The following is a 45,163-nucleotide window of genomic DNA, read 5'->3' as shown; positions in this document are numbered from 1 at the left end:
GGGGGAAGGCGGGCGGGCGACTCGACCGCCGACGCCCGCACCCTGGGCCGTATCGCGGGCGCCGAGCTGCGTGCCCTCGGCATCAACCAGAACTACTCCCCCGTCGCCGATGTGAACGTCAACCCGGCCAACCCGGTCATCGGCGTACGCTCCTTCGGCTCCGATCCGGACGCCGTGGCGAGGCTGGTGGCCGCGGAGGTGAAGGGCTATCAGGACTCCCGGGTGGCGGCGACCGCCAAGCACTTCCCCGGGCACGGCGACACCGACGTCGACAGCCACTACGGCTTCCCGGTCATCACCCACAGCCGCGAGCTGTGGGAGACGCTGGACGCGGTGCCCTTCCGGGCCGCGATCAGGGCCGGCATCGACTCGATCATGACCGCCCACCTCCAGTTCCCGGCCCTGGACGACTCCGGCGACCCGGCCACCCTCTCCCACCCGGTGCTCACCGGGATCCTGCGCGGCGAGCTCGGCTACGACGGGGTCGTGGTGACCGACTCGCTCGGCATGGAGGGCGTGCGCACCAAGTACGGCGACGACCGGGTTCCGGTGCTGGCGCTCAAGGCGGGCGTGGACCAGCTGCTCAATCCGCCCTCCCTGGAGGTCGCCTGGAACGCGGTGCTGAAGGCCGTGCGCGACGGCGAGCTCACCGAGGCCCGGCTCGACGCCTCGCTGCTGCGCATTCTGCGGCTGAAGGCGAAGCTGGGCCTGTTCGACGACCCGTACGTCACCCGGGCCGGCGTCGACCGCACCGTGGGTGTCCGCGCCCACCTGGAGACGGCCGACCGCATCGCCGAACGGACCACGACCCTGCTGGTCAACGAGGGCCGTCTGCTGCCGCTGTCCCGTCGCACCCACCGCAGGCTCCTCGTCGTCGGCGCCGACCCCGCCTCCCCGTCGGGCACCACGGGCCCGCCCACCGGCGTTCTCGCCGCCGCCCTCACCGGGCTGGGCTTCTCGGCCACGGCCCTGCCGACCGGCACCGCCCCCTCGGCGGCGGTCGTCGAGCAGGCGGTCGCCGCGGCGCGGAAGGCGGACGCGGTGGTGGTCGGGACGTACAACGTCACGGCCGGCAGCCCTCAGACGACCCTGGTGGAACGGCTTCTCGCCACCGGACGCCCGGTGATCGCGGTCGCCCTCCGCAACCCCTACGACATCGCCCGGCTGCCCTCCGTGCCGGCCTGTCTGGCGACCTACTGCTGGACCGATGTGGAACTGCGTGCCGCCGCACGGGTGATCGCCGGCCGGGTGAAGCCGAGCGGAAGGCTGCCGGTCCCGGTGCAGCGGGCCGACGATCCGACGAAGGTCCTCTACCCGGTCGGACACGGACTGTCGTACTAGCCGGATACGAGCCGGTACGAGCCGGGTACGAGCCGGCTTGCGCAACGGGCGTACGGCACATACGCCGTACGCCCGGCGCACACCCTTCGAACGGCCCCAAAGCATCCCCGCACGTCTGGCGTGTCCTCGCCGCCGCGGGACACGCTGGGTCGGGTACGGACCGGGGGAGGCAATGCGCGGGAAACGTCCGGCGGGGGTGGGATGCGCCCTGGCGGCGCTGATCGCCGTTCTGTTGACGGGATGCCGGCAGATGTCCGGATCCGCCGGGCCCGGGACGCTGTCCGGCGGTGCCCCGGAGCGGTCCTTCGGCCAGGACACGGTGTTCCTCGCGGTGAACGAGTGCAGTTCCTTCGGCACGACGAGCTTCACCGAGGCGCCCTGCTCCAGTGAACGGGCGGCGGCCCGGGTGATCGCCCGCCACGACGGCCGGCCGGACGACGGACCGCCGTGTCCGCCGACCACCGACTTCGTCCTGCACATCGGCACCCAGCCCGCGGCCGACGGGAAAGGCGTGATCCCGCAGGGCTACGCCTGCATGCGCAATCTGCAGCCGCCGCACCCGGGCGACCCGGGCGGCGGGGGCGGGCCGCGCACCATCGTCGGCGACTGCGTCCACAGCGCGGGCCCCGGCCAGGTGCGGGAGACCGCGTGCGACGGCTCGGGGGAGAGAGAACCGGAGTACCAGGTGACGCGGGCGGTGCGCAGCCGTGCTCAGTGCCCGGCGTCGACCGCTCTGTACGTGCAGCTGGGCGGGGAGGAGCCGGTGGGCTGCGCCCGGCGGCTGTGAGGCCGTGCGCCCGGGCGCAGCCATGGCGTGTCAGGGCCTGAGCACCGGCTCGCGCTCCAGGTCACGCGCGTCCAGCCCGGCGTCGTAGCGGGCCAGCGGCTCGGCCGCCGAGGGGTTCTTCCGGACCGCCGCGGTGGCGACTCCGGCCCACTCGAGGATCCTGGCCGTGGCGAACTCCCTCTCCTCGGGGACGAGACCGGCGATGTTCGCCCCGTGGTTCATGCCCGGCGCGGTGAGGACGTAGGAGTCGCGTGCCCCGTGGCCGAGACGGAACGGTTCCGCTCTCCACGGGTCGTTCTCCCCGTAGACGAAGAGCATCCGGTGGGCGTGGTGACGCACCCAGGTGTCGACGTCCCGCATCACCCACGGCTGGAACGTCATCGGGATGGAACGCGGTACGAAGTGCCGCGGCGGCAGATAGCCGTAGCGCAGCAGCTTCTTCTCGATGTGCGGCAGGCGGATGGTCGGCGAGCCCAGCTGTGTGCCCGCCTGGTAGAAGTACGGCGTGTAGGGCTCCAGTCCCTGGTCGGTGTAGAAGGAGAACCCGGAGACGGAGTCGAGGGTCTCCCAGAGCTGCTCGTCGGTGGCGTTCCCGGCGTCCGCCGGGATCCTGTCGCAGTCCTTCAGCTCGCTGTACTGCCAGAAGGCCCACACATAGTCGAGGACGACGGATTCGTACGCCTTGTCGAGGCTGCCGACGACGGTGAAGGTGTAGTCGTTCTCGGCGGCGTACCGGGCGTACTTCTTCTCCAGCGCGTCCCGGCGCACCAGCGCCTCCCGCTGCACGGCGTTCAGCCGGTCGCGGCACTCCTTGGTGCCGACGGTGGCGAAGAAGCGGTCGTAGGCGGAGTCCTCCTTGTCGACCACGTCGTTGGGGGCGACATAGGCGACCACGGCGTCCATGTCATCGGGGTAGAAGCGCTCGTAGTAGGTGGCCGTCATGCCGCCCTTGGAGCCGCCGGTGGCGATCCAGTTGCGGGGGTAGAGCGGCTTCAGGGCCCGGAAGATGCGGTGCTGGTCGCTGGCGGCCTGCCAGATGTCCAGCTTGGACCAGTCGGCCGGGGCGGGCCGGGACGGGGTGAAGAACCGGTACTCCATGGAGACCTGGTTGCCGTCCACGATCCGGGTCGGCTCGCTGCGGCCCGGTGACGTGGAGACGTGGTAGCCGCTGGTGTAGAAGACCGTCGGGCGGTCGACTCCCTTGTGCAGCACGGTGATCCGCTGCTCGAAGGTGCCCTTCGACGGGTTCCGGTGGTCGACCGGCTGGGTGTAGCCGAGGACGAAGAAGCGGTAGCCGGTGTAGGGCTTCTCCTCGATCAGTCTCATGCCCGGTATGGCCAGAAGCCGTTCCTTGATGTCGGCGTCCGTGCCGCTTGCGGTGCTGCCCGTGGCTTCCGGCTGGACCGCGGTGGCCGTCCCCGCCGTGCCCAGGGTGCCGATGAGCACCGTGAGCGCGAGCAGCCATCTGAGCGCTGTGCGCATGCACCCTCCCTCTCAGACAGATGTGCGCCGGAAGGTATCGGAGCAACTTCGGCGCACACCAGGGAAGAAGGGGAAAAAATCCCGGACGTTGTCCAGGAACTGTCACGCGTTCAGCACGGAATCCGGCCATCGCGGAGACGGACTTGTGCGACGGCGGGCCCCACCCGTCCGGCGGCAGGCACGCATCGCCGATGCTCCCGTGTCCTCGTGACGCCCGCTCGGGGTGACATGCACTCAGCATGACGTTCACCCGGATGCGTTCCGCGGCCGTCCCTCAGCCGCATGACAACCCGTCAGTCATACGGGCGCACGGGAGCGGCACGGACGCCCGGCGGTCGCAGATGCGGTCGCGGGTCCGCGGTCAGCGGGAGGCGCCGACCGACTCCTCCGGCTCGGGCGCGCCGATGAAGGTGCGCCACAGCTCGGCGTACCGTCCGCCGCGGGCCAGCAGTTCGTCGTGCGTGCCCTCCTCGGCGATCCGGCCGTGGTCCATCACCACCACCCGGTCCGCCCGGGCGGCCGTCGTCAGCCGGTGGGCGACCACCAGGGTCGTACGACGGCCCGCGAGCCGGTCGGTGGCCTGGTTGACCTGGGCCTCGGTGGCCAGGTCGAGTGCGGCGGTCGCCTCGTCGAGCAGCAGGATGTCGGGGTCGACCAGCTCGGCGCGGGCCAGGGCGATGAGCTGGCGCTGGCCGGCCGACAGATTGCGTCCGCGTTCGGCGACTTCGTGCAGATAGCCGCCCTCCAGCGTGGCGATCATCTCGTGGGCGCCGACGGCCCGGGCGGCGGCCTCGACCTCGGCGTCGGTGGCGTCGGGGCGGCCGTAGGCGATGGCGTCGCGGACGGTGCCCGGGAAGAGGTACGCCTCCTGCGGGACGACCCCGAGCCGGCGCCGGTACGCCGTGAGGTCCAGCTCCCTGAGGTCCTTGCCGTCCACCGTCACCCGGCCGCTGGTCGGGTCGTAGAACCGGGCCACCAGCTTGACCAGGGTCGACTTGCCCGCGCCGGTCTCGCCCACGAACGCGACGGTCTGTCCGGCGGGGATGCGCAGATCGACGCCGCGCAGCGCCTCCTCGCCGTCGCCGTACGCGAAGTGCACGTTCTCGAAGACGATCTCCCCGCGCAGGGCGGGCACCTTCAGGGGTTCGGCGGCGGGCTTCGTGGACGGGGACTCCCGCAGCAGCTCCTGGATGCGGCCGAGGGAGACGGTCGCCTGCTGGTAGCCGTCGAAGACCTGGGAGAGCTGCTGGACCGGCGCGAAGAACAGGTCGATGTAGAGCAGGTACGCCACCAGGGCGCCCGTGGTCAGCGTCGCCGCCTCCACCCGGCCCGCCCCCACGATCAGCACCGAGGCCGCCGCGATCGAGGACAGGAACTGCACGAACGGGAAGTAGACCGAGATCAGCCACTGTCCCCGGACACGGGCCCGGCGGTAGCCGTCGCTGCGCTCGGTGAACCGCCGCCGGCCGTCCCGCTCGCGCCGGAACGCCTGCACGATCCGCAGCCCGGCCACCGACTCCTGCAGGTCGGCGTTGACCACCGACACCCGCTCACGGGCCAGTTCGTACGCCTTCACGCTCGCCCGGCGGAAGAAGTAGGTGGCGACGATCAGCGGCGGCAGGGTCGCGAAGACGACCAGCGCCAGCTGTACGTCGATCACCAGCAGGGCGACCATGATGCCGAAGAAGGTGACCACCGAGACGAACGCCGTGACCAGGCCGGTCTGCAGGAACGTGGACAGCGCGTCCACGTCGGTCGTCATCCGGGTCATGATCCGCCCGGTCAGCTCGCGCTCGTAGTAGTCCAGGCCGAGCCGCTGGAGGTGGGCGAAGATCTTCAGGCGCAGCGCATACAGCACGCGCTCGCCGGTGCGGCCGGTCATCCGGATCTCGCCGACCTGCGCCGCCCACTGCAGCAGGACGGTGAGCAGGGCGAGCAGGGAGGCCGCCCAGACCGCGCCGAGAGCCAGCCGGGTGACGCCCTGGTCGATGCCGTGCCGGATCAGGACGGGCAGCAGCAGGCCCATGCCGGCGTCCACGGCGACGAGGACCAGGCTGATCAGGAGCGGCAGGCCGAAGCCGCGCAGAAGGCGGCGCAGGCCGTAGGAGTCCTCCGGGCGGACCGCCTGCTGCTCGTCGACGTCGGGGGTGTCGGTCGCGGGCGGCAGGGCCTCCACCTGGGCGAGCAGCTCGGGGGTGGCCGGGCTGCCCGACAGGGCGGTGTCCTTCGGCTCCCGGTCGCCGGTCCACAGCCGCGGGGTCACCCCGCGCTCCGCGTCGAACTCGGCGTCCAGCTCCTCCCGCACCGAGTCGTCCTCCCGGGGCGCGGCGGGCTGGACGTGGCCCGGGGAGACCCCGCCGAGTTCGTCGGGGTCGGTGAGCAGACGCCGGTACAGGGCGCAGCGCTGCTGGAGCTCGTCGTGGGTGCCGATGTCGACGAGACGGCCGTGGTCGAGGACGGCGATGCGGTCGGCGAGGTTCAGGGTGGAGCGGCGGTGGGCGATCAGCAGGGTGGTGCGGCCCTCCATGACCTGCCGCAGGGCTTCGTGGATCTCGTGTTCGACACGGGCGTCCACGGCGGAGGTGGCGTCGTCCAGCACGAGCAGGCGCGGGTCGGTGAGGATGGCGCGGGCGAGCGCGATGCGCTGGCGCTGGCCTCCGGAGAGCGTCAGGCCGTGCTCGCCGACCCTGGTGTCGTACCCCTCGGGCAGTTCGGCGATGAAGCGGTCGGCGCGGGCGGCGCGGGCGGCTGCCTCGATCTGCTCCTGAGTGGCGTCGGGGCGGCCGTAGGCGATGTTGTTGCGGACCGTGTCGGAGAAGAGGAAGGGGTCCTCGGGCACCAGTCCGATCGTGGCCCTGAGCGAGTCCAGGGTCAGTTCGCGCACATCGTGGCCGCCGATCAGGACGGCGCCGCGGGTGACGTCGTAGAAGCGCGGCAGCAGCAGGGAGATCGTGGACTTCCCGGAGCCGGAGGAGCCGACGACGGCCAGTGTCTCGCCGGGGCGGATCTCGAAGGACAGACCCTTCAGGACGGGCCGGTCCTCCGTGTAGCCGAACCACACGTCGTCGAACTCCACGGCGGCCCCGGCGCCGCCTCCGTCGCCGTCGTGTCCGTCGCCTCCGTGCGCCCGAGGGGGAGCCACCGCAAGGGCGTCGGCGGGCAGCTTCCTGGTGCCGTCGGCGATCGTGGGCCTGGTGTCGATCAGGTCGAGGACGCGCTCGGTGCCCGCCCGGGCCTGCTGGCCGACCGTGAGGACCATGGCGAGCATCCGGACCGGGCCGACGAGCTGGGCGAGATAGGTGGAGAAGGCGACGAACGTGCCGAGCGTGATGTGTCCGCGCACCGCCAGCCAGCCGCCGAGGGCCAGCATGGCGACCTGGCCGAGCGCCGGCACCGCCTGGAGGGCCGGGGTGTACACGGAGTTCAGCCGGATCGTGCGCAGCCGCCCGGCGAACAGCCGCCGGCCGACCTCCCGCAGCTTGGCGGTCTCCTGCTCCTCCTGTCCGAAGCCCTTCACCACGCGCACACCGCTCACCGCGCCGTCGACCACGCCCGCGACGGCCGCGGCCTGGGCCTGGGCGTACCAGGTGGCGGGGTGCAGTCTCGTCCGGCTGCGCCGGGCGATCCAGCCGAGGGCCGGGGCCACGGCGAGGGCCACCAGGGTCAGCGGCAGCGACAGCCAGGCCATGACCGCCAGGGAGATCACGAAGAGCAGGATGTTGCCGATGGTCATCGGCAGCATGAAGAGCAGGCCCTGGATCAGCTGCAGGTCGCTGGTGGCGCGGCCGACCACCTGGCCGGTGGACAGCTCGTCCTGACGGCGGCCGTCGAGCCGGGTGATCGCCTCGTACATCTCCGTCCGCAGGTCGTGCTGGACGTCGAGGGCGAGCCGGCCGCCGTAGTAGCGGCGGATGTAGGTGAGGGCGTAGACGGCGAGTGCGGCGCCGATCAGGGCGCCGGCCCAGGGGGCCATGCGGCGGCTCTGGTCGCCGATCACATCGTCGATGATCACCTTGGTGATCAGCGGGACGAAGGCCATGACCGCCATGCCGGCCAGGGACGAGCCGAGGGCGAGAATCACGTCCTTCGGATGACGCCAGGCGTACCCGGCCAGTCTCCGCGCCCACCCCGGCTGCGTTGCCACGTCGGTGCCTCCCTGACGACCCGATCCTCGACGGCCCGATCTTCCGCAAGGCACCAACACGGACAGCAGCGGATTTCATCCCGCTGTAACAATCCGCTCCGTGTGCGCCGGCCGTCCGGCGGAACCGCTCCGTGCGCCTTCCCGCGCCCTGTGCGCCTTGCCGACGGGGGGTTGGGGGTTCCTCGAGGGGAACGGCGGGCGCGGCGGGTGCCGGATCTCACAGGGACCGGCACCCGCCGCGCCCGGGAGGCCGCCCGTGCCCGGGCGGGTGCAACAGGCCGCCCGGTCAGAGCGCGTCGGCGCCGTCCGGGCCGAAGCAGTGCCGCTTCTCCTGCCGCACCAGACAGGCCCGGACCCCGTCGGTGCCGGAACGGCCGACGGCGACCATGGGGGTGGACAGGGAGCCCTCCGCGTCGTACTCGTCCTTGACCTCGGTCCCCAGCGGAGCATGGTCGGGGACATGGATCTCGACCCGGTCCCCGATCCGCCCCAGGTCGATACGGGCCCACACCGCACGGCATCCGGCCCCGTACCTGATCTTGACCACGGTCCGTCCGGGGAAGCTCCGGCGTTGCAGGGTGGCCGGCGGGGGCACGGCGCCGCATCCGTAGCTCTCGGGGTCCTTGCCCGTGCAGCCGCTGCCGTGGCAGCCCGGCGACGCCGGGGCCGCCGCGGCGGATGCCGCGGGCGGGCCGGCCGCCTGCCGGGGACGGGTCTCGAAGGCACCGGTGATCACCAGGGGGAGCACGACGGCGACGGCGCCCAGGCCGCAGCCCACCCCGATGGCCAGCTCCCGGCGCAGAGGCCCACGCGGACGCGCCGGGCGGCGGGGCTCCCTGCCGGATCCCCCGGTCCCCTTCCCGCCGCCTCCGCCGCCTTCATCGCCTCCGCCGGCCCCTCCGGTCCCGTCAGGACCGCCGGGACCACCGGGACCGCCCGGCGCGGGCCGGGCGGTGTCGGGCCTCGGGCGGGGTGCGGAAACAGCCGCGGCGGGTTCGGCGGGAGCCGCCGAAGGCCCGGGAGCCGCCGAAGGCTCCGGGGCCGCCGAAGGCTCCGGGGCCGCCGAAGGCCCGGCGGAGGCCGGCGGAGGAGCGGGCCGCGGCGGCCGGCCGCCCCGTCCGCTCCACACCGCGTCGGCCATCTCCCACAGGGCCAGCGGCCTGCCGGGGGCCTCGCCGGCCAGCTCGCACAGCAGCTCGACGGCCTGGCGCGGCGGAAGGCACTTTCCGTTGAGATAGCGTTCCCAGGAGGACTTGCTGTACCCCGTCTTCCCCGCCAGGGCGGCCAGGCTCAGCCCGGTCCGGGCGCGCAGGCCGCGCAGCGTCCCCGCCAGCCGCTCGCACTCCAGCGGCCGCTCACCGGGCCTCATTTCCGCAGCACCCCCCAGGTGTCCTCGCCGACCACGCCGTCCACGACGAGGTGCGCGTCCCGCTGCAGCCGCTTGACCGCGCGCTCGGTGCGGCTGCCGAAGATCCCGTCGGCGAGCCCCGGCGGAAAGCCGTGGTGCCGCAGCAGGCACTGTGCCTCGACGACGGCCCACTGGGTGGACCCCTTGCCGATCAGGGCCGTACGGGTCTTGCTGTAACCCGCGTACAGCAGGCCGTCGTCGTCCCGGTGCACCGGGCAGGGGTGGTCCTTGCCGGGCCGGAACACGAACGGCTGCTGCTCCGGGTCCGTGGCCGCGCTGTCCGCCGTGGCCACGTGCCCGCCCTGCGCCTCGCCCCCGTGCTCCTCGCCCCCGTGTCCGGGGGTGATCACCAGCAGGGCGGTCAGAACCGTCAGGACCGTGACGGCCGCGGCCACCGAGGCGATCACCCAGGGGCGCAGACCGCTTCGCCCGTCACCGTTCCCCGGTTCCCCCTCCGGCACCCCGGGCTTCAAGGCCGCCCCGGCCCGCACGGCCCGTCCGGCCCGCTCGATCTGCTCGATCTGCCCGGCCGTCCCGGCCTGCCCGGCCGGCTCGGGGTTCCGGGGCCGGCCGGGCCCCTTCCCCCGCACCGCTCCTTTGGTGCCGTCCGTCGCGGCCACGGCCAGCTCGTGCAGGGCCAGCAGCCGCTCCGCGTCGGCGTCGCAGGCGCGGGCGAACGCGACCACCGCCTGCTGGGGCGGCAGCACCCGGCCGTTGAGGTAACGGTCCCAGGAGGAACGGCTGTACCCGGTCCGGGAGGCCAGCGCCTGCAGGCTGAGCCCCCTGTGGTCCTTGAGACGGCGGAGCTGTACGACCAGGTGCCGCGCCCTGGGGTCGAGTGCATCCGGCAGCTGCTTCCAAGGAGACATGTCCCCCCACATCTCTTCCTTTTGGCGGCAGTTCCTCCTGGAAGGACAGGAGGTCCTCGGCTCCGGTTCCCCGGCCCCCTCCCCCAAAGGGGGGTTTCGGCCATCGCACGGGACGTCCCGGCGTCCCGCCGCCGTCTCGTCCCGCACCGCGTCCCCGCAGGTCAAAGGGTGGGACGTCCCGTGTGGGCCCCGTCCCGCCGACGACGGTGGCCCCGCCCCGGGGCGGACGGGCAGTGTCGGTGGGGCACGGCGGGGACCGCGTCCGGACGGCACGGTCCCCGTACGGCACCGACAACCGTTCAGCACGGAAAACGGGGAGATCCCATGACCATCAGCGCCCTGCGCAAGTCCCTCGGCATCGGCATCGCGACCCTCGCCCTCGTGGGCGGCACGGCGAGCGTCGCCACCGCCGGCACGTCCCACTCGGCCGGCAGCGCCGCCGCCCACTCCGTCACCGGCAAGGCCTCGGCCGCGGCGAAGTGCTCGTACACCAGCAGCATCGGCTTCTACTGCGGCTACTACAAGGGCAGCGCCACCGTGATGACGGGCAGCAAGGGCAACGCGGTCAGGGAGGTCCAGGCCCTGATCAACGAGACGACCTCCTACACGCCCAAGCTCGCGGTCGACGGCGACTTCGGTCCCAAGACCAAGGCGGCCGTGCTGTGGTTCCAGAAGACCTACAAGGTCACCCCGTACGACGGCATCGTCGGCCCGAAGACCTGGAAGGAACTGCGCCTGAAGTAAGACCTTCCGCCCTTCCTGACCGGATGCGGCGTCCTCCCGGTGCCGCCGGCCCGGACCGGCCCGGATCAGTCCAGGTGCGTCGGCGCGAACATGCGCAGGACCGCCGGGAGGACGACCACCGAGGGCCCTGGTTCGGCCAGGGCCCTCGCCAGGTCCTTCTCGAGGGTCTCGGGGGTGGTGCGCACGCCCGGGACGCCGAAGGACTCGGCCAGGGCCACGTAGTCGGGGCGGGTGAGCTCCGTCGCCGTGGCCTGGCCGAAGGCGTCCGTCATGTACTCGCGGAGGATGCCGTAGCCGCCGTCGTCGACGATCAGCCAGGTGACGTTCAGGTCGTACTGGCGGGCCGTGGCCAGCTCGGCGATGGAGTACAGGGCGCCGCCGTCGCCGGAGACCGCGAGGACCGGGCGGGTGGGGTCGGCGACCGCGGCGCCGAGCGCCGCCGGGAAGCCGTAGCCGAGACCGCCGGCGCCCTGGGCCGAGTGCATGGCGTTGGGGAACTTGGCGTCGAAGGCCGACCAGGCCCAGTACGCCAGGATCGTCATGTCCCAGAAGGACGGGGAGTCGTCGGGCAGGGCCCGGCGGACGGAGGCCAGGACCTCCTGCTCCAGGGTGAGTTCCTGGGCGGCGATGCGGGCGCGGACCTTGTCCAGCAGCTCCCGCGCCCGGCCGGCGGCGCTCTCGTCCGGGCGTTCGTCCACCGCCTCCAGCAGTGCCCGGACCGCCAGGCGGGCGTCGGCGTGGATGCCGAGCGCGGGGTGGTTGGACTCCAGCTTGCCGAGGTCGGCCTCGATCTGGACGATCCGGCCGCGCGGCTTGAACGTGTGGTAGTTGGAGGACAGTTCGCCCAGGCCGGAGCCGATCACGAGCAGGACGTCGGCGTCCTCCAGGAAGTCCGTGGTGTGCCGGTCCTCCATCCAGGACTGGAGGGACAGCGGGTGCTCCCAGGGGAAGGCGCCCTTGCCGCCGAAGGTGGTGACGACGGGGGCGTTCAGTTTCTCGGCCAGGGCCAGCAGTTCGCCGCAGGCGCCCGCGCGGACCACTCCCCCGCCCGCGATGATCGCGGGACGGGCGGCGCGGGAGAGCAGGCCGGCCGCCGCGGCGACGAGTTCCGGCCGGGGGGCGGGCTGCTGCGGTGCGGCGTCCATCGCCGTGACCGCCGGCAGGCTCGTCGGGGCCATCAGCACGTCCTGCGGGATCTCCACCCACACGGGCCCGTGGGGGACGGTCAGCGCCGACGTCCAGGCCTCCGCGATCGCGGACGGGATCTGGGACTGGGTGCGGACGGTGTGGACCGACTTCACCACCCCCCGGAAGGAGGCGGCCTGGTCGGGCAGTTCGTGCAGATAGCCGTGACGGCCGCCGCCGAGCCCGGCGGTCGGGATCTGGCTGCTGACGGCCAGGACGGGAGCGGAGGCCGCCGCCGCCTCCTGGAGGGCGGCCAGGGAGGTGAGGGCTCCCGGGCCGGTCGAGAGCAGCAGCGGCGCGGGCCGGCCCGTGATCCGGCCGTAGGCGTCCGCCGCGAAGCCCGCGTTGTTCTCCACCCGCAGGCCCACGTATGCAAGGTCGGAGCGGCGCAGCGCGTCGAACATGCCGAGGGCGTGCTGGCCGGGCAGGCCGAAGACGGTCGTCGCGCCGAGCCCGGCCAGCGTCTCCACGACCAGGTCTCCGCCGTTGCGGCCCCCTCGCGCGCGGTGCGCGGTGCTGCCGTCGTGGGGGGTGTCCGGGCGACGGGAGGGAGTGCCGGGCTCTGCCTTCGTCCGTGCGGGTGCGGGGCGGAGCGCCGGGTCGTGGTGGTGGGTCACTTCGCTTCCGTGTCCTTCCGGGCCGCCGCGATCTGGCGGGCCATGATGGTGGTCAGCTCGTACGCGGTGTGGGAGGCGGCGATCGAGGTGATCTCGGCGTGGTCGTACGCCGGTGCCACCTCGACGATGTCCGCCGACACCAGGTGGCAGTCGGCCAGGCCGCGCAGGATCTCCAGCAGTTCGCGGGAGGTCATGCCGCCCGCCTCGGGGGTGCCGGTGCCGGGCGCGTGGGCCGGGTCGAGGCAGTCGATGTCGATGGAGATGTACAGCGGCCGGTCGCCGATGCGCCGGCGCAGCTGGTCGGCCACCTCGTCGGCGCCGCGCCGGTAGACGTCGGCGGAGGTGACGATGCCGAAGCCCATCTTCTCGTCGTCGGTGAGGTCCTGCTTGCCGTACAGCGGGCCGCGGATGCCGACGTGGGAGAGGGCGGAGGTGTCGAGGATGCCCTCCTCGACGGCGCGGCGGAACGGGGTGCCGTGGGTGTACTCGGCGCCGAAGTAGGTGTCCCAGGTGTCGAGATGGGCGTCGAAGTGGAGCAGGGCGACCGGGCCGTGCTTCTTGGCGACGGAGCGCAGCAGCGGCAGGGCGATGGTGTGGTCGCCGCCGAGGGTCATCAACCGGGCGCCGGTGCCGAGCAGTTCGTCGGCGGCGGCCTCGATGGTCTCCACGGCCTCGTTGATGTTGAACGGGTTCACGGCGATGTCGCCGCCGTCGGCGACCTGGGCGAGGGCGAAGGGGGAGGCGTCCTGCGCCGGGTTGTAGGGGCGCAGCAGCCGGGAGGCCTCGCGGATGGCGTTGCCGCCGAAGCGGGCGCCCGGCCGGTACGAGACACCGGAGTCGAACGGCACGCCCACGACGGCGATGTCGGTGGTGCCGACCTCGTCGAGGCGGGGCAGCCGGGCGAAGGTCGCGGGGCCGGCGTACCGCGGGACGCGGGAGGAGTCGACGGGGCCGCGGGGTATCTCGTTGCTGCTCATGATGAAATGCCTTCTTTCCTGCGCTTCATCCGCGCATGTACTGCTTTCCGGGGGCGACTCTACTGCTGGACCGGGACGGGCTCGGACGGCAGTTCGGGGGTGCGCCCGGCGAGCCGCTCGCGCCAGGCGGCGAGGACGGCCTCGTCGGTGGGCCGGGTCAGCAGGGAGACGACGACGTAGGCGGCGAGGGAGGCCAGCAGACCGTAGTAGATGGGCTCGTTGGCGAGGATGCCGGCGGTCGCCATGAGGGCGACGACGGTGAGACCGCCGACGATCACGGAGGCGAGGGCGCCCTGCACGGTGCCGCGCTTCCACACCAGCCCGCCGAGGATCGGCACCAGCAGTCCGCCGACGAGCAGGTTGTAGGCGACGGTCAGGGCCGCGACGACGTCGTTGAGGGCGATGGCGGTGCAGATCACCCCGACGCCCATGATCAGGATGAAGGCGCGGTTGCCCCTGACCTCGTCGTGCACCTCCTCGCCGCGGCGGACGGCGCCGCGCAGCCGGGACCAGATGTCGTTGTTGGCGACGGTGGCGCAGGCGATCAGCGCGCCGGAGGAGGTGGACATCACCGCGGCCAGGGCGGCGGCGAGCACCAGTCCGCGGATGCCGATGGGCAGGTCGGCCTTGACGATGGTGGCGAAGGCGTCGTCGGCGTTGCCGAGGTCGGGGTAGAGCACCTTGGCGGCGGTGCCGATGACCGCGCCGGCGACGGCGTAGGCCAGGCAGTAGGTGCCGGCGACGGTGCCGCCCCACTTGGCCGTCGCGTCGCTGCGGGCGGTGAAGACGCGCTGCCAGATGTCCTGTCCGATGAGCATGCCGAAGGTGTAGATCAGGACATAGGTGAAGATCGTCTCGCCGCCGATGCCCAGCGGGTCGAAGTAGGAGGTCGGCAGCTTGGCCTGCATCTCGCTGAAGCCGCCCGCCTTGACGACGGCGATCGGCAGCAGCAGGAGCAGGACGCCGATCGTCTTGACCACGAACTGCACCATGTCGGTCAGCGTGATGGACCACATGCCGCCGAGGGTGGAGTACGCGACGACGATCGTGCCGCCGAGGATGATCGCGACGGTGCGGTGCAGGTCGAACAGGACGTCGAAGATCGTGGCGTAGGCGATGGTGGAGGTGACCGCGAGCATCAGGGTGTACGCCCACATCACCACGCCCGAGATGACGCCGGCCCGGCCGCCGTAGCGCAGGTCGAGCATCTCGGAGACGGTGTAGACCTTCAGCCGGGCGATCCTGGCCGAGAAGAAGACCGAGAGGGCGAGCAGTCCGAGGCCGATGGTGAGGACCATCCAGGCTCCCGAGAGCCCGTGCTTGTAGCCGAGACCGACACCGCCGATGGTGGAGGCACCGCCGAGGACGATGGCCGCCATCGTGCCGGAGTACAGGGTGGGCCCGAGCCGGCGGCCCGCCACCAGGAACTCGCTCTTCGACCTGGCGCGGCGCATGCCCCACCAGCCCATGGCCAGCATTCCGACCAGATACACAACGATCACTGCGTAGTCGACGACCATAGGGACCGCCCCTTCCTCGCGGCTGGTTCGTGGGTCGACCCTAGGTGGCCGAAAAGAGTCCTTGAAGTGTACGTTTCATCCATTCGAACCGAGCGGGATGGAGGAATCGTCCACCATGCCGGATCCGCATGCGCCGGCCGTCCCGGCGGTCCCCCCGACCCCGCCGGTCCCCCTGTCGGCCCTGCTCGCCCGGGAGGACCTCGCCCTGCGCCACATCGCGGGGCCGGCCGGCCGGGACACGGTGATCCACTGGGTGCACACCTCGGAGATGGCCGACCCGTACCCCTATCTGCTGGGCGGTGAACTCCTGCTGACGGCCGGTGTCCATGTCCCGTCGGCCCCGTCGGCCGCGGACACCGGGCCGTACTTCGACACCTATGTCTCCCAGGTCGTCGCGGCGGGCGGCGCGGCGCTCGGTTTCGGCCTGGCGCCGGTGCACGACACGGTGCCGCCCGCCCTGGTGGCGGCCTGCGACGCCCAGGGCCTTCCGCTGCTGGAGGTTCCCCCGCAGACCCCCTTCTCCGGCATCACCCGCGCCGTCTGGCAGCTGATGGCCCAGGTCCGTCTGGCCGAGCTCCGCCGGGTCGCCGAGGCCCAGCAGAGCCTGGCCGCCGCGGCCTCCCGGCCGAACCCCGTTCCCTCGGTCCTGCGCCAGCTGGCCCGGCGCCTGGGCGGCTGGGCGGTTCTCCACGGCCCGGACGGCGCGGAGATCGCCTCGGCGGGACGGGCCCCGCGCGAGGAGGTCCGCACGGCGCTCGCGCAGCTGGCCGCCGTGGTGCGCCCGGCCCCGGCGGACACGTCCCCGCGGCCGAAGGGTCCGGCCCGCCCGGCCACCGGGTCCGCCGCCTCCGGCCGGACCGCGCCCTCCTCCGCCACCGACACCGTCGACGGCGGTCATCTCGCCGCCTATGCGCTGGGGGCCGGACAGGGGTTCGTGCTCGCGGTGGCGGCTCCGGAGCGGAGCCCCGGGGACCACACGATCGCGTCCGTCGCCGCGGTGCTGCTGTCGCTGCTCACCGGGGAGCACCAGAGCGGCACGGGGGCGGCCCGGTCCTCGGCGCTCGTACGGATGCTGCTGGGGGCGGCGCCCGAGGAGGTCGCGCCGCTGCTCGGGGCCGAGCGGTGGGTCGTGGTGCACGCACGGCCGGAGGCGCAGGCCCCCGACCCCATGGCCGCCTCCGCGCTCGGCACCGCGCTCGGGTCCGCGCTGGTGGACCTCGCGGACGGGGTCGTACGGGTGCTGGTGCCCGCCGAGCGGGAGCCGGCCCCGCAGCCCGGCTGGACCCTCGGGGTGAGCACCGCCGTCACGGCGGCCGACTGGCCCGCCGCCGACACCCAGGCGGCCCGCGCCCTGGCCCGCGCCCGCGCCACCCGCACCGCCCTGGTCCGCCACGGCGACCGCCCCGGCCTCGCCGACCTGATCCCTCCCGACGAGGCCGACGCGCACGCCCGCGCGCTGCTCGCCCCGATCAGCGCGACGCCGGCGCTCACCGAGACCCTGCGCACCTGGCTTTCCCTGCACGGCAGTTGGGACCGCACCGCGGTCGCCCTGTCCGTGCACCGCAACACCGTCCGGCAGCGCATCGCCCGGTGCGCCGCCCTGCTCGGCGCCGACCTGGACGACCCGGATGTCCGCATGGAACTGTGGTTCGCTCTGCGCCGGGCATGACACCACAATGGAAGCCATGTCGATATCCGGGACACCCAGCCGCGCCGAACTCGTCGACCACCTCGTGAGGACCCGTATCGCCGGGAACGTCGCCACCCCTCGTGAGAACAACCTCTCCCACTACCGCAAACTCGCCAACGGCGACCGTCACTTCTGGCTCGGGCTGGAGTTCGGCGACCGCTGGAGCGACGAGCAGGACGTGCTCGCGGTGATGGCCGAGCGCGTCGGCGTCAGCGACGACCCGGAGCATCGCTACGGCCAGGACACCATCGACCCCGAGCTGACCGTCGACGCCCTGGAGCGGATGGCCTGCCGGCTGCGCAAGGCGGCCGACGGACGGCAGCGGGTGCTGCTCGCCACCGGGCACCCCGGCGGCCTGCTGGACGTGCACCGCGCCACGGCCGCCGCGCTGCGCGCCGCCGGCTGCGAGATCGTCGTCATCCCGGACGGGCTGCAGACGGACGAGGGGTACGTCATGCAGTTCGCGGACGTGGCCGTCCTGGAGCACGGCGCCACGCTGTGGCACACCCACTCCGGCGAGCCGATGCGCGCCGTCCTCACCGCCCTGGAGCGCGAGGGCCGCCCGCTGCCGGACCTGGTCGTCGCCGACCACGGCTGGGCGGGCTACGCCGGTCAGCACGGGGTGGACTCCGTCGGCTACGCCGACTGCAACGACCCGGCGCTCTTCCTCGCCGAGGCCGAGGGGACGCTCCAGGTGGCGGTGCCGCTCGACGACCATGTGGCCAGCCCCCGGTACTACGACCCGATGACGGCGTATCTGCTGGACCGGGCGGGTCTGACGGCATAGCGCCGGGCGGGTCCGGCGGGCGGCGGAGGATCCCGGCCCTCCGCGGACCGCCGGGCCCGGCGGGAGCGGAGGACCCGGGGAGGACGGCCGCGGGCGGCGGCGGTCACCGTGAGGTGTCCGCCGCCGCCCGCGTTCTGCGAACGGTTCTCCGCGACGCGCCCGCCGGTCCTCTCAGCGCTCCCGGGGCTTCCCGAAGTCCCAGGGAACGCGGACCACGCCCTCCTGGATCACCGAGATGGCCAGCCTGCCGTCCTGGGTGTAGATACGGGCCTGCCCCAGGCCCCGCCCGCCGTACGCGGAGGGCGACTCCTGGTCGTACAGCAGCCACTCGTCGGCCCGGAACGGCCGGTGGAACCACATCGCGTGGTCCAGCGAGGCCCCGACGACGTCCCCGACCGCCCAGCCGCCGCGCCCGTGGGCGAGCAGCACCGAGTCGAGCAGGGTCATGTCGGACACATAGGTGGCGAGGACGACGTGCAGCAACGGGTCGTCGCCGAGCTTGCCGTTGGTGCGGAACCACACCTGGGAGTGCGGCTCGCGCGGCTCGCCGAACCTGCCGAACGGCGGATCGTCCGCATAGCGCAGGTCGACCGCCTCACGGGCCTCCAGCAGACGCTCCACGACCTCGGCCGGAAGGTGCTCGTAGCTCCGCAGCCGCTCCTCGGAGGGAGGCAGCAGCGCCGGGTCGGTGGTGGGCGGCATGGGGGCCTGGTGGTCGAGCCCGTCCTCCGGCACCTGGAAGGACGCCGAGAGGTGGAAGATCGGCTGCCCGTGCTGGACGGCGACCACCCGGCGGGTGGTGAAGGAGCGGCCGTCGCGGATGCGGTCCACCGAGTAGACGATGGGCGCACCCGGGTCGCCGGGACGCAGGAAGTACGCGTGCAGCGAGTGGGCGTGCCGGTCCTCGGGGACCGTGCGCCCGGCGGCGACCAGCGCCTGTGCCGCGACCTGTCCGCCGAAGACCCGCGGGACGACCACGGAGCGCGACTGGCCGCGGAAGATGTTCTCCTCGATCTGCTCGAGGTCGAGCAGATCGAGGAGAGACTGAAGTGCCTGACTCATGCTTGTCTCAGAGACCCATGTCCTTTGCGATGATCGTCTTCATGATCTCGCTGGTGCCGCCGTAGATGCGGTTGACACGGTTGTCCGCGTACAGGCGGGCGATCGGGTACTCGTTCATGTACCCGTAGCCGCCGTGCAGTTGCAGACAGCGGTCGATGACGCGGTGGGCGACCTCGGTGCAGAACAGCTTCGCGGAAGCTGCCTCGGCGGGAGTCAGCTCGCCGGCGTCGAGCGCCTCGAGCGCCCGGTCGGCGACGGCCTCCGCCGCGTCCACCTCGGCCTGGCAGGCGGCCAGCTCGAACTTGGTGTTCTGGAAGTGGGCGACCGGCTTGCCGAAGACGGTGCGCTCCTTGACGTACTGCTTGGTGAACCGGATGGCGGCCTTGGCCTGCGCATAGGCGCCGAAGGCGATGCCCCAGCGCTCGGAGGGCAGGTTGGCGCCGAGGTAGTAGAAGCCCTTGTTCTCCTCGCCGAGCAGGTCCTCGGCGGGCACCTTGACGTCGACGAAGGCGAGTTCGGCGGTGTCGGAGGTCCTCAGCCCCAGCTTGTCGAGCTTGCGGCCCACCGAGTAGCCCTCGGACTTGGTGTCCACGGCGAACAGGGAGATGCCGTGGCGGCGGTCCTCGGGCGAGGGCGGGGCGGTGCGGGCGCAGACGATGACCCGGTCGGCGTGCACACCACCGGTGATGAAGGTCTTGGCGCCGTTGAGGACGTAGTGCGTCCCGTCCTCGCTCAGCTTGGCGGTGGTCTTCATGCCCGCGAGGTCGGAGCCGGTGCCGGGCTCGGTCATCGCGATGGCCCACATCTCCTCGCCGGAGACGAACTTGGGCAGGTAGCGCTTCTTCTGCTCCTCGGTGGCGAGCATCTTGATGTAGGGAAGCGCGAGCAGGACGTGCACATTGGAGCCGCCGAAGGTCACACCCGCGCGGGCGGTCTCCTCGTACTGGATGGCCTCGAACTTGTGCGTCTCGAGGCCCGCCCCGCCGTACTCCTCGGGCACGTTGATGCCGAAGATGCCCAGCTCGGCGAGCTTGTAGTAGAACTCACGGGGCACGATGCCCTGCTGAAACCATTCGTCGTACACCGGTACGACCTCGGCCTCGATGAAGGCACGAAGGGTTTGCCGGAACGCCTCGTGATCCTCGTTGAACACCGTACGACGCACGCTGCCACCGCCCTTTCATGCGCCTGAACCGGCGCCGCTCTCGCGTACCTGGCTGCCCGCCATCGGGGGTCGTCAGGGTCCTCGGCCGATGACCCCATCCCGATGGCTAAGCGCTTGCTCACATAAACGTACCGGCGGGTAGTCGCCCACGCAAAGACCGCCGTCAGTAATGCCCGTCACGCACTGGACGGAGCGAAGGACGGAGAGGCAGAGAAAACAGAGGAAAGAAGAGAAAAGAGGAGAAGGAGCGCGGGCCCGGCCCCGCGCCCCCTTCCGCTCAGCCCGCCGCGAGCCGGTCCGCGGAGGAGTCCGCCGCCGCCGCGAAGGCCCCCCGGGCCATCCGGTGCAGCAGCCGTGCCGTGTCCCCCCGGCCCGGCAGCGTGCCGGCCCGTCCCAGGTGGGGTGTCGAGTTCAGCAAGCCGAACACCGAGTGCACGGCCGACCGCGCGGCCGGCTCCGAGAGCTCCGGGTGCACCTTCCGCACCACCTCCACCCACAGCTCCACGTACTGCCGTTGCAGCTGCCGCACCAGCTTGCGGTCGCTCTCCCGCAGCCGGTCCAGCTCCCGGTCGTGCAGGGTGATGAGGGGACGGTCGTCGAGCGCGAAGTCGATGTGCCCCTCGATCAGCGAGTCGAGCACCGCCTCCGCACCGGCCCGGCCGGCCTGCCCGTCCGCCTCCGCCAGCCGCCGCTTCGCCCCCGTCAGCAGCCGTCCGCTGATGCCGACCAGCAGCTCCGCGAGCATCGCGTCCTTGCCCGGGAAGTGCCGGTAGAGCCCCGGTCCGCTGATGCCCACCGCGGCACCTATCTCGTCGACGCCGACGCCGTGGAAACCGCGTTCGGCGAAGAGCCGCGCAGCCTCCTTCAGGATCTGCTCGCGGCGGGTGGGGGCGTCGGTTCGCGTGCTCATGGGAACAATTCTAGACAGCGAGGTTAGCGGTCGTTAACCTGAAGGGAGCGTTAACGCTCATTAACACGTGAGGGGACCGCAGGATGCATCAGGCACCGGAGCTGACGAGCGCGGCCGACCCCGCGTCGGAGGCCTGGCGGGCCAACGAGGAGGCTCACCGCGCACTCGTCGAGGAGCTGCGCGGCAAGCTCGCCGCAGCCCGGCTCGGTGGCGGCGAGAAGGCACGCGCGCGGCACACCGCGCGCGGAAAGCTGCTGCCGCGCGACCGTGTGGACACGCTGCTCGACCCCGGCTCGCCCTTCCTGGAGCTGGCCCCGCTGGCCGCCGACGGGATGTACGACGGACAGGCCCCGGCCGCCGGGGTCATCGCCGGGATCGGCAGGGTCAGCGGACGCGAGTGCGTGATCGTCGCCAACGACGCCACCGTCAAGGGCGGCACGTACTACCCCATGACGGTGAAGAAGCATCTGCGCGCGCAGGAGGTGGCCCTGGAGAACCGCCTGCCGTGCCTGTACCTGGTCGACTCCGGGGGCGCCTTCCTGCCCCTGCAGGACGAGGTCTTCCCCGACCGCGAGCACTTCGGCCGGATCTTCTACAACCAGGCCCGCATGTCCGCCGCCGGGATTCCGCAGATCGCGGCCGTCCTCGGCTCCTGCACGGCCGGCGGGGCGTACGTCCCGGCGATGAGCGACGAGGCCGTGATCGTCCGCAACCAGGGCACGATCTTCCTGGGCGGCCCTCCGCTGGTGAAGGCCGCCACCGGCGAGGTCGTCACCGCCGAGGAGCTGGGCGGCGGCGAGGTGCACTCGCGTGTCTCCGGCGTCACCGACCATCTCGCGGAGGACGACGCCCACGCCCTGCGGATCGTCCGCACGATCGTCTCCACCCTCCCCGCGCGCGGCCCCCTTCCCTGGGAGGTCACCGAGTCCGTCGAGCCGAAGGTCGACCCCCTCGGGCTCTACGGCGCCGTCCCGGTCGACCCCCGCATCCCCTACGACGTCCGCGAGATCATCGCGCGGGTGGTGGACGGCTCCCGCTTCGCCGAGTTCAAGGCCGAGTTCGGGCAGACCCTGGTCACCGGCTTCGCCCGGATCCACGGCCACCCGGTCGGGATCGTCGCCAACAACGGCATCCTGTTCTCCGAGTCCGCCCAGAAGGGCGCCCACTTCATCGAGCTGTGCGACCAGCGGGGCATCCCGCTGGTGTTCCTGCAGAACATCTCCGGCTTCATGGTGGGCAAGGACTACGAGGCGGGCGGCATCGCCAAGCACGGCGCCAAGATGGTCACGGCCGTCGCCTGCACCCGCGTGCCCAAGCTGACGGTGGTCGTCGGCGGGTCCTACGGCGCGGGGAACTACTCCATGTGCGGCAGGGCGTACTCCCCGCGCTTTCTGTGGATGTGGCCGAACGCCAAGATCTCGGTCATGGGCGGCGAGCAGGCCGCCTCCGTCCTCGCCACCGTCAAGCGCGACCAGCTCGAGGCCCGCGGGGAGGAGTGGTCGCCGGAGGAGGAAGAGGCCTTCAAGGCCCCCATCCGCGCCCAGTACGAACGTCAGGGCAACGCCTACTACGCCACCGCCCGCCTCTGGGACGACGGCGTGATCGATCCGCTGGAGACCCGTCAGGTGCTGGGCCTGGCCCTGACCGCATGCGCCAACGCCCCGCTGGGCGACCCCCAGTTCGGCGTCTTCCGGATGTGAGGGGGAGAGATCACAGAGATGTTCGAAACAGTTCTGGTGGCCAACCGCGGCGAGATCGCCGTCCGTGTCATCCGCACCCTGCGCGCCCTCGGGGTGCGTTCGGTGGCCGTCTTCTCCGACGCCGATGCCGACGCCCGGCACGTCCGGGAGGCCGACACGGCGGTACGGATCGGGCCGGCGCCCGCGGCCGAGAGCTATCTGTGCGCCGACCGGCTGCTGGAGGCCGCCGCCCGCACCGGGGCCCAGGCCGTCCACCCCGGGTACGGCTTCCTCGCGGAGAACGCCGGCTTCGCGCGGGCGTGCGAGGAGGCCGGGCTGGTCTTCATCGGCCCGCCCGCGGACGCGATCTCCCTGATGGGCGACAAGATCCGCGCCAAGGAGACGGTCGCGGCGGCCGGGGTCCCGGTGGTTCCCGGCTCCAGCGGCTTCGGGCTCACCGACGACCGGCTCGCCGAGGCCGCCCGCCGCATCGGCCTGCCGGTGCTGCTCAAGCCCTCCGCCGGGGGCGGCGGCAAGGGCATGCGGCTGGTGCGGGACGCGGACCGGCTCGCCGAGGAGATCGCCGCCGCCCGCCGCGAGGCCCGCGCCTCCTTCGGCGACGACACCCTCCTGGTGGAGCGCTGGATCGACCGGCCCCGGCACATCGAGATCCAGGTCCTGGCCGACGGCCACGGCAATGTCGTGCACCTCGGCGAGCGCGAGTGCTCCCTCCAGCGCCGTCACCAGAAGATCGTCGAGGAGGCGCCGAGCGTGCTCCTCGACGAGGAGACCCGGGCCGCGATGGGCGAGGCCGCGGTGCGGGCCGCCCGCTCCTGCGGCTACCGGGGCGCGGGCACGGTGGAGTTCATCGTGCCCGGCGGGGACCCGACGACGTACTACTTCATGGAGATGAACACCCGTCTCCAGGTGGAGCACCCGGTCACCGAGATGATCACGGGCATCGACCTGGTGGAGTGGCAGCTGCGGGTGGCGGCCGGCGAACCGCTGCCGTTCACGCAGAAGGACGTCCGGCTGACCGGCCACGCGATCGAGGCCCGGCTGTGCGCGGAGGACCCGGCACGCGGATTCCTGCCCTCGGGCGGCACGGTGCTCAGACTGCGCGAGCCGCACGGCGAGGGGGTGCGCACCGACTCCGGGCTGAGCGAGGGCACCGAGGTCGGCAGCCTGTACGACCCGATGCTGTCCAAGGTGATCGCCCACGGCCCGGACCGGGAGACCGCGCTGCGCAGGCTACGGGCGGCCCTGGCCCGCACGGTGGTCCTGGGCGTGCAGACCAACACCGGGTTCCTGCGCCGGCTGCTGGCCCACCCGGCCGTCGTGGCGGGCGAGCTGGACACCGGGCTGGTGGAGCGGGTGGCCGGCGAGCTGGCCGTCACCGAGGTGCCGGAGGAGGTCTACGAGGCCGCCGCGGCCGTACGGCTCGAGGCGCTGCGCCCCAAGGGCGGGGGCTGGATCGACCCGTTCTCGGTGCCGAACGGCTGGCGGCTGGGCGGGGAGCCGAAGCCGGTGGCGTTCCCGCTGCGTGTGCCGGGGCACGACCCCGTCACCCACCCGGTGCGCGGCACCCACGCCGTCACCGACGACACGGTCGCGGTCACCCTGGACGGCGTCCGCCACACCTTCCACCGCGCCGGCGACTGGCTGGGCCGTGACGGCGACGCCTGGCACGTGCGCGACCACGACCCGGTGGCCGCCTCCCTCACCCGTGCGGCCCACTTCGGCGCCGACTCGCTCACGGCGCCCATGCCGGGGACGGTCACGGTGGTGAAGGTCGCCGTCGGCGACAAGGTGACCGCGGGTCAGAGCCTGCTGGTGGTCGAGGCGATGAAGATGGAGCACGTCATCTCCGCCCCGCACGCCGGCACCGTCACCGAACTGGACGTCACGCCGGGCACGACGGTCGCCATGGACCAGGTGCTGGCCGTGATCGCCCCCGACGACGAGGACGGCGCGAAGGAGGAGACGGCATGAGCGATCCCGGAACCGGCCTGCCCATGGTCGTCCCGGCCCCCGGCCTGCCCGCCCGGGTCAGGATCCACGAGGTCGGCCCCCGCGACGGGCTGCAGAACGAGAAGACCACCGTGCCGACCGAGGTCAAGGCGGAGTTCATCCGCCGCCTCGCCGACGCGGGTCTGACGACCGTCGAGGCCACCAGCTTCGTCCACCCCAAGTGGGTGCCCCAACTGGCCGACGCGGAGGCGCTGTTCCCCCAGGTCAGGGATCTGAGGGGGGTGCATCTGCCGGTCCTGGTGCCCAATGCGCGCGGCCTGGAGCGCGCACTCGCCCTCGGGGCGGACCGCATCGCCGTGTTCGCCAGCGCCACCGAGTCCTTCGCCAAGGCCAACCTCAACCGCACGGTGGAGGAGTCCCTCGCGCTCTTCGAACCGGTCGTGGCCCGCGCCAAGGACGAGGGCCTCCATGTGCGCGGCTATGTCTCCATGTGCTTCGGCGACCCCTGGGAGGGACCGGTTCCCGTCCAGCAGGTCGTCCGGGTCTGCCGGGCCCTGCGGGACATGGGCTGCGACGAGCTGAGCCTCGGGGACACGATCGGGGTGGCGACCCCCGGTCATGTCCACAAGCTGCTGGCCGCCCTCACCGAGCGGCAGGTGCCGCTCTCCGCGCTCGGTGTGCACTTCCACGACACCTACGGCCAGGCCCTCGCCAACACCCTGGCCGCGCTCCAGTACGGCGTCACCACCGTCGACGCCTCCGCGGGCGGTCTCGGCGGCTGCCCGTACGCCAAGTCCGCCACCGGCAATCTCGCCACCGAGGACCTGGTGTGGATGCTGCACGGCCTCGGCATCGACACCGGAGTCGACCTCGGCCGCCTCGTCGCCACGAGCGAGTGGATGGCCGACCGGCTGGGACGCCCCAGCCCTTCCCGCACCCTCCGCGCCCTCTCCCACAAGGAGCAGTGATCGACGATGAACCACCGTCTGACCCCCGAGCTGGAGGAACTCCGCCGCACCGTCGAGGAGTTCGCGCACGACGTCGTGGCCCCCAAGATCGGCGACTTCTACGAGCGGCACGAGTTCCCGTACGAGATCGTGCGGGAGATGGGCCGCATGGGCCTGTTCGGGCTGCCCTTCCCGGAGGAGTACGGCGGCATGGGCGGCGACTACCTGGCCCTCGGTGTCGCGCTGGAGGAGCTGGCCCGGGTGGACTCCTCGGTCGCCATCACCCTGGAGGCCGGTGTGTCGCTCGGCGCCATGCCGCTGTACCGGTTCGGCACCGAGGAGCAGAAGCGGCAGTGGCTGCCGAAGCTGTGCTCGGGCGAGATGCTGGGCGCCTTCGGCCTGACCGAACCGGACGGCGGCTCGGACGCGGGGGCGACCCGGACGACGGCCCGTCTGGACCCGGAGACCGACGAATGGGTGATCAACGGCACCAAGTGCTTCATCACCAACTCGGGCACGGACATCACCGGCCTGGTGACGGTGACGGCGGTCACCGGCCACCGGCCCGACGGCCGTCCGCTGATCTCCGCGATCATCGTCCCCTCCGGCACCCCCGGCTTCACGGTGGCGCCTCCCTACTCGAAAGTCGGCTGGAACGCCTCGGACACCCGTGAGCTGTCCTTCTCCGACGTACGGGTGCCGAAGTCGAACCTGCTGGGCGAGGAGGGCCGCGGCTACGCGCAGTTCCTGCAGATCCTCGACGAGGGCCGGGTCGCCATCGCGGCGCTGGCGACGGGGCTCGCCCAGGGCTGTGTGGACGAGTCGGTGAAGTACGCCAAGGAGCGCCACGCCTTCGGCCGGCCGATCGCCGCCAACCAGGCCATCCAGTTCAAGATCGCCGACATGGAGATGAGGGCCCACACGGCCCGTCTCGCCTGGCGCGACGCGGCGTACCGGCTGGTCGCCGGCGAGCCCTTCAAGAAGGAGGCGGCCCTGGCCAAGCTCCACTCCTCCACGGTCGCCGTCGACAACGCCCGTGACGCCACCCAGATCCACGGCGGCTACGGCTTCATGAACGAGTACCCGGTCGCCCGCATGTGGCGCGACTCCAAGATCCTGGAGATCGGCGAGGGCACCAGCGAGGTGCAGCGGATGCTGATCGCGAGGGAGCTGGGTCTGACGAGCTGACATCGCACCGCCCGCCGGCGCACGGGCCGCCGGCGGGCACGGGGCGACCCCGCCCTCTGGACATCAAATGAGGTTAGGCTAACCTACCTCCGGAATTGTCCGGCGGGCGATCGCCCCCGTTCGAAAGCAGTCACACCCATGTCCAACGCCCGTGCCACCTCTCTCTCCCGCCGCGGCCTCCTCGCCGCGGGCGGCGCCCTCGGCCTCGGTGCCGTGCTCGCAGCCTGCGGCAGCGACGACAAGAAAAGCGGTGGGTCGGGCAGCGAGACGGCTGCCGCCAAGTCCGGTCCCTGGTCCTTCAAGGACGACCGGGGGCAGACCGTCAAGGCCGACAGGACCCCGTCGAACATCGTGGCCTTCGTCGGTGCGGCCGCCGCGCTGCACGACTACGGCATCCAGGTCAAGGGCGTCTTCGGCCCGACGAAGACCAAGGACGGCAAGGCCGATGTGCAGGCCGGCGACATGGACGTCGACAAGGTGACGATCCTCGGCAACGAGTGGGGCCAGTTCAACATCGAGAAGTACGCCTCCCTCGCCCCCGACCTCCTGGTCTCCACCATGTTCGACGACGCGGGCACCCTGTGGTACGTCCCGGAGGAGTCGAAGAAGAAGATCCTCGCCGTCGGCGCCCCCACCGTCGGCATCTCCGTCTACGACCGGCAGATGCCCACGTCGCTGGAGCGCATGCTCGCGCTCGCCGGGTCCCTCGGCGCGGACGTCGACTCCGACAAGGTCAAGCAGGCGAAGAAGCGTTTCGAGGACGCGGCCGCCCGGCTGCGCGCCGCCGCCAAGGCCAAGCCGGACATCAAGGTGATGGCGGGCTCGGCCAGCCAGGAGCTGTTCTACGTCTCCGGCACCAACCTCTCGATCGACCTGGAGTACTTCAAGGCCCTCGGCGTGAACTTCGTCGAGCCCCCGGAGAGCGCCAAGAAGCAGGGCGGCGGCTGGTTCGAGTCGCTGAGCTGGGAGAACGTCGACAAGTACCCGGCGGACATCATCATGATGGACAACCGCACCTCGGCCATCCAGCCCGCCGACATCACCGAGGCGACCTGGAAGAAGCTCCCCGCCGTCAAGGCCGGCCAGGTCATCCCGCGCACCGCCGAGCCGATCCTGTCCTACGACAAGTGCACCCCGCTCCTGGAGGACCTGGCGAAGGCCATCGAGACGGCCAAGAAGGTCAGCTGAGAGGGCATCCGAAGCAGCGTGACGGAGTGACTCCGGTCAGGGGAGGGGCGGCGTTTCGCCGAAAAACAACTCAGGTTAGGCTAACCTAAGTTGCTGTCGTGCGACTCCGCCCCTCAGCGCGTCCCCGCGGACGTACCCATCTACCGGAGGACCCCCACATGCGCTCACACCTGCTCAATGACCTCACCGCGGAGCAGTACTGCCGCTCCGTGAAAGAAGGAGTGGAGCGGGTGGCCGCCAGGATCGCCGCCACCGACCGGCCCTTCACCGGGATCACGGTCGACGAGCTCGCCCCCCGGATCGACCGGATCGACCTCGACCGGCCGCTCGGCGACACCACGGCGGCTCTCGACGAGCTGGAGGAGGTCTACCTGCGGGACGCGGTCTACTTCCACCACCCCCGCTACGTCGCCCATCTCAACTGCCCGGTCGTCATCCCCGCGGTGCTCGGCGAGGCCGTCCTGTCCGCCGTCAACTCCTCCCTGGACACCTGGGACCAGTCGGCGGGCGGCACCCTGATCGAGCGCAAGCTCATCGACTGGACGACCGCCCGGACCGGCCTCGGCCCGGCCGCCGACGGCGTGTTCACCTCCGGCGGCACCCAGTCCAACCTCCAGGCGCTGCTGCTGGCCCGTGAGGAGGCCAAGACGGACGACCTCGCACGGCTGCGGATCCTCACCTCCGAGGCCAGCCACTTCAGCGTGCGGAAAGCGGCCAAACTGCTGGGCCTGGGCCCGGATGCGGTGATCTCCGTGCCCGTCGACCCCGACAAGCGGATGCGGACGGTCTGTCTCGCCCGCGAGCTGGAACGCTGCCGGCGCGACGCCCTGGTCCCCATGGCCGTGGTCGCCACCGCCGGCACCACCGACTTCGGCTCCATCGACCCGCTGCCCGAGATCGCCGAGCTGTGCGCGCAGCACGGCGTCTGGCTGCACGTCGACGCGGCCTACGGCTGCGGCCTGCTGGTCTCCCCCACCCGCCGTCATCTGCTCGACGGCATCGAGCACGCCGACTCGGTCACCGTCGACTACCACAAGTCCTTCTTCCAGCCGGTCAGTTCGTCCGCCGTACTGGTCCGGGACGCCTCCACCCTGCGCCATGCCACCTATCACGCGGACTACCTCAATCCGCGCCGCGCGGTCCTCGAGCGCATCCCCAACCAGGTCGACAAGTCCCTCCAGACCACCCGCCGTTTCGACGCCCTCAAGCTGTGGATGACGCTGCGCGTGATGGGCGCCGACGGCATCGGCCGGCTCTTCGACGAGGTGTGCGACCTGGCGGCCGAGGGCTTCCGGATGCTCGCCGCAGACCCGCGCTTCGAGGTCGTCGTCGAGCCCGCCCTGTCCACCCTGGTCTTCCGCTGCATCCCGGCCGGCGTCACCGACCCGGCCGAGATCGACCGCGCCAACCTCCACGCCCGCAAGGCCCTGTTCGCCTCCGGCGACGCCGTGATCGCCGGCACCACGGTGGACGACCGCCACTACCTGAAGTTCACCCTGCTCAATCCCGAAACCACACTCGACGACCTCGCCGTCGTCCTCGATCTGATCGCCGACCACGTCGAGCAGTACCTGGGAGAGTCCCTTGACCGCGCGTCCTGAAGCCACCGCCGCCCCCTACGACTTCGTGGGGATCGGGCTCGGCCCCTTCAACCTCGGCCTCGCCTGCCTCACCGAGCCGATCGCCGAGCTGAACGGTGTCTTCCTGGAGTCCAAGCCCGACTTCGACTGGCACTCGGGGATGTTCCTCGACGGCGCCCATCTGCAGACCCCGTTCATGTCGGACCTGGTGACCCTGGCCGACCCGACGTCCCCGTACTCCTTCCTCAACTACCTGAAGGAGAAGGGCCGTCTGTACTCGTTCTACATCCGGGAGAACTTCTTCCCCCTCCGGGTCGAGTACAACGACTACTGCCGCTGGGCGGCGGCCCAGCTGAGCAGCATCCGCTTCAGCACGACGGTCACCGAGGTGACGTACGAGGACGAGGACGGCCTCTACGCCGTCCGCACCGACACCGGGGAAACGTTCCGCGCCCGCCACCTCGTCCTCGGCACCGGCACCTCGCCGTACCTCCCGGACGCCTGCCGCGGCCTGGACGGCGACTTCGTCCACACCGCCGACTACATGGGGAACAAGGAGCGGCTCCAGCGCAAGAAGTCGATCACCCTGGTCGGCAGCGGCCAGTCCGCCGCCGAGATCTACTACGACCTGCTCGGCGAGATCGACGTCCACGGCTACCGGCTGAACTGGGTCACGCGCTCCCCGCGCTTCTTCCCGCTGGAGTACACCAAGCTCACCCTGGAGATGACCTCCCCGGAGTACGTCGACTACTACCACGCGCTGCCGGAGGCGACCCGCTACCGCCTCACCGAGCAGCAGAAGGGCCTGTACAAGGGCATCAACGGGGACCTGATCAACGACATCTTCGACCTGCTCTACCAGAAGAGGCTCACCGGCCCGGCCCCCACCCGCCTGCTCACCAACTCGGCGCTCACCGCCGCCTCCTACGACCAGGGCACGTACACCCTCTCCTTCCGTCAGGAGGAGCAGGGCAAGGACTTCGAGCTGCGCAGCGAGGGCCTGATCCTGGCGACCGGCTACCACTACGCCGAACCGGAGTTCCTGCGGCCCATCCACGACCGGCTGCGCCGTGACTCCCACGGCAACTTCGACATCGGCCGCAACTACGCCATCGACGTCACCGGCCGCGGTGTCTTCCTCCAGAACGCCGGTGTGCACGCCCACAGCGTCACCAGCCCCGACCTGGGCATGGGCCCGTACCGCAACAGCTGCATCATCCGGGAGATGCTCGGCACCGAGTACTACCCGATCGAGAAGACGATCGCCTTCCAGGAGTTCGCCGTATGAACTTCACCTTCCGCCCGCTCGACCCGCCCGGGGACGCCGAGCTGCTGCACCGCTGGGTCACCCACCCCAAGGCCAGGTTCTGGATGATGCAGGACGCGAAGCCGGAGGACGTCGAGCGCGTCTACAGGGAGATCGCCGCCGACGAGCACCACCACGCGTTCCTCGGCCTGCACGACGGGGAGCCCGTCTTCCTGATGGAGCGGTACGACCCCGCCCACCGGGAGCTGGTCGGGCTGTACGACCCCGAGCCCGGCGACGTCGGGATGCACTTCCTGGTCGCGCCCACCGACACCCCCGTGCACGGGTTCACCCGGGCCGTGATCACCGCCATCATGGCCCACCTCTTCGAGGACCCGGGGACGAGGAGGGTGGTGGTCGAGCCCGATGTGCGCAACACCGCCGTGCACGCCCTGAACGAAGCCGTCGGTTTCGTTCCGGAACGGGAGATCCAGAAGCCGGAGAAGAGGGCGCTGCTGAGCTTCTGCACCCGGGAGCAGTTCGAGAAGGCGGTGCGGCGCGCATGACCCTCGCCGGCACCGTGGCCCATCTCTCCCCCGAGCACTGGGAGAGAGCCAACCGCCTTCTGTTGCGCAAGGCCCTCGCCGAGTTCGCCCATGAGCGGCTGATCGCACCCGAGCGGGACGGCGACCACTACGTCGTCCGCAGCGACGACGGCCGGATCCACTACCGCTTCACCGCCGTCCGCCGCGCCCTCGACCACTGGCAGGTGGACCCGGAGTCCCTGTCCCGTCACCGCGACGGCACCGAACTCCCCCTCAACGCCCTGGACTTCTTCATCGAGCTGCGGCAGTCCCTCGGGCTGGGCGACGAGATCCTCCCGGTCTACCTGGAGGAGATCTCCTCCACCCTGGCGAGCACCTGCTACAAGCTCGCCAAGCCGCGGGTGACCTCCGCCGAGCTCGCGCGCCGCGGCTTCCAGGAGATCGAGACCGGCATGACCGAGGGCCACCCCTGTTTCGTGGCCAACAACGGCCGGCTCGGCTTCGGCATCCAGGAGTACCTCTCCTACGCCCCCGAGGCCGCGCGTCCCGTCCGGCTGGTGTGGCTGGCCGCGCACCGTTCACGGGCCGCGTTCTCGGCGGGCGCCGGCATCGAGTACCGGGCGTTCGTGCGGGAGGAGCTGGGCGAGGCCACCGTCGAGCGGTTCGAGAAGCAGCTGCGGGCGCAGGGCCTCGACCCCGCCGACTACCTTCTCGTCCCCGTCCACCCCTGGCAGTGGCAGAACAAGATCACCGTCACCTTCGCCGCCGAGATCGCCCGCCGCCATCTGGTCCTCCTGGGCGAGAGCGAGGACGAGTACCTGGCCCAGCAGTCCATACGGACCTTCTTCAACACCTCCCGTCCGGAAAAGCACTACGTCAAGACCGCGCTCTCGGTCCTCAACATGGGCTTCATGCGGGGGCTGTCCGCCGCCTACATGGAGGCCACCCCGGCCATCAACGACTGGCTGGCACGACTGATCGACAACGATCCGGTGCTGAGGTCGACGGGGCTGACGATCCTGCGCGAGCGGGCGGCGGTCGGCTACCGGCACCTGGAGTACGAGGCGGCCACGGATCGCACCTCGCCGTACCGGAAGATGCTGGCCGCGCTCTGGCGGGAGAGCCCGGTGCCCTCGCTCCGCGAGGGCGAGTCCCTGGCGACCATGGCCTGCCTGCTCCATGCGGACCACGAGGGCGCGTCCTTCGCGGGTGCGCTGATCGAGCGTTCGGGGCTGACGCCCGTGCAGTGGCTGCGGCACTATCTGCGGGCCTATCTCACCCCTCTCCTGCACAGCTTCTACGCCTACGACCTGGCGTTCATGCCGCACGGGGAGAACGTGATCCTGGTCCTGGAGAACGGCGTGGTGCGGCGGGCGATCTTCAAGGACATCGCCGAGGAGATCGTGGTGATGGACCCGGACGCCGTCCTGCCGCCCGAGGTGCAGCGGATCCGGATGGAGGTCCCGGAGGACAAGAAGCTGCTGTCGGTCTTCACGGACGTCTTCGACTGCTTCTTCCGCTTCCTGGCCGCACAGCTCGCCGCCGAGGGCGTCCTCGAGGAGGACGACTTCTGGCGGACGGTCGCCGAGGCGGTCCGCGCGTACCAGGAGTCGGTGCCCGAACTCGCCGAGAGGTTCCGGCAGTACGACCTGTTCGCCCCCGAGTTCGCGCTGAGCTGCCTCAACCGGCTCCAGCTGCGGAACAACCGGCAGATGGTGGACCTGACGGACCCGTCGGGTGCGCTGCAGCTGGTCGGGACCCTGGAGAACCCCATCGCACGGTTCCGGCAGTCCTGACCCGGCCCGCCGGCGGTGCGCCGTGTCCGCGGTCCGCTGTCCTTTGTCGTCTTCCGTGTCGTCTTCTGTCCGTCCGTCTACGCGGCGGGCCAGGGCACCTGCGGCGACCGGTAGTACGCGATCCCCAGGGCGTCCCAGCGCGGCGCCTGGGCCGCGAGCCGCACCTTGTAGGTGTCCCAGTCGTGCGTGGCCGCCGGCGACCAGCCGAGCTCGGCGGCACCGGGCAGCCGGGGGAAGGCCATGGTCTCGAGGTGCGCCGAGGTGGACAGGGTCTCCGTCCACAGCGGGGCCTCGACCCCGAGCACGGCGGACTCGGGCACGTCCGGCAGATAGCTGCCCGGGTTCCAGTCGTACGACCGCTGGACCTCGACATGGCCGGCCCAGGCCAGCCCCAGCGGGGTGTCCTTGGTGTACTTCATGTCCAGGTACACCCGGTCGGCCGGGGACAGGATCAGCCTGGTGCCGTTCCGGGCGGCCCGTGCGACCTGGGCCTTCTCCGCCTCGCTGGTGGAGTCCAGGCCCCAGTACTGGGCGAGGGCGCCCTTGGCCGGGTTGGCGCCGGTCAGCTGGTGCCAGCCGATGACCGTCTTGCCGTACCGGGCGACGACGGGCTGCACCCGGTCCATGAACGCCGCATAGTCCTCGGGGCTCGTGGAGTGCGCCTCGTCACCGCCGATGTGCAAGTAGCGGCCGGGGGTGAGGGCGGCGACCTCGCGGATCACGTCGTCCACGAAGTCGTAGGTGATCTCCTTGTTCACGCACAGCGAGCTGAAGCCGACCTTGGTGCCGGTGTAGAGCGGGGGTGCCACGCCGTCGCAGTTCAGCTCGGCGTAGGAGGCCAGGGCCGCGTTGGTGTGGCCGGGCATGTCGATCTCGGGGACGACCTCCAGATGGCGGGAGGCGGCGTAGCGGACGATCTCCCGGTACTCGTCCTTGGTGTAGTAGCCGCCCGGCCCGCCGCCGACCTGGGTGGAGCCGCCGTAGGTGGCCAGGCGCGGCCAGGAGTCGATGGCGATGCGCCAGCCCTGGTCGTCGCTGAGGTGCAGATGCAGCTTGTTGATCTTGTAGAGGGCGAGCTGGTCGATGTAGCGCTTGACCTGCTCCACGGTGAAGAAGTGCCGGGCGACGTCGAGCATGGCGCCGCGGTACGCATAGCGCGGCCTGTCCTGGATGGTGCCGCCCGCGACCAGCCACGGCCCCGGCTGCACGGACTTCTTCTCGACGGCGGCGGGCAGCAGCTGCCGCAGGGTCTGCACCCCGTGGAAGAGGCCGGCCGGCTCCTGGGCGGTGATGGTCACGCCCTTGGCCCCGCTGTCGAGGCGGTAGCCCTCGGCGCCGTACGGCCCCTTGGCCAGCCGCAGCCGGATGCCTCCGTCGCCCTGGGTGGTGAGGGGCAGGCGGTAGCCGGTCGAGGGGCGCAGGATCTCCGCGAGATAGGTGCCGACCTGACGGACCTCGGGGGTGTCGTCGACGCGGATGTGGGTGCCGGAGGTGATGCGGTACGGGGTCCCGCCGGACTCCACGGAGACGGGGGCGGGAATCACCTGGTCCAGAGGGATCGCCGCCCGCCGGGGTTCCGCGGGGGCGGCGCCCATGGTGAGGGCCCCGGTCGCCGCCACCAGCAGCAGCGCCCCCAGGGCCCGGGTCAGCCGGGACAGCCGGAACGGCCGGATCGGTCGGATGGGTCGGGTGGGTCGGGTCGTGCGGGTGATGCGGGTCGCGCGGATCGTACGGGTCGTACGGGGAGTCGTGCTGTGGTGCCGTCTCACATGCGCTCCCTTCGCTCGGCTCGGTGAAGCCCCGATGGTATGGACCACTCTCCCGCGGACGAGGGGAAACCTTCCCCGCCCGGCGGAAATCATCCGGAAGGAGGGCATGGAACACACGCCGGTGCCCTGCCCGCCGGATGCCGGGATCCACCAGGAGTTCTGCCCGGAACAACCAGTACCTGGCGGGGAGAGGAACAGATGAGCGGGAACGATCGGACGGTCCGGACGCGGCCGCCCCGGCCGCCTCGCCGCAGCCGCGCTACGTCATCACCCAGCACACCGTGCTCGCCCCCCGGCGAGCTGCCACTGCACGCCGGGCAGGTGCCGGCCTGGTCCGACGAGGACTTCTGGCTGACCGAAGAGAAGGCCGGGCGGTGGGCAGACGGCTCGCACACCGCGGACACCGTTTACAACCGGCGCCACGGCGTGGGCACGCGCGACCCGCTCAACGCGATCCCGCTGTACGGCGGCCCCGCCCACGCCGCGGTTGCGCACGCCCGCGAGCCCCAGGGCAGCACGGACGAGACTTCCGGCTGACAATGTCCGCGAAGCGACGGTGTTCGAGGAGCACTCCGTTCCGCGAACACCGCCGCTTCGCTTACTGGGTACTGCTGCGCCGCAGGCCCGCGGTCAGCTCCGCGGCGATCCGCGCACACCGGGCGGCGTACGCGTCCAGGTGCCGTGTTCTGAAGTCCTCAACGCTCCAGTCATGGGGCAGAACATCGCCGCCCGGCCATATGTACGCCCAGCCACGGTCTCCGGTGGAGAGCGTCACCTGGCGCAGCTCATAGCGGTCGTCCTCGAACGCGTCGAGGATTCTCCATTCCTCGGTACTGAGGTCGGTGAGCAGCAGGCCGGTTGCCGCGCCGCCGAGGGCATCGGCGACGAGTCCGGGGTAGACCCGCCCTTCGAGCGCGGCGGCGCGCCAGCCGGGCGCGGAGGCGGGTGTACGGGCGGGTATTCGCCCCAGCAGGGCTTCGAGGACTTCGGGCAATTGGAGGGTGCCGTAGCAGAACAGCACGTCTGGGCACTGTGAAAGTCGGTCCCGGCGACCAGAGGTCTCCGGGACCGCGGCGTGCTGGTTGAGCATCTGTGTCATGCACATTCCATGTGTCAGCGCGAGGGGAGGTACATCGCGTCATAGACGGGCGACTCCGGGGCGTGCTTGATCCGCCCCATGATCGTGTACCCCCACCGAAGGTAGGCGTCGTGGGCGGGCTGGTTGTCGACGATGCACGTCAGGGTGGTGACGCTTTCCGCCCGGCCGGCGATGACCGTGTCGTGGATCTGCCGTCCCAGGCCGCGGTTCTGCAGCTCGGGAAGGACCATCAGCTCCCGCAGCCAGAAAACGCCCCTGGCTTCCGCCAGGTCGCGCAGCCACGCCGGCCGCCGGTCACCCAGGGATGTCCACCACGGCTTGTCCGCGGGCAGGGTGGCGCCGTGCACATAGCCCACGATCCGTCCGTCCTGCCGGGCCGTCACCGTCTCGAACCCCTCGGTGTCGAACGCGGCTTCCAGGCGGGCACGGAACGAGTCGACGGAGAAGAACGGGTCAGCGACGTAGGGCGGAACGTCGTACACCCGGGCGTACACGTCGACCAGTTCGTCAGCGATGCCCTTGGCAGACCTTCCGTCGTATCGCTGGTACTCCGCATCCACGGTGTGCTCTCTCCTTCTGGGCTGCGCTCAGGCGACATGGGCGCGGATCTGTTCGAGCAGATCCCGGACTCCGCTGGCGCGCTGGTGGGGAATCAGTCCGTCGTGGACGATCTTCAACTGCTGGGCGGCACGGGTGGAAGACATACCGCCCTGGATGAGGCGCAGGGCTTCCTTGGTGGCGGCGACGCTGTGGTCGATATCGCCGTTCTGGAGAGCCGCGATGGACAGCCGGCCGAGGCACATGCCCCGGTTGCGGGAGTGCGCGACGTCCTGGAGCGCTTCAGACGCGGCGAGCAGTTTCTGGGCGCGTGCTGTCTGACCGAGATCGAGACGGCACATGCCTTCCAGACAGGTCAGCTCTGCCAGGTTCAGGAACGTGGTCCAGTCGGGGTCACGTTCGTCATCACCGCGTTCCCACTCCCGCCACGCCCGCTTGATCGCGGCCTCGCAGGTGAAGGCGTCTCCCACCCGGGCGTGCCCTTGTGCCTCGCGGATGGCAAGGAGCGCGGTGACTCGGCGCGGTGCCTGCCAGAGTTCTGCGTGCGTCTGGGCGAGGCGGGCGAACCGTACGGCTTCGCGGCCCTTGTTGAGGTCGACCGCCTGTCTGGCCATGTTGCTGAGGGTGCGGCTGGCCAACTCGTCGTCGCCGGTGAAGTGCGCGGCGTTCAGTGCTTCGGCGAAGTACTGGCGGGCCTGCGCCTGCAAGCCGGCGTCGTAGCAGAACCAGCCGAGAGAGGTGGTGAACTTTCCCGCGACGGCATGGAGCTGCTTGCCGAGGGCGTCGTCGTAGATGCCGTGGTCGATCATGTGGTGCACCCAGTACAGATGCGCGCGGGTCGGCCGCCAGAGCCTGTTGCCTCCGAACTGCTGGTCGATGGCGTCCATGTCGTCCGCGGCTTCACGCAACAGCGCTACCTCGTCCGTGCCGATCCGCCAGTCATCGGAGCCGGCGACGGTCTCGGCCAGCCACGGAGGCGGCGCCTGGTCCGTGAGCGGGCTGGACCCAGCGCCGGCCAGGGCCGGAGACCGGACGGGAGTCCGACTGGTCAGAGGGACCGGTGTGAGGACCGGGGGGGCTGTCCGGCTCACGTGCTCGCGGGGGGCGGAATCCCAGCTCTTCGACAGGCCGCCCCCAGTAGGCGGCCAGAACCTCGCGGGCCTCCGGATGGGGCCAGGGAGGAGACGGTCCCTCCCACTTGGAGAGCTGCCGGATGCTGAATGTCGGCGGCTTGGCGATCCGTCCTTCCGCATGGAGGCGCGCAGCAAGGTCCGTCAGGTCCTGGACCACTTTCTGCTGCGTCCGGTTCGCCCTTGTGCGTAACCGCTTGAGTTCGCTCATGGCTCACCTCCCTCGCCGTCCCGGGTTCGCCTCACCGTAGCGGCTGTTGCCTGCCCTGCGTGAAGGGTCGTCAATCTAAAGCGCAGGTCGGGCGGAAAGGGCCGTCGAAAGGGCGGCCAAAGGGCGGGGAGGAGACGGGCAGAGTTCCGGGTAAAAGACCTGGTCACCTTCCACGGCGTTCGCTGCACTGGGTCACGTCGCAAACACCCTGTGTTCCGTCGTGATGGTGGGAGGGCTCATGGAGACCCGCGAGATCGCCGAGAGCGCACCCATGTCCGCCTGGTTCTCCGCAGCTACTCCGTACCCGGACACGTCTGTGAGCCTGTGGCGGAACAACCCCCACCTCCCGCGGCGCCTCGCGTGCGGTGTGACCTTCGGCATCGTGCCGGTCGGCCGTTCCCTCATCGAGTCGGCCTATCGGCTCCTCGCCCGGTACGAACAGCCGCTCGGCCCCGCGGTGACGTTCACCAACATCCGTTCGGCCGCAGTGCTGGTGCCGCGTGGCACCAGTGGCCGGTGGCCCGGCCTGATGACCGCCGCCCAGTGGCCCGAACGGGTTTCTCAGCCTGCCTGCCTGGGACGGGGCCACGCCACCCTCATCCCCGCGCTTGCGCCGCGGCCGACGGCAGGTCTCGTGCGGTGGCTCGTGCCCCTGACGACGAGCAGACCATCGGCGGCGTCCCGCTGCTGACGAGCCCCGCCCCATTGGCCCGGTGCCTCACCGAGGCCCATGCCGCCCTTGCGCCGCGCACCAGAGAGCGCACCCCCTCAGCAGGGCTGTGTCGGCCGTGAAGCCGGTCCTGCCATCCCCCCGAGGACGTGATGACGACGACAGCCTTACGGGCACCTCGCCCGGCTCACCGCGACGGGGAAGTGCTGCATCAACGGATCTCCGTCGCTTCCCGCCGCGGAACCCACCCACGCGCTGAGGACGCCCTTCGGGCAGGCTTCCTGCGCCGCGTCACAGCAGCCGAGCTCAGGTACTGCGGGCTTGATGCCCTGGTCGATGACGTCATGCTCATCGTCTCCGAACTGTGGACAAACGCCCTTCTGCACAGCGGTACCAGCGAGATCACCCTGAGCATCAAGGTGCAGAACGGGTTCCTCCACGTCATCGTGGACGACGGCATGCCCGGCTTCCCCGTCTCCAAAGCCGCTGACGAGGAGGCGCTGTCCGGACGCGGCCTGGCCCTGGTGGACGCTCTTGCGAAGGAGCACGGGGGCGAGTGGGGCACAACCGAGGACGGCACCGCGACCTGGTGCACCCTCGCTCTACCCCAGGAGACTGCATCGTGAGCGCGCTGGTGCTGCCCTCCCGCGCAGAGCGAGCGCCTGCGCCCTCCCTCGCCTTGGGCCGCCGCAACTGCGGTGACGTGCCGCGCTGGGACCGCCCGGTACAGCGCGTTTGTCTCCCAGAGCGGGAGACCGTGAAAGCGGCACCCGCCGCGATCCCTCTCCTGGAGACCTCTCGATGACTGTCGAGACAGCAGCCTGCCTTCCAAAGCCCGCGGCCATCGTCCGCAGCTTCACCACGCAGCTGCCCGGCGCCCCGAGGGCCCTGATCACCGCGCGCGCCTGGATGCGGCGGATGGTCACTGTCCTGCGCTGGTCCGGCGACGTCCAGACGGCCGTCGAGGTCGCCGGCAGGCTCGTGGACAACGGCGTGCGCCACGGCGTACCCAGCACCACGCCCTCGGTCGAGCGGCAGCTCGCCTTGAGCGTCGCCATCGACGAGGCCGGCGTGCTGCTGATCGACGTGGCCGACCTGGACCCGGCCTTCCCGTGCTTCGAAGCCGCCGCGCGGGGTGAGAAGGGCCGGGGCCTGTGGGAGGTCGCCTCCCTCGGCGCCCGCGTCACGTGGTTCCTGCACCACGAACGGACCGGCAAGACCGTCCGCGTCACCCTCGCACCCAGCTCTCAGACTTCCTCTCCGGCCATCTCCGAGCCGCGTTCCCCCACGGCGTCGCAGCGCGCCGAAGAGGGCCCCGACTCCGCTTCCGGGAGGCGGCAGTGACCACCGCGGCCGACCTGGTCATCCCGTACTTCACCGCCCGCGCCGGCGAGGAAGCCGACCTGCTGTCCCACCTGTGCGTGCGCCAGGGCCCGGACCGGCAGCAGCGGCTCGCCTACGTGGACGAGGACCCCCGGGACCGGGACCACAAGGGCGTGCTGTGGGCGCTGCTCCATGTCGCTCGACGCCTTCGGCGATCCGGCGGGACGCCCGCAGTGGGGGCTGGTGCACCCGCTGCGGCAGCGCGTGACGATGCATCTGCCGCGCTGCCAGGTGTGCGCGGAGCCGGTCCCGTGCCGTGGCGGCGTGTTGTTCCTGGAGACAGCCAGCCGTATCGAGGGCCCTGGTCCGCTGAGAACCGCGCAGCCGCCGGTCTGCCGGGAGCATGCCCGGATGGCAGTCGAGCGCTGCCCCCGCCTCGGACGCCACGGGTACATCGCGCTGCGGGCCACCAGGTGTCCGCTCCATGGGGTGATCGGCACCCGGTACAGGTGCGGCGAGAACGGCCTCCGGGCCTTTGCGGGCACCGAAGACACCCTCCCCTGCAACCATCCGCAGATCGGTTGGTTCCTCGCTCTCCAGCTCGTCCGCGAACTGCGAGAGTACGACGTCGTCCACCTGGACGATCTCGCACCGTGGACGACCGGTTCAGGACCGTCCTGCACCAGCAACCCCAGCATCAGCCGGACTCCCTCGGCGCGAGCCGGGGAAGGAGACAGACCGCTCGTGAAAAACGTCCCCAGCACGACACCACAGAACACCGACGCAGACAGCGCGGAGCAGCGGCTGCGCGACCAGATGGTGCAACGCCTCATCGAGCTGGGCGCTGCCCGCAGCCCCCGCGTTGTGGCCGCGTTCCGCACCGTTCCCCGTCACCTGGCCACGCCCGACGTGCCTCTGGAGAGGGCGTACGACGCCGAGTACGCGGCGGTGACGAAGAAGGACGCCACGGGCGTGGACATCAGCTCCGTCTCCGCTCCCCGTGTGCAGGCCATGCAGATCGAGCAGGCCGGCATCGAGCCGGGCATGAGCGTGCTGGAGATCGGCTCCGGCGGCGTGAACGCTGCCTACCTGGCCGAGATGACGGGCGGCGAGGGCCGCGTCGTCACCATGGACATCGACGGCGATGTGACCCGGCGGGCAACCGATTTCCTGGAGACGACCGGCTACGACCGTACCGTCACCGTGGTCACCGCCGACGGTGAACTCGGCGCCCCCGAGTACGCCCCGTACGACCGCATCGTGGTCACCGTGCAGGCCGCGGACATCCCGCCCGCCTGGATCTCCCAGCTCGCCGAGGGCGGCCGGCTCGTGGTGCCGCTGAGGATGCGCGGCATGACCCGCTCGATCGCCTTCGTGCGGGACGGTACGCGGCTGGTCAGCGACGGGGTGGAGCTGTGCGGGTTCGTCCCCATGCAGGGCGCAGGAGAGAACCGGATGCGTCTGGCCGTCCTGCACGATGCGGCGGGCGAGGAGATCGCGCTCCGCCTGGACGACCACCCCGACCCCGACACCCGGGCCCTGCGCGACGCGCTCAGCACCCCCCGCGCGCAGACGTGGTCCGGCGTGACGGTCGCAGGCGAGGAGTCCCTGGAGCACCTGGACCTGTGGCTGGCGACCGCGCTCGACAACCTGCCCCTGATGGCCGCGAAGCCGGCCGCCCGCGAGCGCGGCCTGGTCGCCAGCGCCTCCCCCATCGGTGTGCCGACCCTCGTGGACGGCGCCAGCTTCGCCTACCGCACCTCCCGCCGCACGGACCACCCCGACCGGTTCGAACTGGGCGCCATCGGCCACGGCCCCCAGGGCAAGGCGGTCGCCGAGCGCCTGGCCGCAGAGATCCGGGCCTGGGACCGCGACCACCGCGGGCACCGCGCACACATCGAGGTCCACCCGGCGGGCACGCCGGACTCTCAGCTTCCCTCGGGCCGCGTCATCGAGCGCCGGCACACGCGGGTCGTCATCTCCTGGCCGTGACGCCCCGGCGCGCGGTCAGGTCGGCAATGCACATCCACCCACCTCACCGACTGAGGAGAACGCGATGGTACAGCAGCACACCACGTTGAAGGCCGCCACGGACTTCGGGGCCGATGCGGACTTCGACCTGGACATCACGACGATCAGCTCCGCGCCGGTGCTCGGTTCCCTGCTGAACGACACCAGCGACAACTGCGGCTCCACCTGCCAGTCCGCCTGTTCCAACAGCACCTGCATCGGCGGCTGACACCCGCTGGGCGCAAGGGGGCGGGCTGTTCTGCGGGGCGGCCCGGCCCCCCTGGGGGGTGTCGTTTGGACCATGCCGCAGATCGCGGAGTTCGGCACGCCCATCTGCGGCGTTGTCGTCACTCGCCGACGCTCCGCGTCGACTCCCTCCTCCGCCTTGCATCTGCACGCACCGAACCCCGCTCACCTCGGTCACCAGGCACCGCCCATCGGAGCCGGCCCGATCCAAACAACACCCCCTAAGCCGTGATCACTGAGGAGGCACAGGGATGTACCACGCGGTTGACGCAGGCATGATCAGGGCGTCGGCTTTTGCGATGACAGTGCCGCCGCCTGAATGGCCGGACCTGGACGGCAGCACGGATACCGATGTCGCCCGCTGGTGCGAGTGGATCGCACAGGTGTGGTCGGACGACGCCACGGCCTGCGCGATCGAGGTCGCCAGCCCGGCCCTCGCCGACTGTGTCCGCCAGGTGCTCAACGCCACGCGGCGGCAGCCCAGGACTGTCCAGCGCACGGCGGTCTCGCTCGCCCGCTATCTGCTGCGCATGCGCTACCGCGCCACACCGTTCGGCCTGTTCGCCGGCCCCGCGGCGCTGCGCCTCGGCCCTCGCCCCCATGTGCGATGGGGCAGCGGCCACAGGGCCTTCGCGAGCGCCGACGCCCGATGGCTGCACGACGTCGTCACCGCGCTCGAACGTGACCCGCAGGTCCTACGCCACGTCAGAGTGATCGCCGACCCGACGTGTACCGCGCGCGGGACCCACGTCCGTGTGCAGCACCAGCCGGGCGAGACCGGCCCCACGGACACCACCCTGCGGCGCACCCCCGCCGTGGACACCGTTGTGGAGCACGCCCGCACACCGGTCCTCTTCGGTGACCTGGCGGACAAGCTGTCCGCCGACTGCCCCGGCACGCCGCGCACGGTGATCGAGGACATGCTGCGTGACCTCGTGCTGCACCGGGTCCTCATCAGCAGCCTCCATGCCCCGATGACCTGCGACGACGCAGTCGGCCATCTGGTCGGTCAGCTCGAAGACACCGGGGTCGCGACCGCAGCGGCGGGCAGGCTCCGCCGCATCCGCACCCTGCTCGCCCGGCACGACAGCGGCCCCCTCGACCAGCAGCCGGCCTTGCGCGCCCAGGCCACCGAGAGCATGGCCGCCCTCACCGGCCTGACGCACCCCAGCCTGGTCGTCAACCTGCGGCCGGAGTGCGACATCGTCCTGCCCCACTCCGTGACCCGCGAGGCCGAGCGCGCCCTGGACGTCATGGCACGCACCACGCCCTACCCGCACGGCTCCCCGGCCTGGAAGGACTACCGCACCCGGTTCCTGGAGCGCTACAGCATGGGCGCCGTCGTCCCGCTGCGGGAGCTGACCGACCCGGACACCGGCCTCGGCTTCCCCGCCGGCTACCGCGGAACCGTCCTGAAACGACCCGTCATCGCCACCAGCCGCCGCGACGAGCATCTTCTCGCGCTCGCCCAGCGCGCCGCACTCGACAACCAGCGCCGGATCACCCTCGGCAAGGACGACATCGACGCTCTCAGCCTCGGCACCCCCGCACAGGTGCCCGCCCACATCGAGCTGTGCTTCACCGTGCTCTCTCCCTCCCTCCAGGCGTTGGAGAGCGGCGACTTCGCGCTGATGACGGCAGGACTGTCCAACGGCGCCGGCACCACCACCGGCCGCTTCCTGCCCCTGCTGGAGCGCGACGACCGCGACAGGATGACTGCCGCCTACGCCGCCATGCCCACGCTCACCGCGGGCGCCGCCCGAGCCCAGGTCTCCAGCCCGCCCCTGCGCCGGGCAACCTACAACGTCGGCCGCGCCCCCGCCGTCGTGCCCCAGGTGCTGCCCGTGAGCGAGCACAACCCCGACGCCGTCCTCAGCATCGACGACCTCGGTGTCGTCGCCGACGCCCGGCAGCTCTACCTGGTGTCCCTGACCACCGGCCGGCCGGTCGAACCCTCGGTCATGAACGCCGTCGAGCTGAGCAACGCCACCCACCCGCTGGTCCGCTTCGTGTGCGAACTGCACCGCTCGCACACCGCGGTCATGCTCCCCTTCGCCTGGGGCGCCGCCGCACAGCTGCCGTTCCTCCCCGAAGTCCGCGTCGGCCGGACCATCCTCTCCGCCGCCTGCTGGCGGCTACGCCCCCACGACCTCGACGGCACCGCGCCCTGGCCGGTCCGCTTCACCGACTGGCGCGACCGCAACAACGTCCCCGCCGGCGTCTACGTCGGAGGCGACGACCAGCGCCTGCGTCTCGACCTCGACGAGCCGGCCCATGTGCACCTGCTGCGCACCGAGCTTGAACGGCACGGATCGGTCGTCCTGCACGAGGCCCCGCCGGAATCCGCCTTCGGCTGGATCGGACGCGCCCACGAAGTGACCATCCCCTTCGCCGCCGAACAACCCCAAGCCACCGCCCCCGCCCGCTCCACAGCAGCCCTGGTCCGACGCGACTCAGGCCGCCTGCCGGGCGCCTCCCCATGGGCCTGTCTGAAGCTGTACGGCCACGCCGACCGGGCCACCGAGGTACTGACCGTCCATCTGCCCCGACTTCTGCTCGACTTCGGCGACACCGCTCTCGATGTGTGGTTCATCCGGTACGCCGACCCCGACCCGCACCTGCGGCTCCGCCTGCGCCTGCCCTCAGCCCGCGCTTTCGGCGACGCAGCCGCCCGCACAGCGGAATGGGCGGCAGCACTGCGCGACGAGGGCCTGATCCAGCGTGTGCAGTGGGATACCGACACCCCGGAGACCGGCCGCTACGGCACCGGCGCTCTCCTGGACGCCGCGGAGCGCTGTTTCACCGCCGACTCCGCCGCAGCCCTCGCCCAGCTCGCCATGCCTGCCGCTCCCGGCACTCGCCTCGCCGTCACCGCCGCCAGCATGGTGGACATCGCCACTCGTCTCCTCGGCACACCACACGTCGGCCGGGCCTGGCTGACGGAGAACTTCCTCAAGACCGACGGCGACGCCTGCCCCCGCGACGTGCAGGCCCTGGCCGTACGCCTCGCCGCCCCCGATGAGACGGCCGCCGCCCTGCGGGCACTGCCCCGCGGGGACCAGGTCGCCGACGCCTGGGCGGCGCGGGGCAGACACCTGACCGCGTACCGGCACGCCCTCGAAGAAGCAGCCATGGCCCCCGCCGACGTCCTGCCGTCGCTGCTGCACATGCACCACAACCGGATCGCGGGCATCGACCCCGACGCCGAAGCGACCTGCCGCCGCCTCGCCCGCACGGCCGCCCTGTCCTGGACCACCCGCACCCAAGGAGTCCCGCGGTGACCACCGCCCCGCCCGCACCCTTCCTCTTATACTCATCT

General features: G+C 71.4%; 35 protein-coding genes. 21 read left to right on the top strand and 14 right to left on the bottom strand.

Going from position 1 to position 45,163, the window contains the following annotated elements; genetic code table 11:
* A partial coding sequence (locus CCN35_RS05520; RefSeq protein WP_086791693.1) for a glycoside hydrolase family 3 protein occupies nucleotides 1-1,341 on the top strand: 1,341 nt, incomplete at its 5' end.
* Nucleotides 1,342-1,513: 172 nt separating this feature from the next.
* The gene (locus tag CCN35_RS05515; RefSeq protein ID WP_086791691.1) at nucleotides 1,514-2,128 is read left to right on the top strand and encodes a hypothetical protein; all 615 of its coding nucleotides are present in this window, start codon (nucleotides 1,514-1,516) and stop codon (nucleotides 2,126-2,128) included.
* A gap of 30 nt (nucleotides 2,129-2,158) precedes the next feature.
* Here the strand turns inward: CCN35_RS05515 and CCN35_RS05510 are convergent, their stop codons facing one another.
* The 4 genes from CCN35_RS05510 to CCN35_RS29230 form a co-directional block, all read right to left on the bottom strand.
* Nucleotides 2,159-3,610: a S28 family serine protease gene (locus CCN35_RS05510; RefSeq protein WP_067388409.1), complete on the bottom strand. Its 1,452-nt coding sequence runs from the start codon at nucleotides 3,608-3,610 to the stop codon at nucleotides 2,159-2,161.
* A 361-nt stretch (nucleotides 3,611-3,971) separates the two neighbouring features.
* A complete protein-coding gene (locus CCN35_RS05505; RefSeq protein WP_067388407.1) occupies nucleotides 3,972-7,754 on the bottom strand; it encodes an ABC transporter ATP-binding protein in 3,783 nt (1,260 codons plus the stop codon).
* A 286-nt stretch (nucleotides 7,755-8,040) separates the two neighbouring features.
* Entirely contained in the window at nucleotides 8,041-9,123 is a 1,083-nt protein-coding gene (locus CCN35_RS05500) for a helix-turn-helix domain-containing protein (protein WP_086791689.1), read from the bottom strand.
* Nucleotides 9,120-10,031, bottom strand: a complete 912-nt coding sequence (locus CCN35_RS29230) for a helix-turn-helix domain-containing protein (RefSeq protein ID WP_067388479.1) — start codon at nucleotides 10,029-10,031, stop codon at nucleotides 9,120-9,122. Before CCN35_RS29230 ends, CCN35_RS05500 begins: the two co-directional genes overlap by 4 nt.
* A gap of 324 nt (nucleotides 10,032-10,355) precedes the next feature.
* Between CCN35_RS29230 and CCN35_RS05485 the strand changes: the two genes are divergently transcribed.
* Complete coding sequence (locus tag CCN35_RS05485; RefSeq protein WP_067388401.1) at nucleotides 10,356-10,775, top strand: peptidoglycan-binding domain-containing protein; 420 nt, start codon at nucleotides 10,356-10,358, stop codon at nucleotides 10,773-10,775.
* 65 nt (nucleotides 10,776-10,840) lie between these two features.
* On the opposite strand, the gene CCN35_RS05480 is transcribed toward CCN35_RS05485, so the two are convergent.
* Genes CCN35_RS05480 through CCN35_RS05470 form a run of 3 tightly spaced genes read right to left on the bottom strand, consistent with a single transcriptional unit; the run spans nucleotide 10,841 to nucleotide 15,074 of the window.
* Entirely contained in the window at nucleotides 10,841-12,577 is a 1,737-nt protein-coding gene (locus CCN35_RS05480; RefSeq protein WP_067388399.1) for a thiamine pyrophosphate-binding protein, read from the bottom strand.
* Nucleotides 12,574-13,554 (bottom strand): agmatinase, encoded by a 981-nt coding sequence (speB, locus tag CCN35_RS05475; protein WP_067388397.1) that lies wholly within the window; start codon nucleotides 13,552-13,554, stop codon nucleotides 12,574-12,576. The genes CCN35_RS05480 and speB overlap by 4 nt, the downstream gene beginning before the upstream one ends.
* Nucleotides 13,555-13,613: 59 nt before the next feature.
* Nucleotides 13,614-15,074, bottom strand: a complete 1,461-nt coding sequence (locus CCN35_RS05470) for a sodium:solute symporter family protein (RefSeq protein WP_067388395.1) — start codon at nucleotides 15,072-15,074, stop codon at nucleotides 13,614-13,616.
* A 115-nt stretch (nucleotides 15,075-15,189) separates the two neighbouring features.
* On the opposite strand from CCN35_RS05470, the gene CCN35_RS05465 reads away from it, so the two are divergent.
* Both CCN35_RS05465 and CCN35_RS05460 read left to right on the top strand, forming a co-directional pair.
* On the top strand, nucleotides 15,190-16,743 hold the full coding sequence (locus tag CCN35_RS05465) for a PucR family transcriptional regulator ligand-binding domain-containing protein (RefSeq protein WP_425444280.1): 1,554 nt from the start codon (nucleotides 15,190-15,192) through the stop codon (nucleotides 16,741-16,743).
* A 16-nt stretch (nucleotides 16,744-16,759) separates the two neighbouring features.
* Nucleotides 16,760-17,551, top strand: coding sequence for a phosphatase (locus CCN35_RS05460; protein ID WP_067388477.1), 792 nt, complete (start codon nucleotides 16,760-16,762; stop codon nucleotides 17,549-17,551).
* A 171-nt stretch (nucleotides 17,552-17,722) separates the two neighbouring features.
* Here CCN35_RS05460 and CCN35_RS05455 read toward each other — a convergent pair whose 3' ends face one another.
* The 3 genes from CCN35_RS05455 to CCN35_RS05445 form a co-directional block, all read right to left on the bottom strand.
* Nucleotides 17,723-18,613 (bottom strand): acyl-CoA thioesterase, encoded by an 891-nt coding sequence (locus CCN35_RS05455; protein ID WP_067388391.1) that lies wholly within the window; start codon nucleotides 18,611-18,613, stop codon nucleotides 17,723-17,725.
* Between the two features lie 7 nt (nucleotides 18,614-18,620).
* Nucleotides 18,621-19,778 carry an acyl-CoA dehydrogenase family protein gene (locus tag CCN35_RS05450; RefSeq protein ID WP_067388389.1) on the bottom strand — a complete coding sequence of 386 codons (1,158 nt, stop codon included), beginning with the start codon at nucleotides 19,776-19,778 and terminating at the stop codon, nucleotides 18,621-18,623.
* A 277-nt stretch (nucleotides 19,779-20,055) separates the two neighbouring features.
* The gene (locus tag CCN35_RS05445) at nucleotides 20,056-20,688 is read right to left on the bottom strand and encodes an SACE_7040 family transcriptional regulator (RefSeq protein ID WP_067388386.1); all 633 of its coding nucleotides are present in this window, start codon (nucleotides 20,686-20,688) and stop codon (nucleotides 20,056-20,058) included.
* A gap of 83 nt (nucleotides 20,689-20,771) precedes the next feature.
* On the opposite strand from CCN35_RS05445, the gene CCN35_RS05440 reads away from it, so the two are divergent.
* The 9 genes from CCN35_RS05440 to CCN35_RS05400 all read left to right on the top strand — a co-directional run bounded on the left by CCN35_RS05440 (nucleotide 20,772) and on the right by CCN35_RS05400 (nucleotide 32,828).
* The gene (locus CCN35_RS05440) at nucleotides 20,772-22,388 is read left to right on the top strand and encodes a carboxyl transferase domain-containing protein (RefSeq protein ID WP_067388384.1); all 1,617 of its coding nucleotides are present in this window, start codon (nucleotides 20,772-20,774) and stop codon (nucleotides 22,386-22,388) included.
* Nucleotides 22,389-22,406: 18 nt separating this feature from the next.
* Nucleotides 22,407-24,359, top strand: coding sequence for an acetyl/propionyl/methylcrotonyl-CoA carboxylase subunit alpha (locus tag CCN35_RS05435; RefSeq protein WP_086791687.1), 1,953 nt, complete (start codon nucleotides 22,407-22,409; stop codon nucleotides 24,357-24,359).
* The gene (locus CCN35_RS05430) at nucleotides 24,356-25,306 is read left to right on the top strand and encodes a hydroxymethylglutaryl-CoA lyase (RefSeq protein WP_086791685.1); all 951 of its coding nucleotides are present in this window, start codon (nucleotides 24,356-24,358) and stop codon (nucleotides 25,304-25,306) included. Before CCN35_RS05435 ends, CCN35_RS05430 begins: the two co-directional genes overlap by 4 nt.
* Nucleotides 25,307-25,312: 6 nt before the next feature.
* Nucleotides 25,313-26,473 carry an acyl-CoA dehydrogenase family protein gene (locus tag CCN35_RS05425; protein WP_067388378.1) on the top strand — a complete coding sequence of 387 codons (1,161 nt, stop codon included), beginning with the start codon at nucleotides 25,313-25,315 and terminating at the stop codon, nucleotides 26,471-26,473.
* 138 nt (nucleotides 26,474-26,611) lie between these two features.
* Entirely contained in the window at nucleotides 26,612-27,661 is a 1,050-nt protein-coding gene (locus CCN35_RS05420; RefSeq protein WP_086791683.1) for an ABC transporter substrate-binding protein, read from the top strand.
* A gap of 158 nt (nucleotides 27,662-27,819) precedes the next feature.
* Nucleotides 27,820-29,262: a pyridoxal phosphate-dependent decarboxylase family protein gene (locus CCN35_RS05415; RefSeq protein WP_086791681.1), complete on the top strand. Its 1,443-nt coding sequence runs from the start codon at nucleotides 27,820-27,822 to the stop codon at nucleotides 29,260-29,262.
* The gene (locus CCN35_RS05410; protein ID WP_067388372.1) at nucleotides 29,246-30,529 is read left to right on the top strand and encodes a lysine N(6)-hydroxylase/L-ornithine N(5)-oxygenase family protein; all 1,284 of its coding nucleotides are present in this window, start codon (nucleotides 29,246-29,248) and stop codon (nucleotides 30,527-30,529) included. The genes CCN35_RS05415 and CCN35_RS05410 overlap by 17 nt, the downstream gene beginning before the upstream one ends.
* Nucleotides 30,526-31,053, top strand: a complete 528-nt coding sequence (locus CCN35_RS05405; protein WP_067388370.1) for a GNAT family N-acetyltransferase — start codon at nucleotides 30,526-30,528, stop codon at nucleotides 31,051-31,053. The genes CCN35_RS05410 and CCN35_RS05405 overlap by 4 nt, the downstream gene beginning before the upstream one ends.
* Nucleotides 31,050-32,828, top strand: a complete 1,779-nt coding sequence (locus CCN35_RS05400; RefSeq protein WP_067388368.1) for an IucA/IucC family protein — start codon at nucleotides 31,050-31,052, stop codon at nucleotides 32,826-32,828. The genes CCN35_RS05405 and CCN35_RS05400 overlap by 4 nt, the downstream gene beginning before the upstream one ends.
* 77 nt (nucleotides 32,829-32,905) lie before the next feature.
* Here the strand turns inward: CCN35_RS05400 and CCN35_RS05395 are convergent, their stop codons facing one another.
* A complete protein-coding gene (locus CCN35_RS05395) occupies nucleotides 32,906-34,597 on the bottom strand; it encodes a beta-N-acetylhexosaminidase (RefSeq protein ID WP_425444279.1) in 1,692 nt (563 codons plus the stop codon).
* 321 nt (nucleotides 34,598-34,918) lie between these two features.
* Between CCN35_RS05395 and CCN35_RS05390 the strand changes: the two genes are divergently transcribed.
* Nucleotides 34,919-35,134, top strand: a complete 216-nt coding sequence (locus CCN35_RS05390; RefSeq protein ID WP_067388366.1) for a hypothetical protein — start codon at nucleotides 34,919-34,921, stop codon at nucleotides 35,132-35,134.
* Between the two features lie 61 nt (nucleotides 35,135-35,195).
* On the opposite strand, the gene CCN35_RS05385 is transcribed toward CCN35_RS05390, so the two are convergent.
* The 3 genes from CCN35_RS05385 to CCN35_RS05375 are packed head-to-tail and all read right to left on the bottom strand — an operon-like array spanning nucleotide 35,196 to nucleotide 37,507.
* Nucleotides 35,196-35,696, bottom strand: coding sequence for a gamma-glutamylcyclotransferase family protein (locus CCN35_RS05385; protein WP_079129489.1), 501 nt, complete (start codon nucleotides 35,694-35,696; stop codon nucleotides 35,196-35,198).
* Between the two features lie 14 nt (nucleotides 35,697-35,710).
* Nucleotides 35,711-36,256, bottom strand: a complete 546-nt coding sequence (locus CCN35_RS05380; protein ID WP_067388364.1) for a GNAT family N-acetyltransferase — start codon at nucleotides 36,254-36,256, stop codon at nucleotides 35,711-35,713.
* 27 nt (nucleotides 36,257-36,283) lie between these two features.
* Nucleotides 36,284-37,507 carry an NsdA family TPR-like regulatory protein gene (locus CCN35_RS05375; protein ID WP_483883416.1) on the bottom strand — a complete coding sequence of 408 codons (1,224 nt, stop codon included), beginning with the start codon at nucleotides 37,505-37,507 and terminating at the stop codon, nucleotides 36,284-36,286.
* Nucleotides 37,508-37,833: 326 nt separating this feature from the next.
* Between CCN35_RS05375 and CCN35_RS28030 the strand changes: the two genes are divergently transcribed.
* The 6 genes from CCN35_RS28030 (at nucleotide 37,834) to CCN35_RS05345 (ending at nucleotide 45,125) form a co-directional block, all read left to right on the top strand.
* A complete protein-coding gene (locus tag CCN35_RS28030; RefSeq protein WP_143631392.1) occupies nucleotides 37,834-38,286 on the top strand; it encodes a hypothetical protein in 453 nt (150 codons plus the stop codon).
* A 131-nt stretch (nucleotides 38,287-38,417) separates the two neighbouring features.
* Nucleotides 38,418-38,891, top strand: coding sequence for an ATP-binding protein (locus CCN35_RS05365; protein ID WP_086791679.1), 474 nt, complete (start codon nucleotides 38,418-38,420; stop codon nucleotides 38,889-38,891).
* A gap of 175 nt (nucleotides 38,892-39,066) precedes the next feature.
* The gene (locus tag CCN35_RS05360; RefSeq protein ID WP_067388358.1) at nucleotides 39,067-39,609 is read left to right on the top strand and encodes an ATP-binding protein; all 543 of its coding nucleotides are present in this window, start codon (nucleotides 39,067-39,069) and stop codon (nucleotides 39,607-39,609) included.
* Between the two features lie 171 nt (nucleotides 39,610-39,780).
* Nucleotides 39,781-41,580, top strand: coding sequence for a methyltransferase, FxLD system (gene fxlM, locus CCN35_RS05355; RefSeq protein ID WP_245863018.1), 1,800 nt, complete (start codon nucleotides 39,781-39,783; stop codon nucleotides 41,578-41,580).
* A gap of 64 nt (nucleotides 41,581-41,644) precedes the next feature.
* Nucleotides 41,645-41,827 (top strand): FxLD family lanthipeptide, encoded by a 183-nt coding sequence (locus tag CCN35_RS05350; RefSeq protein ID WP_067388356.1) that lies wholly within the window; start codon nucleotides 41,645-41,647, stop codon nucleotides 41,825-41,827.
* Between the two features lie 316 nt (nucleotides 41,828-42,143).
* Nucleotides 42,144-45,125 carry a lantibiotic dehydratase gene (locus tag CCN35_RS05345; RefSeq protein ID WP_086791677.1) on the top strand — a complete coding sequence of 994 codons (2,982 nt, stop codon included), beginning with the start codon at nucleotides 42,144-42,146 and terminating at the stop codon, nucleotides 45,123-45,125.
* Nucleotides 45,126-45,163: the final 38 nt, after the last annotated feature.

Source organism: Streptomyces thermovulgaris, from assembly GCF_002155915.1.
Classification (GTDB): Bacteria; Actinomycetota; Actinomycetes; order Streptomycetales; family Streptomycetaceae; genus Streptomyces; species Streptomyces thermovulgaris.
This window is presented reverse-complemented; position numbering and strand designations above follow the sequence as displayed.

What these genes read in the sequence shown, in the direction of transcription:
- CCN35_RS05435 (WP_086791687.1), top strand. Translation starts at nt 22,407, where the DNA reads ATGTTCGAAACAGTTCTGGTGGCCAACCGCGGCGAGATCGCCGTCCGT.
- CCN35_RS05400 (WP_067388368.1), top strand. Translation starts at nt 31,050, where the DNA reads ATGACCCTCGCCGGCACCGTGGCCCATCTCTCCCCCGAGCACTGGGAG.
- CCN35_RS28030 (WP_143631392.1), top strand. Translation starts at nt 37,834, where the DNA reads ATGGAGACCCGCGAGATCGCCGAGAGCGCACCCATGTCCGCCTGGTTC.
- CCN35_RS05375 (WP_483883416.1), bottom strand. Translation starts at nt 37,507, where the DNA reads ATGCGGAAGGACGGATCGCCAAGCCGCCGACATTCAGCATCCGGCAGC.
- CCN35_RS05465 (WP_425444280.1), top strand. Translation starts at nt 15,190, where the DNA reads ATGCCGGATCCGCATGCGCCGGCCGTCCCGGCGGTCCCCCCGACCCCG.
- CCN35_RS05365 (WP_086791679.1), top strand. Translation starts at nt 38,418, where the DNA reads ATGACGACGACAGCCTTACGGGCACCTCGCCCGGCTCACCGCGACGGG.
- CCN35_RS05470 (WP_067388395.1), bottom strand. Translation starts at nt 15,074, where the DNA reads ATGGTCGTCGACTACGCAGTGATCGTTGTGTATCTGGTCGGAATGCTG.
- CCN35_RS05445 (WP_067388386.1), bottom strand. Translation starts at nt 20,688, where the DNA reads ATGAGCACGCGAACCGACGCCCCCACCCGCCGCGAGCAGATCCTGAAG.
- CCN35_RS05345 (WP_086791677.1), top strand. Translation starts at nt 42,144, where the DNA reads ATGACAGTGCCGCCGCCTGAATGGCCGGACCTGGACGGCAGCACGGAT.
- speB (WP_067388397.1), bottom strand. Translation starts at nt 13,554, where the DNA reads ATGAGCAGCAACGAGATACCCCGCGGCCCCGTCGACTCCTCCCGCGTC.
- CCN35_RS05425 (WP_067388378.1), top strand. Translation starts at nt 25,313, where the DNA reads ATGAACCACCGTCTGACCCCCGAGCTGGAGGAACTCCGCCGCACCGTC.
- CCN35_RS05350 (WP_067388356.1), top strand. Translation starts at nt 41,645, where the DNA reads ATGGTACAGCAGCACACCACGTTGAAGGCCGCCACGGACTTCGGGGCC.
- CCN35_RS05500 (WP_086791689.1), bottom strand. Translation starts at nt 9,123, where the DNA reads ATGAGGCCCGGTGAGCGGCCGCTGGAGTGCGAGCGGCTGGCGGGGACG.
- CCN35_RS05385 (WP_079129489.1), bottom strand. Translation starts at nt 35,696, where the DNA reads ATGACACAGATGCTCAACCAGCACGCCGCGGTCCCGGAGACCTCTGGT.
- CCN35_RS05430 (WP_086791685.1), top strand. Translation starts at nt 24,356, where the DNA reads ATGAGCGATCCCGGAACCGGCCTGCCCATGGTCGTCCCGGCCCCCGGC.
- CCN35_RS05360 (WP_067388358.1), top strand. Translation starts at nt 39,067, where the DNA reads ATGACTGTCGAGACAGCAGCCTGCCTTCCAAAGCCCGCGGCCATCGTC.
- CCN35_RS05420 (WP_086791683.1), top strand. Translation starts at nt 26,612, where the DNA reads ATGTCCAACGCCCGTGCCACCTCTCTCTCCCGCCGCGGCCTCCTCGCC.
- CCN35_RS05510 (WP_067388409.1), bottom strand. Translation starts at nt 3,610, where the DNA reads ATGCGCACAGCGCTCAGATGGCTGCTCGCGCTCACGGTGCTCATCGGC.
- CCN35_RS29230 (WP_067388479.1), bottom strand. Translation starts at nt 10,031, where the DNA reads ATGTCTCCTTGGAAGCAGCTGCCGGATGCACTCGACCCCAGGGCGCGG.
- CCN35_RS05460 (WP_067388477.1), top strand. Translation starts at nt 16,760, where the DNA reads ATGTCGATATCCGGGACACCCAGCCGCGCCGAACTCGTCGACCACCTC.
- CCN35_RS05515 (WP_086791691.1), top strand. Translation starts at nt 1,514, where the DNA reads ATGCGCGGGAAACGTCCGGCGGGGGTGGGATGCGCCCTGGCGGCGCTG.
- CCN35_RS05455 (WP_067388391.1), bottom strand. Translation starts at nt 18,613, where the DNA reads ATGAGTCAGGCACTTCAGTCTCTCCTCGATCTGCTCGACCTCGAGCAG.
- CCN35_RS05485 (WP_067388401.1), top strand. Translation starts at nt 10,356, where the DNA reads ATGACCATCAGCGCCCTGCGCAAGTCCCTCGGCATCGGCATCGCGACC.
- CCN35_RS05415 (WP_086791681.1), top strand. Translation starts at nt 27,820, where the DNA reads ATGCGCTCACACCTGCTCAATGACCTCACCGCGGAGCAGTACTGCCGC.
- fxlM (WP_245863018.1), top strand. Translation starts at nt 39,781, where the DNA reads ATGTCGCTCGACGCCTTCGGCGATCCGGCGGGACGCCCGCAGTGGGGG.
- CCN35_RS05405 (WP_067388370.1), top strand. Translation starts at nt 30,526, where the DNA reads ATGAACTTCACCTTCCGCCCGCTCGACCCGCCCGGGGACGCCGAGCTG.
- CCN35_RS05440 (WP_067388384.1), top strand. Translation starts at nt 20,772, where the DNA reads ATGCATCAGGCACCGGAGCTGACGAGCGCGGCCGACCCCGCGTCGGAG.